The 55,367-nt window shown below is 70.4% G+C and carries 54 protein-coding genes and 1 tRNA gene (1 of these 55 running past the window's edge); 12 read left to right on the top strand and 43 right to left on the bottom strand.

Translation table 11 applies throughout. The features are described 5' to 3' along the window. Positions 1–298, bottom strand: partial view of a sulfite oxidase heme-binding subunit YedZ gene (locus GVN67_RS05430; RefSeq protein ID WP_159993592.1) — the 5' end (the start) only. 575 nt of this gene lie to the left of the window's left edge; 298 of the gene's 873 nt are visible here — the first part of the coding sequence; the start codon lies at positions 296–298; its stop codon lies beyond the left edge, outside the window. Positions 299–460: 162 nt separating this feature from the next. Between GVN67_RS05430 and GVN67_RS05425 the strand changes: the two genes are divergently transcribed. Further along, the gene (locus tag GVN67_RS05425; protein WP_159993590.1) at positions 461–835 is read left to right on the top strand and encodes a DUF305 domain-containing protein; all 375 of its coding nucleotides are present in this window, start codon (positions 461–463) and stop codon (positions 833–835) included. An 83-nt stretch (positions 836–918) separates the two neighbouring features. Continuing rightward, positions 919–1,746, top strand: a complete 828-nt coding sequence (locus GVN67_RS05420) for an RNA methyltransferase (RefSeq protein ID WP_159993588.1) — start codon at positions 919–921, stop codon at positions 1,744–1,746. A 254-nt stretch (positions 1,747–2,000) separates the two neighbouring features. Here the strand turns inward: GVN67_RS05420 and gshB are convergent, their stop codons facing one another. Next, complete coding sequence (gene gshB / locus GVN67_RS05415) at positions 2,001–2,954, bottom strand: glutathione synthase (RefSeq protein WP_159993586.1); 954 nt, start codon at positions 2,952–2,954, stop codon at positions 2,001–2,003. A gap of 139 nt (positions 2,955–3,093) precedes the next feature. On the opposite strand from gshB, the gene GVN67_RS05410 reads away from it, so the two are divergent. The 3 genes from GVN67_RS05410 to dnaQ are packed head-to-tail and all read left to right on the top strand — an operon-like array spanning position 3,094 to position 5,220. Beyond that, positions 3,094–3,927: a shikimate dehydrogenase gene (locus GVN67_RS05410; RefSeq protein ID WP_200845141.1), complete on the top strand. Its 834-nt coding sequence runs from the start codon at positions 3,094–3,096 to the stop codon at positions 3,925–3,927. Between the two features lie 4 nt (positions 3,928–3,931). Then, positions 3,932–4,516 (top strand): dephospho-CoA kinase, encoded by a 585-nt coding sequence (gene coaE, locus GVN67_RS05405; RefSeq protein ID WP_159993582.1) that lies wholly within the window; start codon positions 3,932–3,934, stop codon positions 4,514–4,516. Beyond that, a complete protein-coding gene (dnaQ, locus tag GVN67_RS05400) occupies positions 4,513–5,220 on the top strand; it encodes a DNA polymerase III subunit epsilon (RefSeq protein WP_159993580.1) in 708 nt (235 codons plus the stop codon). Before coaE ends, dnaQ begins: the two co-directional genes overlap by 4 nt. Here dnaQ and GVN67_RS05395 read toward each other — a convergent pair. Then, positions 5,171–6,118 (bottom strand): LysR substrate-binding domain-containing protein, encoded by a 948-nt coding sequence (locus tag GVN67_RS05395; RefSeq protein ID WP_159993578.1) that lies wholly within the window; start codon positions 6,116–6,118, stop codon positions 5,171–5,173. The genes dnaQ and GVN67_RS05395 overlap by 50 nt on opposite strands. A gap of 101 nt (positions 6,119–6,219) precedes the next feature. Between GVN67_RS05395 and GVN67_RS05390 the strand changes: the two genes are divergently transcribed. Next, positions 6,220–6,864 (top strand): pyridoxamine 5'-phosphate oxidase family protein, encoded by a 645-nt coding sequence (locus GVN67_RS05390; protein ID WP_159993576.1) that lies wholly within the window; start codon positions 6,220–6,222, stop codon positions 6,862–6,864. On the opposite strand, the gene GVN67_RS05385 is transcribed toward GVN67_RS05390, so the two are convergent. The 4 genes from GVN67_RS05385 to GVN67_RS05370 all read right to left on the bottom strand — a co-directional run bounded on the left by GVN67_RS05385 (position 6,815) and on the right by GVN67_RS05370 (position 10,634). Further along, positions 6,815–7,231, bottom strand: a complete 417-nt coding sequence (locus GVN67_RS05385; RefSeq protein WP_159993574.1) for a DUF1801 domain-containing protein — start codon at positions 7,229–7,231, stop codon at positions 6,815–6,817. The two genes, GVN67_RS05390 and GVN67_RS05385, sit on opposite strands and share 50 nt — an antisense overlap. Positions 7,232–7,243: 12 nt before the next feature. Continuing rightward, entirely contained in the window at positions 7,244–8,386 is a 1,143-nt protein-coding gene (locus tag GVN67_RS05380; RefSeq protein WP_159993572.1) for a hypothetical protein, read from the bottom strand. Between the two features lie 62 nt (positions 8,387–8,448). After that, positions 8,449–9,282: an aldo/keto reductase gene (locus GVN67_RS05375; protein ID WP_159993570.1), complete on the bottom strand. Its 834-nt coding sequence runs from the start codon at positions 9,280–9,282 to the stop codon at positions 8,449–8,451. A 188-nt stretch (positions 9,283–9,470) separates the two neighbouring features. Next, positions 9,471–10,634 carry an amidohydrolase gene (locus GVN67_RS05370; RefSeq protein ID WP_159993568.1) on the bottom strand — a complete coding sequence of 388 codons (1,164 nt, stop codon included), beginning with the start codon at positions 10,632–10,634 and terminating at the stop codon, positions 9,471–9,473. A 25-nt stretch (positions 10,635–10,659) separates the two neighbouring features. Between GVN67_RS05370 and GVN67_RS05365 the strand changes: the two genes are divergently transcribed. The 4 genes from GVN67_RS05365 (at position 10,660) to GVN67_RS05350 (ending at position 17,797) form a co-directional block, all read left to right on the top strand. Beyond that, entirely contained in the window at positions 10,660–12,594 is a 1,935-nt protein-coding gene (locus GVN67_RS05365; RefSeq protein WP_159993566.1) for an autotransporter assembly complex family protein, read from the top strand. Next, the gene (locus GVN67_RS05360) at positions 12,594–16,328 is read left to right on the top strand and encodes a translocation/assembly module TamB domain-containing protein (RefSeq protein ID WP_159993564.1); all 3,735 of its coding nucleotides are present in this window, start codon (positions 12,594–12,596) and stop codon (positions 16,326–16,328) included. Before GVN67_RS05365 ends, GVN67_RS05360 begins: the two co-directional genes overlap by 1 nt. A 404-nt stretch (positions 16,329–16,732) precedes the next feature. Continuing rightward, complete coding sequence (locus GVN67_RS05355; RefSeq protein WP_159993562.1) at positions 16,733–16,921, top strand: hypothetical protein; 189 nt, start codon at positions 16,733–16,735, stop codon at positions 16,919–16,921. Positions 16,922–16,933: 12 nt separating this feature from the next. Beyond that, positions 16,934–17,797, top strand: coding sequence for a DMT family transporter (locus GVN67_RS05350; RefSeq protein ID WP_159993560.1), 864 nt, complete (start codon positions 16,934–16,936; stop codon positions 17,795–17,797). 106 nt (positions 17,798–17,903) lie between these two features. Here the strand turns inward: GVN67_RS05350 and minE are convergent, their stop codons facing one another. The 3 genes from minE to minC are packed head-to-tail and all read right to left on the bottom strand — an operon-like array spanning position 17,904 to position 19,829. Then, positions 17,904–18,215: a cell division topological specificity factor MinE gene (minE, locus tag GVN67_RS05345; protein ID WP_159993558.1), complete on the bottom strand. Its 312-nt coding sequence runs from the start codon at positions 18,213–18,215 to the stop codon at positions 17,904–17,906. Next, a complete protein-coding gene (gene minD, locus GVN67_RS05340) occupies positions 18,212–19,030 on the bottom strand; it encodes a septum site-determining protein MinD (protein WP_159993556.1) in 819 nt (272 codons plus the stop codon). The genes minE and minD overlap by 4 nt, the downstream gene beginning before the upstream one ends. A gap of 49 nt (positions 19,031–19,079) precedes the next feature. Further along, entirely contained in the window at positions 19,080–19,829 is a 750-nt protein-coding gene (gene minC, locus GVN67_RS05335) for a septum site-determining protein MinC (protein ID WP_159993554.1), read from the bottom strand. Between the two features lie 454 nt (positions 19,830–20,283). On the opposite strand from minC, the gene GVN67_RS05330 reads away from it, so the two are divergent. Then, positions 20,284–21,117, top strand: coding sequence for an alpha/beta hydrolase (locus GVN67_RS05330; protein ID WP_159993552.1), 834 nt, complete (start codon positions 20,284–20,286; stop codon positions 21,115–21,117). Between the two features lie 55 nt (positions 21,118–21,172). Here the strand turns inward: GVN67_RS05330 and gloA are convergent, their stop codons facing one another. From gloA to rpsB, 15 genes are all read right to left on the bottom strand, one after another. Then, the gene (gene gloA / locus GVN67_RS05325; RefSeq protein ID WP_159993550.1) at positions 21,173–21,586 is read right to left on the bottom strand and encodes a lactoylglutathione lyase; all 414 of its coding nucleotides are present in this window, start codon (positions 21,584–21,586) and stop codon (positions 21,173–21,175) included. A gap of 11 nt (positions 21,587–21,597) precedes the next feature. Beyond that, positions 21,598–22,458, bottom strand: coding sequence for an LpxI family protein (locus GVN67_RS05320; protein WP_159993548.1), 861 nt, complete (start codon positions 22,456–22,458; stop codon positions 21,598–21,600). A 4-nt stretch (positions 22,459–22,462) separates the two neighbouring features. After that, positions 22,463–23,341 carry an acyl-ACP--UDP-N-acetylglucosamine O-acyltransferase gene (lpxA, locus tag GVN67_RS05315; protein ID WP_159993546.1) on the bottom strand — a complete coding sequence of 293 codons (879 nt, stop codon included), beginning with the start codon at positions 23,339–23,341 and terminating at the stop codon, positions 22,463–22,465. 4 nt (positions 23,342–23,345) lie between these two features. Next, positions 23,346–23,834 (bottom strand): 3-hydroxyacyl-ACP dehydratase FabZ, encoded by a 489-nt coding sequence (gene fabZ / locus GVN67_RS05310; protein ID WP_159993544.1) that lies wholly within the window; start codon positions 23,832–23,834, stop codon positions 23,346–23,348. 98 nt (positions 23,835–23,932) lie between these two features. After that, positions 23,933–24,979 (bottom strand): UDP-3-O-(3-hydroxymyristoyl)glucosamine N-acyltransferase, encoded by a 1,047-nt coding sequence (gene lpxD, locus GVN67_RS05305; protein WP_159993542.1) that lies wholly within the window; start codon positions 24,977–24,979, stop codon positions 23,933–23,935. A gap of 5 nt (positions 24,980–24,984) precedes the next feature. Further along, positions 24,985–25,719, bottom strand: coding sequence for an OmpH family outer membrane protein (locus GVN67_RS05300; RefSeq protein ID WP_235034961.1), 735 nt, complete (start codon positions 25,717–25,719; stop codon positions 24,985–24,987). Between the two features lie 62 nt (positions 25,720–25,781). Further along, positions 25,782–28,115 (bottom strand): outer membrane protein assembly factor BamA, encoded by a 2,334-nt coding sequence (gene bamA / locus GVN67_RS05295; RefSeq protein ID WP_159993538.1) that lies wholly within the window; start codon positions 28,113–28,115, stop codon positions 25,782–25,784. 342 nt (positions 28,116–28,457) lie between these two features. Beyond that, positions 28,458–29,558, bottom strand: coding sequence for an RIP metalloprotease RseP (rseP, locus tag GVN67_RS05290; RefSeq protein ID WP_159993598.1), 1,101 nt, complete (start codon positions 29,556–29,558; stop codon positions 28,458–28,460). Positions 29,559–29,688: 130 nt separating this feature from the next. Then, the gene (dxr, locus tag GVN67_RS29925; RefSeq protein ID WP_235034960.1) at positions 29,689–30,864 is read right to left on the bottom strand and encodes a 1-deoxy-D-xylulose-5-phosphate reductoisomerase; all 1,176 of its coding nucleotides are present in this window, start codon (positions 30,862–30,864) and stop codon (positions 29,689–29,691) included. Then, positions 30,855–31,748 (bottom strand): phosphatidate cytidylyltransferase, encoded by an 894-nt coding sequence (locus GVN67_RS29920; protein WP_235034959.1) that lies wholly within the window; start codon positions 31,746–31,748, stop codon positions 30,855–30,857. Before GVN67_RS29920 ends, dxr begins: the two co-directional genes overlap by 10 nt. A gap of 3 nt (positions 31,749–31,751) precedes the next feature. Then, a complete protein-coding gene (uppS, locus tag GVN67_RS05280) occupies positions 31,752–32,549 on the bottom strand; it encodes a polyprenyl diphosphate synthase (RefSeq protein WP_159993534.1) in 798 nt (265 codons plus the stop codon). An 8-nt stretch (positions 32,550–32,557) separates the two neighbouring features. Further along, positions 32,558–33,130 (bottom strand): ribosome recycling factor, encoded by a 573-nt coding sequence (gene frr / locus GVN67_RS05275; RefSeq protein ID WP_159993532.1) that lies wholly within the window; start codon positions 33,128–33,130, stop codon positions 32,558–32,560. Between the two features lie 39 nt (positions 33,131–33,169). Then, positions 33,170–33,889: a UMP kinase gene (gene pyrH, locus GVN67_RS05270; RefSeq protein ID WP_159993530.1), complete on the bottom strand. Its 720-nt coding sequence runs from the start codon at positions 33,887–33,889 to the stop codon at positions 33,170–33,172. A 280-nt stretch (positions 33,890–34,169) separates the two neighbouring features. Continuing rightward, positions 34,170–35,081 carry a translation elongation factor Ts gene (gene tsf, locus GVN67_RS05265; RefSeq protein ID WP_159993528.1) on the bottom strand — a complete coding sequence of 304 codons (912 nt, stop codon included), beginning with the start codon at positions 35,079–35,081 and terminating at the stop codon, positions 34,170–34,172. A 32-nt stretch (positions 35,082–35,113) separates the two neighbouring features. After that, complete coding sequence (rpsB, locus tag GVN67_RS05260; RefSeq protein ID WP_159993526.1) at positions 35,114–35,992, bottom strand: 30S ribosomal protein S2; 879 nt, start codon at positions 35,990–35,992, stop codon at positions 35,114–35,116. Between the two features lie 241 nt (positions 35,993–36,233). Between rpsB and GVN67_RS05255 the strand changes: the two genes are divergently transcribed. Beyond that, a complete protein-coding gene (locus tag GVN67_RS05255; protein ID WP_159993524.1) occupies positions 36,234–36,752 on the top strand; it encodes a GNAT family N-acetyltransferase in 519 nt (172 codons plus the stop codon). A gap of 280 nt (positions 36,753–37,032) precedes the next feature. On the opposite strand, the gene GVN67_RS05250 is transcribed toward GVN67_RS05255, so the two are convergent. From GVN67_RS05250 to GVN67_RS05165, 18 genes are all read right to left on the bottom strand, one after another. Then, entirely contained in the window at positions 37,033–38,691 is a 1,659-nt protein-coding gene (locus GVN67_RS05250) for a ribonuclease J (RefSeq protein ID WP_159993522.1), read from the bottom strand. A gap of 85 nt (positions 38,692–38,776) precedes the next feature. Then, positions 38,777–39,595: a type III pantothenate kinase gene (locus GVN67_RS05245; protein ID WP_159993520.1), complete on the bottom strand. Its 819-nt coding sequence runs from the start codon at positions 39,593–39,595 to the stop codon at positions 38,777–38,779. A 45-nt stretch (positions 39,596–39,640) separates the two neighbouring features. Beyond that, on the bottom strand, positions 39,641–40,366 hold the full coding sequence (locus tag GVN67_RS05240; protein ID WP_159993518.1) for a biotin--[acetyl-CoA-carboxylase] ligase: 726 nt from the start codon (positions 40,364–40,366) through the stop codon (positions 39,641–39,643). Positions 40,367–40,446: 80 nt separating this feature from the next. After that, positions 40,447–41,865 carry an NADH-quinone oxidoreductase subunit NuoN gene (gene nuoN / locus GVN67_RS05235; protein ID WP_159993516.1) on the bottom strand — a complete coding sequence of 473 codons (1,419 nt, stop codon included), beginning with the start codon at positions 41,863–41,865 and terminating at the stop codon, positions 40,447–40,449. Positions 41,866–41,870: 5 nt separating this feature from the next. Then, on the bottom strand, positions 41,871–43,382 hold the full coding sequence (locus GVN67_RS05230) for an NADH-quinone oxidoreductase subunit M (RefSeq protein WP_159993514.1): 1,512 nt from the start codon (positions 43,380–43,382) through the stop codon (positions 41,871–41,873). Beyond that, positions 43,379–45,295: an NADH-quinone oxidoreductase subunit L gene (nuoL, locus tag GVN67_RS05225; protein WP_159993512.1), complete on the bottom strand. Its 1,917-nt coding sequence runs from the start codon at positions 45,293–45,295 to the stop codon at positions 43,379–43,381. Before nuoL ends, GVN67_RS05230 begins: the two co-directional genes overlap by 4 nt. A 4-nt stretch (positions 45,296–45,299) precedes the next feature. Further along, positions 45,300–45,611 carry an NADH-quinone oxidoreductase subunit NuoK gene (gene nuoK / locus GVN67_RS05220; RefSeq protein WP_200845140.1) on the bottom strand — a complete coding sequence of 104 codons (312 nt, stop codon included), beginning with the start codon at positions 45,609–45,611 and terminating at the stop codon, positions 45,300–45,302. Continuing rightward, a complete protein-coding gene (locus tag GVN67_RS05215) occupies positions 45,611–46,342 on the bottom strand; it encodes an NADH-quinone oxidoreductase subunit J (RefSeq protein WP_159993510.1) in 732 nt (243 codons plus the stop codon). The genes nuoK and GVN67_RS05215 overlap by 1 nt, the downstream gene beginning before the upstream one ends. 126 nt (positions 46,343–46,468) lie before the next feature. Continuing rightward, positions 46,469–46,957 carry an NADH-quinone oxidoreductase subunit NuoI gene (gene nuoI, locus GVN67_RS05210; RefSeq protein ID WP_159993508.1) on the bottom strand — a complete coding sequence of 163 codons (489 nt, stop codon included), beginning with the start codon at positions 46,955–46,957 and terminating at the stop codon, positions 46,469–46,471. An 83-nt stretch (positions 46,958–47,040) separates the two neighbouring features. Next, positions 47,041–48,051, bottom strand: a complete 1,011-nt coding sequence (gene nuoH / locus GVN67_RS05205) for an NADH-quinone oxidoreductase subunit NuoH (RefSeq protein ID WP_159993506.1) — start codon at positions 48,049–48,051, stop codon at positions 47,041–47,043. A gap of 6 nt (positions 48,052–48,057) precedes the next feature. Next, the gene (gene nuoG / locus GVN67_RS05200) at positions 48,058–50,118 is read right to left on the bottom strand and encodes an NADH-quinone oxidoreductase subunit NuoG (protein ID WP_159993504.1); all 2,061 of its coding nucleotides are present in this window, start codon (positions 50,116–50,118) and stop codon (positions 48,058–48,060) included. A gap of 6 nt (positions 50,119–50,124) precedes the next feature. Next, a complete protein-coding gene (nuoF, locus tag GVN67_RS05195) occupies positions 50,125–51,435 on the bottom strand; it encodes an NADH-quinone oxidoreductase subunit NuoF (RefSeq protein WP_159993502.1) in 1,311 nt (436 codons plus the stop codon). Positions 51,436–51,439: 4 nt separating this feature from the next. Next, positions 51,440–52,081 (bottom strand): NAD(P)H-dependent oxidoreductase subunit E, encoded by a 642-nt coding sequence (locus GVN67_RS05190; protein WP_159993500.1) that lies wholly within the window; start codon positions 52,079–52,081, stop codon positions 51,440–51,442. Continuing rightward, positions 52,078–53,295, bottom strand: a complete 1,218-nt coding sequence (locus GVN67_RS05185) for an NADH-quinone oxidoreductase subunit D (RefSeq protein WP_159993498.1) — start codon at positions 53,293–53,295, stop codon at positions 52,078–52,080. The genes GVN67_RS05190 and GVN67_RS05185 overlap by 4 nt, the downstream gene beginning before the upstream one ends. Further along, on the bottom strand, positions 53,292–53,963 hold the full coding sequence (locus GVN67_RS05180; RefSeq protein WP_408906345.1) for an NADH-quinone oxidoreductase subunit C: 672 nt from the start codon (positions 53,961–53,963) through the stop codon (positions 53,292–53,294). Before GVN67_RS05180 ends, GVN67_RS05185 begins: the two co-directional genes overlap by 4 nt. After that, entirely contained in the window at positions 53,956–54,510 is a 555-nt protein-coding gene (locus tag GVN67_RS05175) for an NADH-quinone oxidoreductase subunit B family protein (RefSeq protein ID WP_159993494.1), read from the bottom strand. The genes GVN67_RS05180 and GVN67_RS05175 overlap by 8 nt, the downstream gene beginning before the upstream one ends. 7 nt (positions 54,511–54,517) lie before the next feature. Further along, positions 54,518–54,886: an NADH-quinone oxidoreductase subunit A gene (locus GVN67_RS05170; RefSeq protein WP_159993492.1), complete on the bottom strand. Its 369-nt coding sequence runs from the start codon at positions 54,884–54,886 to the stop codon at positions 54,518–54,520. 227 nt (positions 54,887–55,113) lie between these two features. After that, positions 55,114–55,190 (bottom strand) — tRNA-Asp (locus GVN67_RS05165). Between the last annotated feature and the right edge of the window lie 177 nt (positions 55,191–55,367).

The following is a 55,367-nucleotide window of genomic DNA, read 5'->3' as shown; positions in this document are numbered from 1 at the left end:
AGGCCATGGCCCCCAGCCCCACCATGCGCCGCACCAGCATCAGCCGCGGCCAGCGCAGCAGCTGCCGCGCCGGGGTGACCAGCAGCGACAGCCAGAGGATGCGCACCGCCCAGAGGCCGGTGGTGTGGATGGCCTCCATGATCGGCCGGCCGCCGAGCTGCCCCTGGGCCGCCAGCGCCGCCAGCCACAGCCCTGGCAGGAACAGCCCGACCAGCACCGCCAGCTTGAAGGGGGAAAAACTGCCCTGGCGGTCGCGCCAGGGAACAGCCAGGGGCGGCAGGGAAAGCGGCAGCGACATGCGGTGTCCGGGGCAAGGGGCTCGGCATCATGTGGCGCCGCCCCGCCCCCGCGCCAGCGCGGCGTTACACTTTGCGCGGGGCCGTGACCGGGCGCGGCCCTTGCCTTCCCCCCATGGCAAGGCGGCACTGTCCGGCGGCACCCCGCTCAGGAGCCCTGCCGCATGCCGCATTTCCGCTGTCGCCCCGTCGCCCTCGCCCTGCTGGCGGGGTTTCTGGCCACCCCCGCCCTCGCCCAGCATGCCGGCCACGGCGCCGCTGCATCTGCCCCGGGCCCGGCCGCCAGCGCCTCCACCGCCGAGCTGCAGGCCGCCAATGCAGCGATGCATCGCGGCATGGCCGCCGTCCGCTTCACCGGCGATGCCGATCGCGACTTCGCCGCCAGCATGATCCCGCACCACGAGGGCGCCATCGCCATGGCCCGCATCCAGCTGCGCCATGGCCGCGACCCCGCCATGCGCCAGATGGCCGAGGAGATCATCGCCGCGCAGGAGAAGGAGATCGCCAGCCTGCGCGCCTTCCTGGCCCGGCCGGGCTGAGCGCCGATCGGCCCTTTCGCCGGCGGCGCCGGGCGGCTATCGGGGGGCGCTGATTCAAAGCCCCCCGAAGGATGACCCTGCCCATGACCGGCCGCGATGGTGGCGCCGACCTGAAGCCGCTCCCCGGCGAAAGCCCGATCGTGGTGCTGGTGCGCCCGCAGCTGGCCGAGAATATCGGCACCACGGCGCGGGCCATGGCCAATGGCGGGCTGTTCCACCTGCGGCTGGTGGCGCCGCGCGACGGCTGGCCGCTGGAGCGCGCCTGGTTCGTCTCGTCCGGCGCCGACCGCATCCTGGACGCGGCGACGGTGCATGAAACGGTGGCCGACGCGGTCGCCGACTGCCACCGCGTCTTCGCCACCTGCCCCCGCCCGCGCCACGTGGTCGTCCCGCTGCGCACCGCCCGCGCCGCCGCCGAGGACCTGGTGGAGATCTGCCGTGGCCAGGAAAAGCGCGCCGCCATCCTCTTCGGCCCCGAGCGCGCCGGACTGGAGAACGACGACCTGGCCCATGCCGACACCCTGGTCCGCTATCCGCTGAACCCGGACCACATGTCGCTGAACCTGGCCCAGGCGGTGATGATCCTGGCCTACGAATGGTGGAACGCGGCGGAGGACAAGACGCCGCCCCGCCTGCTGATGACCAACGAGACCCGGGTGGCGACCAAGGGGGAGCTGGAAGGCTTCCTTGGCCGCCTGACCGGGGAGCTCGACGCCTGCGGCTTCCTGGACAACCTGCCCAAGCGCCCGGGCATGGTGCGCAACCTGCGCCACTGGTTCCAGCGCGGCGAAGTGACGGAACAGGAACTGCGCACCCTGCACGGGGTGGTGACCGAACTGTCCCGCGGCCGCATGAAACGCGGGCGTCCGGAAGAACTGGATCCGCCGATGCCAGAGATTCAGGAAGACTGAGAAGGCTGGGGGAATGAATTCCCCCAGACCCCCATCTTTTTTCTGATCACCGGCCTTGGCGTGACCTGCACTTCAACTGCGCCGTCGCCCGGGCATCACGGCGGGGCGCTGTTTTAATACATCAGCGCTCGATCAAAGGTCGCGCTGATGCTGGGCCGGGCCACGTCCTGTCGTCACGTGGACACGGCAATCTGACAGGAAAAAGAAGGGGTCCAGGGGAATTCATTCCCCTGGCCTACCCAACTCTTCTCTCATCAGCCTTCGCTTTTACGCGCCTCGATCGCGTCCCAGATCGCCTTCTCCAGGTGGATCCCGTCGAAGCGGGCCAGTTCCTGCAGACCCGTAGGCGAGGTGACGTTGATCTCGGTCAGGTAGTCGCCGATCACGTCGATGCCGACGAAGGTCAGGCCGCGCTTCTTCAGCTCCGGGCCGATGCGCTCGCAGATCTCGCGGTCGCGCGGGGTCAGGGCCACGGCTTCCGGGCGGCCGCCGACATGCATGTTGCTGCGGCTTTCGCCTTCCGCCGGCACGCGGTTGATGGCGCCCATCGGCACGCCGTCGACCAGGATGATGCGCTTGTCGCCCAGGCGCACGGCGGGGACGTATTGCTGGATCATCAGCGGCTCGCGCGACTTCTCCGCGTACATCTCGAGCAGCGAGTTCAGGTTGCTGTCCTCGGGCCGCAGGTGGAAGACGCCGGCGCCGCCATTGCCGAACAGCGGCTTGACGATGATGTCGCCGTGCTTCTGGCGGAACTTGCGCACCTGTTCCGGGTCGTGGGTGATGATGGTGTCCGGCATCAGCTCCGGGAACTGCATCACGAACAGCTTCTCGGGCGCGTTGCGCACGCTGGCCGGGTCGTTCACCACCAGGGTCTTCGGGTGGACATGCTCGAGGATATGGGTCGCCGTGATGTACGCCATGTCGAAGGGCGGGTCCTGGCGCATCAGCACCACGTCCATCTCCGACAGGTCGTATTCGGCCAGCTCGCCCAGGGTGTAGTGGGCGCCCTTCTCCCGCTGCACCGTCACCGGCTGCATGCGGGCCAGCACGCGGCCGGCGGCCAGGGTCAGGTCGCGGACGTGGTAGTGCCACAGCTGGTGGCCGCGCGCCTGCGCCTCCAGCATCAGGACGAAGGTGCTGTCGCCGTCGATATTGATCCCCTGGATCGGGTCCATCTGGACCGCGACCTTCAAAGCACGCGTCATGCCGGGCTCCTGTCTCATAGGCTCTGTTGCCGCAGTGGTGGCATTGCGCGGCGCGGATTGCCAGGGGGGCTTGCGCGGGCAGCCGCGCAAAGGGGCATTGACCGGCGCCGCGGCTCCGTCGATTCATGGCCGCATGACGATCATCTCCGGCAAGGCCAGGCTGGCGGGCGTGCTCGGCTGGCCGGCCTCGCATTCGCGCTCCCCGCTGCTGCATGGCCATTGGCTGCGCCGCCATGGCATCGACGGCACCTATATCCCGCTGCAGGTCGCGCCCGGCGACTTCGCGGCGGCCGTGCGGGCGCTGGTGACCCTGGGTTTTCGGGGCGCCAATGTGACCATCCCGCACAAGGAGGCCGCCTTCGCGCTCTGCGACAGCGTGGACGCCACGGCGCAGCGGGCGGGGGCGGTGAACACGCTGGTCTTCCGCGACGGGCGGATTTTCGGCTCCAACACCGATGGCTTCGGCTTCCTGGAAAGCGTGCGGGAGCAGGCGCCGTCCTGGCAGGCCGCGTCCGGCCCCGCGGTGCTGCTGGGCGCGGGCGGGGCGGCGCGGGCCATCGCCGCGGCGCTGCTCGATGCCGGCTGCCCCCGGCTCACCATCGTCAACCGCAGCGCCGAGCGGGCCGAGGCCCTGGCCGCCGAGCTCGGCGGGCCGGTCTTCGTCGCCGATTCCCCGCCGCTGGAGGATGCGGCGCTGCTGGTCAATTCGACCAGCCTCGGCATGGCCGGCCAGCCGCCGCTGGAGATCGACCTGTCCCCCCTGCCCGCCCAGGCGGTGGTGGTGGATGCGGTCTATGTGCCGCTGGAGACGCCGCTGCTGGCCGCCGCGCGTGCCCGCGGCCTGGTCGGCGTCGATGGGCTGGGCATGCTGCTGCACCAGGCGCGGCCGGGCTTCGAGGCCTGGTTCGGCGTGGCGCCTTCGGTGGATGCCGATCTGCGCGACACCGTCGCCGCCGACATCCCGCGCCGCTGACGCGATGAAGATCCTCGGCCTCACCGGTGGGATCGGGATGGGCAAGTCGACGGCGGCGGCCACCTTCCGCCGCCACGGCCTGCCGGTCTTCGACGCCGATGCGGCCGTGCATGCGCTGCAGGCCCGCGGTGGCCGCGCGGTGGCGCCGATCGGGGACGCCTTTCCCGGTTCCATCCGCGACGGCGCCGTGGACCGCGAGGCGCTGCGCCGCGCCGTCCTCGGCAACCCGCCGGCGCTGAAGGTCCTGGAAAAGATCGTCCACCCGCTGGTGCGCGCGGAGGAGCGGCGCTTCCTCGGCCGCGCCCGGCGGCAGGGGCGGCGGCTGGTGGTGCTCGACATCCCGCTGCTCTTCGAGACCGGCGGGGCCGCGCGCTGCGACGCCGTGGTGGTGGTCTCGGCGCCGGCCGCGGTGCAGAAGGCCCGGGTGCTGCGGCGCGGCGGCATGAGTGAAGAAAGACTCGCCGCCATCCTGGCCCGGCAGACGCCGGATGCCGAGAAGCGGCGCCGCGCCGATTACGTGATCCGCACCGGATTGTCCCGCGCCCATGCGCGCCGCGGCATCCGGCGCCTGCTGGAGAAGCTTCGATGAGCCGCACTTTGGTGCTCGACACCGAGACCACCGGCTTCGACCCGGCGACCGGCGACCGCGTGCTCGAGGTCGCGGCGGTCGAGCTGGTCAACCTGGTCCCCACCGGCCGCTTCTACCACCAGCTGATCGACCCCGAGCGCGAGGTGCCGGAGGAAGCCGTGAAGGTGCACGGCTTCACCTGGGACATGCTGCGCGGCAAGCCGAAATTCCCGGCCATCGCCCAGGACATGCTGGACTTCCTGGGCGACGACCCGATCGTCGCGCACAACGCGCCCTTCGACTTCGGCTTCCTGGATGCCGAGCTGAAGCTCGCGGGCCGCGGCCCGCTGGACCGGGTGCGGATGGTCGATTCGCTGCAGCTGGCCAAGAAGCGCTTCCCCGGCCTGCCGAACAGCCTGGACGCGCTGTGCCGGCGCTACGGCATCGACAACTCGATGCGCACCGCCCACAACGCGCTGCTCGACGTGCAGCTGCTGGCCCAGGTCTATCTGGAGCTGATGGGCGGCAAGCAGCCAGGCCTGGCGCTGGCCACCCGCTCCAATGTCGCCGCCCCCGTGGTGATCACGGTCGACTCCGACGTCACCGCCCGCGTTCCGCGCCCGATCCTGCCGACGGAAGACGAGCTCGCCGCCCACCGCGCCTTCCTGGGCAAGCTCAAGGAGCCGCTGTGGACGGCGCTGGAGGCGGCGCCTCCGCCGGGCTGATCGCGGAGATCCCGGCGCGCAGCCGCGGGATGGCGTAATCCAGGAAGAAGCGCAGCTTCAGCGGCAGGGTGGCGCGCGGCGCGTGCAGCAGGCTGACCGGGCGCGGCGCCGGCTCGAAGGCTTCCAGAACGCGGACCAGGCTGCCGCGGGCCAGGGCCCCGGCGCATTGGTAGCGCAGCAGCCGGGTGACGCCGAGGCCGCGCTCGGCCGCCGCCACCGCCGCCTCGGCGGTCGAGACCGACAGCCGCGGGCGCAGCGCCACCGCCACCCGCTCGCCGAAGCGCCAGAGCGGCGCCGGCAGGCCGCCTTCGGTGACGAAGTCGAAGGTGACGCAGGGCAGGCCCGCCAGCGCCGCCGGCCGGTCCGGCAGGCCATGGGCGTCCCAGAAGCCCGGGCTGGCGCAGACCACCTGGCCGATGGCGCCCAGCCGCGTCGCCACCAGGCTGCTGTCCGGCAGCGGGCCGATGCGCAGCGCCAGGTCCACATGGTCGTCGACCAGATGCAGGTTGCGGTCGGACAGCGCCAGGCGGATGGCGATCTCCGGATAGGCCTCGAGGAAATCGGCCACCACCGGCAGCACATGCAGCCGGCCGAACAGCACCGGCGCGGTCAGCACCAGGGCGCCGCGCGGGGCGCCGAACGCGCCGGCGGCCTGGCGCTCGGCGGCCTCGACCTCCTCCAGGATGCGGCGGGCGCTGGACAGATAGGCCTCGCCGGCCTCGGTCAGCGCCAGGCGGCGGGTGGTGCGCAGCAGCAGCCGGGCGCCCAGATGCGCCTCCAGCTCGGCGAGCTTGCGGCTGACGGTGGGCAGCGGCATGTGCAGGCTGCGCGCGGCGGCGGTCAGGCTGCCCCGCTCCACCACCCGCAGCAGCAGCCCCATCGCCTCCAGCCGGTCCATTTTTCTTTCAGATTCCGAGAGAATGGCTTTCGAGAATACGGGATTATTCGCGGGCGGCGGAAGCGCCATTCTGCCGGGGAACAGACAGGAGATGGTTCGCCATGGCCTATAGCTTCCTCGACACCTATGCGACGCCCTCGGTGCAGGCCGCCCAGGCCGCGATGGGCGCCGACCACCTGTGGCGCGCTGGCGGACGCGACCGCGTCTTCGACCGGATCGACGAGGATGTCGCCGCCTTCATCGCCGAGCGCGACAGCTTCTACATGGCCAGCACCGCCGAGAATGGCTGGCCCTATGTCCAGCATCGCGGCGGCCCGGCCGGCTTCCTGAAGGTGATCGACCCGGTGACGCTGGCCTTCGCCGACTATCGCGGCAACCGGCAGTATATCTCGACCGGCAACCTGGGTGCCGATGACCGGGTGGCGCTGATCCTGGTCGATTATCCGCGCCGCGCCCGGCTGAAGCTGCTGGCCCATGCCGAGGTGGTGCCGCTGGGCAGCGACCCGGCGCTGGAGGACGCCGTGCGCGACCCGGCCTATCGCGGCCAGCCGGAAAGAATCTTCCGGCTGAAGCTGCAGGCCTATGACTGGAACTGCCCGCAGCACATCACGCCGCGCTTCACCGCCGACCAGGTCAATGCCGGCGTCGCCCCGCTGCGCGCGCGCCTGGCCGAGCTGGAGGCGGAGAATGCCGCCCTCAGGGCTTCGCTCCAGGGGTCCAGCCCGGCAGGCGCGCAGCCTGGCTGATCCAGCGCGCCAGCTGCGCCTCGTCCAGCGCCGCGCCCTGCGCGATGTGGACATACCGCACCGCCGGATCCCTGGCGCCGACCGGCGGCACCGGGTCGAGCGACGCGCCCCGGAAGAAGGCCAGCTTCAGGCAGCGCGTCAGGGCATGCAGGCCGAGGAACCAGCCCTGGCCTTCGACGCCATAGAGCGGCGAGTTCCACTTCACCGCCTTGCGCACCCCGGGCAGCGTCGCCGCCACCAGCGCGTCCAGCGCCCGGGCCTGGTCCTGCTTCCAGCCCTCGAGCCCGGCGATCCAGGCCTGCACGGGGGCGTCGCCTTCGCCCTTCGGGATCTGCGGATTGCCGCCGGCGAGCCGCTTCACGTCCATGCCGTGCCTGCCTCAGCCCAGCCGGCCCAGCAGGCGGGCCAGGCCGCGCAGGCTGTCCGCCCCGGTCTTGTCGAGCGCCCGGCGCAGCAGGGTGCGGATGGTGCTGATCTGCACGCCGCGGGCGAAGGCGATGGCATCCGGGGTGGCGCCGCGCGCCAGGGCCGCGGCGGTGGAGGCCTCGGCGACGGTCAGGCTGAACAGCCCGCGCAGCAGCTGCTCCAGCCGCGCCGCATCCTCGGCGGCGTCGAGGGTGCGCAGGGTCAGCAGGGCGAAGCCGCCACCGGCGGCGCGTGCGCCCGCGTGGCGCAGGGCCCGCGGCAGCGGGGCGACCAGGGCGGCCAGGCGCTCGCCGGTCGCCGGATGCTGCAGGGTCAGGGCGCCGCCGGAATCGCCGGTCGCCGCCCGGCCGATGGCGGCCAGCAGCCATTGCGTGTCGCGCGGGATGGCGGCGGCCAGGCGCCCGTTCTGGCGGCCGAAGCGCAGCGGGCCGCCGGTGCGTTCCATCGCCTCGGCGGCGGCATTGGCCATGACCAGCTGGCCCTCGGCGTTCAGCACCAGGGCCGGCATGCGCAGCGCGTCCAGCGCGCCAAAGCCGAGCTCGGCCTTCAGCTCGGCGGCCTGCAGCCGCTCGGCCAGTTGCATCGCCCGCTGCAGGTGCGGCCGCAGCACGGCCAGGGTGTCGAGCGCCGCCGCGTCGAAGGCGCCGAATTGCTGCGGCCGGTGCACCGCGACGACGCCGAAGCGCGACAGGGCATCCGGCGGCGCGCGGGCGGCGACCAGGTGGAAGGCGTCGATATGGCGGGCGAAGTCGTTGTAGTAGGGGGTGGCCGCGAAATCGGCATCGGCGATCGCATCCTGGCCGCGCAGCACGGTCAGATGCGGGTTGTCGATGGCGAAGCGGGCCCAGGGATCCTCGCGGTGCCAGTGCCGCTCATAGAGCGCCAGCGCCTCCGGATCGATCTGGCTGGCCTGGATGGCGCCGACCGGGGCGCCGCTGCGGCCATCGACGGCGAAGACGCCGACGCTGCCGGCGCCGAGCGTCAGGCGCAGCTGCTCGGCGAAACGCGACAGGGCGTCAGGCTGCAGGGCGGCGTCGTAGAGGGTGCCGAGCAGCGTTTCCCAATCCGGCAACGGCAGGCAGGACGGGTTCCACATCCTTCTGCGTTACCGCAACGAAGTGCGACACGGCAAGCGCCGCATCGCACTTGTATCCTAGATCATGCGTTCCAATCGGGGGCGAAGTCGGGGTTCACCCGGCGCCAGTCCTTCGGCAGGGCGTCGATGGCGGCGATATCGGCCGCATCCAGCCTGTCGATCAGCGCCAGGGCGTCGAGGTTGCCTTGCTGCGTCTCGCGCCGGCCGGCCTTGGGGATGGCAACCACCATCTCCTGCTTCAGCAGCCAGGCCAGCGCGACCTGCAGGCCAGAGAAGCCGTGCTTCCTGCCGATCTCCGCCAGCACCGGCTGGTCGGCCAGGGCGCCCTGGCCGAGCGGCGAATAGGCGGTCAGCGCGATGCCGCGCGGCTGGCAGAAATCCAGCAGCTTTTTCTGGGACAACAGCGCGTGGTACTCGACCTGCAGGGCCGCCGGCTGGCCGCCAAGGGCTTCCACCTCCTGCATCAGACCCAGAGGAAAATTGGAGACGCCCCAGCGGCGGACCAGCCCGCTGTCCTGCGCCTTCTGCATGGTCTTGACCACGGCGGGCAGGTCCATGTCGGGGCGCGGCCAATGGACCAGGAACAGGTCCAGGTAGTCGGTGCCGAGCTTCTTCAGCGAGCCGGCGAGCGAGCGCTCGATGGCCTCGGGCGCCAGGTTTTCCCACCAGACCTTGCTGGTCAGGAAGATGTCGCCGCGGGCCAGGCCGGAGGCGGCCATGCCGGCGCCGACCTCGGTCTCGTTGGCGTAGCGGTCGGCGGTGTCGAGGGCGCGGTAGCCGAGGGCGAGCGCGCTTTCGACCGAGGCCTGGCCTTCCGCGCCGGAGAGCTTCCAGGTCCCCAGGCCGAGCTTCGGGATATCGATGCGCGCCGAGGTGGCGTTCGGAATGCTGGCCATGGTCTGCGGTGTCCCTGCTTTCTGACAGAAATAGAGGGGGTGCGGGGGGATACCTCCCCCCGCCCTTGCTTGCTTCTCTTTAACGGAACCTTTCGCCGTCGCCGCGGTTACGCGGCGCGCAACTCATGGCCGTGGCGGGCGTTGCCCCGGTCATGCCGGCCCTTCGCCTTGCTCCGGACCGTGCCGATTCACTCCGCCTTGGCATCCTTGGCGAGGGCGCGGCGCGCCGTCTCGGCCAGGAAGCCGCTGGCCACCGGCAGGACCGCGTCGTTGAAATCATAATGCGGGTTGTGCAGCTCCCGCCCGCCCTCGGCCGGCCCGTTGCCGATCCAGACGAAGGCGCCCGGCACCTTGTGCAGGAAATGGGAGAAGTCTTCCCCCGTCATCGCCGGCCCGACATCGCGGCGCAGCGTGGTGACGGCGGCGGCCGCCTCGGCGGCCAGCTCGCGCGGCTCGGCATGGTTGGCGGTGACCGGCACGCCACCGCCGATGATGGCCTCGGCCTCCACCCCGAAGGTGGCGGAGACGCCGGCGGCGACGCGGCGCAGCCCGTCGCGGATCTGCTCGCCGACCTCGTCGGTCAGGTAGCGCAGGCTGCCCTTGATGACGACGCGGGCGGCGATCTGGTTCTGCGCCTCGCCGCCATTGACCACGGTCAGGCTGACCACGCCGGTGGCCATCGGGTCCAGGCTGCGCGCCACGATCGACTGGCAGGCGACGATGGCATGGCCGGCGGCGACGATCGGGTCGCGGGTCAGATGCGGCAGGGCGGCGTGGCCGGCATGGCCGTCGATGACGATCTCGAAGCGGTTGCCGGCCGCCATCACGGCATTGTCATGCACCGCGATGGTGCCTGCGGGCAGGCCCGGCCAGTTGTGCCAGCCGAAGATGCGGTCCATCGGAAAGCGCTGGAACAGCCCCTCCTTCACCATCGCCGCGGCGCCGCCGCCGCCTTCCTCGGCCGGCTGGAACACCAGGCGGACGGTGCCCTTCCAGCTGTCGTCCTGCAGCAGCAGCGCGGCGGCGCCGAGCAGCGCCGTGGTGTGGCCGTCATGGCCGCAGGCATGCATCACGCCCGGATTGGTGCTGCGCCAGGCCAGGTCCTGGGCGGCTTCCTCGATCGGCAGCGCGTCCATGTCGGCGCGCAGGCCGACGCTGCGGTTGCTGCCCGGCCGGTGCAGGCTGGCCACCACGCCATGGCCGCCGATGCCGGTCACGATGTCGGTGACACCGAGCTCCTTCAGCTTCTCGACCACGAAGGCCGCGGTCGGGCCCTCATGCAAGGTGAGGCTCGGATTGGCGTGGAGATGCCTGCGCCAACGCGTCAGTGTTTCGGCAAGGGTCGGATCCATGTGCTAGGGCATACCGCTTAAGCCGATGCGTCTCAAATCCTCCCTCCCCCTCGCCCTGTTCTCCGCCGGCCTCGGCCTGGCGATCCCTCTGGCGGCCGTGCTGCATGCACGGGCGCAGGACGCGCCGGCGAATGCGCCGGCCGCCGCCGAAGGTGATGCCGAAACAAGGGAGAATGACGCGCCCGAGGTCGCCGCCGAGCGCACGGTGACCTATGCGGTCACCCTGCCCGAGACCGGCGACGAGGCGCTGGACGGCGCAATTTCCCGCGCCTCGGCGCTGGAGCAGCTGCGCGAGCGCGCGCCTGTCGATAGCTATGGCCTGGTCAGCCGCGCCATCGCCGAGTCGGGGACGATGCGCGACGCGCTGCGCTCCGAGGGCTACTACGCCGGCACGGCGCGGGTGCTGCTGGACGGGTCGACGCCGGACACGCCGGGCCTGGCCGACCGGCTGGCGGCGCGCAGCGGCGACACGCCGATCCCCATCGTCATCACCGTCGAGAAGGGCGCGCAGTACAAGATGGCGGCGGTGCGGCTGCAGGCCGAGCCGACCGGCGCCTCGATCGAGGATGCCGGGACCGCCGGGATCGACGAGGGCAGCCCCGCCCGCGCCCAGCCGATCCTGGATGCGGAAGGCCGCATGGTCACCGCGCTGCGCGATGCCGGGCATCCTTTCGCCAGCCTGCGCCGCCGCGTCACCGTCGACCACGACACGCAGCGGATGGAAGTGTCCTTCCTGGTGACCCCCGGGCCGCGGGCGAATTTCGCCCGGCCGTCGGTCACCGGCGAGCAGCGCACGCACAGCTCCCTGCTGGCCGACATGGTGGCGCCGATGGAGGGCCAGCAGTTCAGCCAGGAGAAGATCGACCAGACCCGGCGCGACCTGCTGAGCCTCGGCGTCTTCAACACCGTGCGCGCGCGGGCCGCCGACCGGCTGGACGAGGCCGGCCACCTGCCGGTGACCTACACGGTGATCGAGCGGCCGCTGCATGCCATCGGCTTCGGCGCCGCCTACGAGACCCGCTACGGCCCAACCTTCAGCGCCTATTGGGAGCATCGCAACCTGCTGGGCGGCGCCGAGCGGCTGCGCATCGAGGGCGAGGTCAACCGGCTGGGCGCCACCGGCGATACCAGCGACACCGGCGGCAAGGTCGGCGCCAGCCTGAAGACGCCCTGGTTCGCCGGGCGCAACCAGACGCTGACCTTCGATATCGCCGCCCTGCGCGAGCGTCCCGACGCTTACGATCGCGACGCCTTCACCCTGGGCGCCCTGCTGGAGCGAAACGTGTCGCCCCGCCTGTCCTGGGGCGCCGGGCCGCAGGTCGAGTTCAGCCGGGTGACGCAGGATGGCGAGACCACCAGCTACCAGCTGCTCGGCATGCTGGGCACGCTGCGCTGGAACGACACCGACAGCCTGCTGAACCCCAGCCGCGGCACCCGCGCCACCGTGCTGGTCAACCCGATCTACAGCCTGGGCGAGAGCAACGTCTTCACCCGGCTGCGGGTCCAGGGCAGCACCTATTTCGACATCAGCGGCGACAAGGGCAGCATCCTGGCGCTGCGCGGCGTGGTCGGCAGCATCGTCGGCGCCAGCTTCGGCGGCGTGCCGCCGGACAAGCGCTTCTATTCCGGCGGCGGCGGCTCGGTGCGCGGCTACAGCTACCAGTCGGTCGGGCCGCGCACGGCCTCCGACGAGCCGGCCGGCGGGCTGTCGCAGATCGAGGGCAGCATCGAGCTGCGCCAGCGCGTCTCCGGCAATCTCGGCATGGCGGCCTTCGTCGATGCCGGCGCGGTCACCCGCGATCCCACCCCCACCTTCAGCAACCTGAAGGTCGGCGCCGGCCTCGGCGTGCGCTACCTGACCGCCATCGGGCCGCTGCGCGCCGATGTCGGCATTCCGCTGAACAAGGAACCGGGCGACAGCGCCTTCGGCCTCTATATCGGCATCGGGCAGGCTTTCTGATGCGCCGGCTGCTGCGCTGGGCCGGGGTCACCCTGGCCCTGATCATCATCGTGCCGATTCTGCTGCTGGGCGGCGTGCTGCTCGGCGCCAACACCGCGCCCGGCCAGCGCATGATCGCTGACCTGGCGCAGCGCTTCGTGCCGGGGCTCACCATCGAGGGGCTGCACGGCCCGCTGCCCGGCGCCCCCGGCTTTGCCCGCCTCACCATGGCCGACGCGAAAGGCCCCTGGCTGGAGGTGGAGAATGCCCGCATCGACCTCGACCTGCGCGCGCTGCTCAGCCGCGAGCTGCGGGTGGAAGAGATTTCTGCCAGCCGCATCGCCTTGCTGCGGTTGCCGGAGGCCGATCCCAACGCGCCGCCGCCCGAGCCGGCCCCGGCCGATGCGCCGCTGATCCCGTCTTTGCCCGAGCTGCCGGTCGCCATCCGCCTGGAAAAGCTGGCCATCGCCCGCATCGAGATCCCGCGCGAGCTGGTGGCCGCGACCGTCGAGGAGCATGGCCCCGCCCCCGGCTTCGCGCTGTCGCTGAACGGCGACGCCTCCTTCATCGCCGCCGCCCTGCAGGCGAAGCTCGCGGTGCAGCGGCTGGAGGCGGCGGGCTCGCTGAACCTGGCGCTCGGCCTCGACCCCAAGGGCCGGCTGCTGGCCGATCTGCGGGTGCAGGAGCCGGCCGGCGGCGTGCTGGCCACCGGCCTCGGCATTCCCGATGCGCCGGCCGATCTCAGCCTGAAGCTGGATGGCCCGGCGAGCGGGGCCGCGCTGACGGCGCGCGCCGATTTCGGCGGCCAGGCCGGCTTCCGCGCCGAGGGCCAGGTGTCCCTCCAGCCCGGCGGCGCCGGCGGCCTGACCCTGGCCGGCCACCTGGATTCCCCGGCCATCCTGGCGCCGCCCCCGGTACGGGCGCTGGATTTTTCCCTCGATGCGGTGATCCCCGCCAGCGGCCAGCCGGAGCTGCGATCGCTGCGCCTGACCACCGAGGCGGGTGAAATCCGCGCCAGCGGCAGCATGGCGCTGCTGAAGGCCGAGGCGCGGGTCGCCGCCTCCAGCGTGCTCGGCCCGCTGGTGCCCGAGATCGTCGGCTGGGACAGCATTCTGCTCCATGCCGAGATCCGTGACGGGCAGAACATCACCGCCCAGCTGCGCCCCCAGGGCCTGCGCGGGCCCGACCCGCTGTCGACCGTGCTGGGCCCGGCGCCGCAGGTGGATTTCGCCGGCACCCCCTTCCGCATCGACAGCCTGGAGCTGCGCGGCAATGGCGCCAAGCTGAACGTCCAGGGCACCGGCTGGGACCTGCTGGACATCGCGGCGCAGCTGGAGGTGCCGAACCTGAAGGCCATCCGGCCGGAGCTGGAAGGCCCCGCCCGGCTGGAGGCCCGCGTCACCGGCCCCGTCGCCGACCCCGCCATCCGCCTGCATCTGACCAGCCCAGGCCTGGTCGCGGCGGGGCGCAGGATCGAGAACCCGGACCTCACCGCGGAAATCCCGGCGGTCAGCGCCTATGGCGGCACGCTGCGCCTAACCGGCCGCGCCGAGGGCCAGCCGGTGCAGGTGGCGATCCGCGCCGCCCGCGACGGCGAATCCGTGCGGCTGGAACAAGCAGAAATCACATTCGGTCCGGTGCGCGCCACCGCCGAGGGCCGCTACGACATGGCGGCCGCCCGCTTCGACGGCCAGATGACGGCCGGCGCCGAGAACATCGCCCCGCTTTCCGGCCTGATCGGCCAGCCCGTCGCCGGCGGCTTTCGCCTGACCGCGAAGCTGGCGCCCACCGCCGAGGGCCGCCAGTCGATCGATGCGCGGCTGACGGCGCAGCAGGTGCAGCTGGCCGGCCAGGCCTATGGCGCCGAAATGACGCTGAAGGGCACCGACGCCGCCCTCGACTGGGATGTGAAGGGCCGCCTGCCCCAGGCCAATGTCGCCGGCCGCGGCCGCTTCAGCCGCAACGAGGCCGGCATGCGCCTCGACATCGCCGCCTTCGATGCCAGCCAGGGCGAGATGGGCATCCGCCTCGCCGCCCCCGGCAGCATTCTTCTTCCTACCTCCGGCGCCATCGAGATCCCTGGGCTTCGCCTGGCCGCCCGCCCCGCCGGCAACTTCACCGTCAGCGGCCGCTGGGGGCCCGAGCGCGCCGATATCCGGGTGGCCTTGGCCGCCCTGCCCGCTTCGCTGGTCAATATGTTCGCGCCCGAGCCGCGGCTGCAGGGCAGCGTCGTCGGCGAGGCCCGCATCACCGGCCCGGTCTCCGCCCCCGAGGTCACCGCGACGATCAACGGCACCGGCCTGCGCGCCGAGGCCCCCTGGTCGCAGGGCTGGCCCGCCGCCACCCTGAAGCTCGACCTGCAGCGCAGCGGCGCCGGCGCCATCCAGGCCACCGCCGCGCTGCGCATGGGCACGCTGATCACCCTCGACGCCTCGGCCGGCCTGCCGCGCGGCCCGGGCGCCGACGCGCCGCTGACCGCCTCGGTCAAGGGCAACCTAAACATCCAGCCGCTGGTCGCCCCCTCGCTGGGCGGCGGCGCCATGCGCGTCACCGGCCGCATCGCCATCGATGCCGGCGCCACCGGCACCATGGGCGCGCCGGTGCTGACCGGCGCCGCGACGCTGTCGGGGGCCGAGGTGCGCAACCCGCTCTTCGGCCTGCGCCTGACCAATATCGGCGGCCGCATCCGGCTGCAGGGCGACCAGGTGCTGGTCGAGAACATCACCGCCCGCGCCGGCACCGGCCGCATCACCGTCAACGGCAATGCCCAGCCGATGGCCCCGGGCATCCCGCTCGACATCGCCATCACCGCCCGCGACGCGACGCCGGTGCAGAGCGAGCTGGTCACCGCGCTGATGGATGCCGACCTGCGCTTCACCGGCCCGCTGCAGGTCAGCCCCGCCCTCGGCGGCACCGTGCGCCTCAAGCGCGTCGCGCTGAACATCCCCTCGGCCCTGCCCGGCGGCGGCGTCGCGACCTTGGGCGAGGTGCGCGAGCGCGGCGCCAACGCGCCCCCGCCGCCGCCGCCCGCGACGCCCGCGCCGCCCATCGCGCTGAACGTCACCGTCGAGGCGCCGCAATCCATCCTGGTGCGCGGCCGCGGGCTGGATGCCGAGCTCGGCGGCACGCTGAAGGTCGGCGGCACCGCGGCCGACCCGCAGCCGGCCGGCGGCTTCAACCTGCGCCGCGGCACCTTCCAGCTGCTCGACCGCCGCCTGACCTTCAGCAAGGGCGACCTGAACTTCGACGGCAGCCTGATGCCCAGCCTGGATTTCGCCGCCACCACCACGACCCAGGGCGTCACCATCACGCTGACCATCACCGGCGAGCCGGCCAAGCCGACCATCGCCTTCAGCTCCGAGCCCGAGCTGCCGCAGGACGAGGTGCTGGCCCGGCTGCTGTTCAACCGCTCGGTCGACAAGCTGTCGCCGCTGGAAATCGCCCAGCTGGCCGGCGGCGTCGCCAACCTGGCCGGCGTCGCGCCGGGGGGGTCGCGCGGCTTCCTCGGGCGCATCGCTGATCGGCTGGGGCTCGATCGCCTCGGCGTCGGCAACAGCAATGGGGGGTTGGAAAATCCCTCGGTGCAGGCCGGCGGCTATGTCGGGCAGGGCGTCTATGTCGGCGTCGAGCAAGGCGCCGATGGCGGGCCACGCGCCAGCGTCCAGGTGGAAATCACCCCGCGGCTGAAGCTGGAAAGCTCCACCGGCGGGGAATCGGGGGAAAGGGTCGGACTTTCCTATGAGCTTGAGTACTGATCATCAGAAAGCGCCGGGGGAATGAATTCCCCCGGACCCCCTTCTCTTTCTCTCCGCGCTGCCGCCCAGGGTTGAACGGCGCGGCACCAAGATTTTTTTGCGGGCGCGAACTTCGCGAGGCGCCACGAAAACACAAGAGAACAACAAAACCATCCACAGAGGGCAGGCCTTCGCCACCCGTTCCGTGACAGGGCGGGCTGCGCTATCCTGGCCGCCATGGATGCAACGCAGGCGAGCCCCGTGACGTGGCGCCCGGCGGGCCTAGGCCCGGCCGGCGGCAACGCCATGCCCCGCCGCCGCGACCCCGCCGCACCCTAAAACCCCTTCGCCCTGCCGCCGCCTGCCTTCGCACGGACCTCGCGCCCGGGCGGCGGAACAGTCTTTGACCCCGAGGAACCCCTGACATGCGCGCTTTCGACGGCCAGATCTCCGGCAACCGCCCCATCTCCCGCTCGCCCGAGGAAAAGAAGCGCCAGCTCCGCGAGCTCAAGGAAGCCCTGGCCGCCCTGAAGCCGCATGCCGCCGCCAGCCTGCGCGAGTCGCTGACCGCCAAGATCAAGGCCCTCGAGACCGAGCTCGCCGGCCGCCGCTGACCGTCTGCCGCCATGCGACCCCGTCGCCCGCCCTCCGCCGCCCTGGTGGGCATGGGGCTGATGCTGCTGGCGGCGCTGAGCGGCGCCGGCGTGAACGCCTGCTACCGCGCAGCGCTTCGCGACGGGCTGCCGGTGCCGCTGGTGCCCTTCGCCCGCGGCGCCATCACCCTGGCCGTGCTGGCGCCCTGGATCCTGCGCAGCGGCCCGGTGGCGGCGCTGGCCACCCGCCGGCCGCTGCTGCACCTGGCGCGCGGCGGCGCCGGCATCGCCACCTTCCTGCTGCAGCTGCTGGCCATCCTGTGGCTGCCGCTGGCCGATGCGGTGGCGATGATGTCCGCGCGTCCCCTCTGGGTGCTGCCGCTGGCCGCCCTGCTGCTGCATGAGCGGGTGCGCCGCGACCGCGCGCTGGCCGCCGGCATCGGCTTCATCGGCGTGCTGATCATCGCCCAGCCCGGCAGCGACCTGTCGCTGGGGACGCCGGCCGCCATGGCCGCGGGGCTGTGCAGCGGGCTGGTGCTGATCTGCTTCAAGAAGCTGTCCACCACCGAGCCGCCGGCCCGCGTCATCGCCTGGTACGCCGCGCTGTCGGTGCTGTTCTGGGGCCCGGTCTCCGCCTTCGTCTGGCAGATGCCCAGCCTTTTCGCGCTGCTGATGCTGGTGGGGGGGACGATGTTCGCGCTGGTCTCCGACCTCTGCGCCTCGGCCGCGGCGCGGCGGGCGGAAGTCGGGCTGCTGGCGCCCGTCGAATATGCGCAGATCCCGGCCAGCGCCATGATCGGCTGGGCCGTCTATGCCGAGCAGCCGGGCTGGGGGCTGCTGCTGGGCACGCTCGCCATGCTGGCGGCGACCCTCTACCTGGTGCGCCGCGCCCGCTGAGACAGGGCCGGCGGCGAGGCTTGCGCCGGCCGGGGGGCCGTGCAGGCGGGAACGGGCTGCGGCGGGGGGACCGCCGTGTCGGGTCGGAAAAAGGCCGGCCGTCTGGTCAGACGGCCGGTCGTCCTGCGGCGCCGGCGTCGCGGCCGGGCGGCGGCGCGGCGGGGGCCGGCAGCTCCACCTCGATCGCCAGCGTGCTCATGTCGCCCCCGCGGTCGAGGGAGACATTCACCGCCTTCGGATCGATCGAGACATAGCGCGCGACCACCTGGATCAGCTCGCGCTGCAGCCGCGGCAGGAAGTCGTCGCCGCTGCGGTTGATGCGCTCATGCGCCAGCACGATCTGCAGCCGTTCCTTCGCCGCCCCCGCCGTGGAGGCCGGGGGCTTGCGGTTGCCGCGGAAGACGTCCAGCCAGCTCATGCTGCCCTCCCACCGAAGAGCCGGGACAGGAAGCCCTTCTTCTCCGGATCGATGAAGCGATGCGGCCGATCCTCGCCCAGGAAGCGGGCCACCGCATCCTTATACGCCGTCCCCGCGCTGGACGCCTCATCCATGATCACCGGATTGCCGGTGTTCGAGGCCTTCAGCACGCTCTCGCTCTCCGGGATGACGCCCAGCAGCGGGATGGCCAGGATCTCGCGGATATCCTCGAGCTTCAGCATCTCGCCGCGCTCGACGCGGTTGGCGTCGTAGCGGGTGACAAGGAGATGCTCCTTCACCGGGTCCTTCTTCTCCTCGGCGCGGCGCGACTTGGACTGCAGCACGCCGAGGATGCGGTCGGAATCGCGCACCGAGGAGACCTCGGGGTTGGTCACCACGATCGCCTGGTCGGCGAAGTACAGCGCCAGCAGCGCGCCCTTCTCGATGCCGGCCGGGCTGTCGCACAGGATGTAGTCGAAGTCCTGGCTCAGCTCCTCGATGATCTGGGCGACGCCTTCCTTGGTCAGCGCGTCCTTGTCCCGCGTCTGGCTGGCCGGCAGGATCGACAGCGTGTCGACCCGCTTGTCGCGGATCAGCGCCTGGTTGAGCTTCGCCTCGCCATTGATCACGTTGACGATGTCGAAGACGACACGGCGCTCGACGCCCATGATCAGGTCGAGGTTGCGCAGGCCCACGTCGAAGTCGATGACCGCCGTCTTCTTGCCGCTCTGGGCGAGACCGGTGGCGAAGGCGGCGGAGCTTGTGGTCTTGCCGACCCCTCCCTTGCCGGACGTCACCACGATCACTTGCGCCATGAATCTCTCCTTCTGTTCCGGAACAAACTGAGCCAGTCGTCGTTGGGGCTCAGCCCAACCGGTCGAATCGCATGTTCTCGCCGATCAGCCGCACCTGCACGGGCTTGCCGATCGGGGCATCCGACAGCCCTTCCCGCACCGCGTAATAGCCCGCGATCGAGACCAGCTCCGGATCGAAGTTCAGCGCGAAGACGCGCGCCTCCATGTTGTCGGCGCCGCCGGCGATGGCGCGGCCCCGCAAGGCGCCATAGACGTGCAGGTTGCCATCCGCAATCACCTCGGCCCCGGGATTGACCGTGCCGTTGATGATCAGGTCGGCGCCCTGCGCCCAGATCCGCTGCCCGGCGCGCACCGCATGGTCGATCACCATGGTCGGCCGGGTCGAGCCCGGGGCCAGCGGCGGCTCGGCGGCCGCGGCGGCGGGCTGGGGGGCGGGCGGCGCCATCTCCACCGCCTCGTCCTTGCCCCCGGCGGCGCGCACCGGCGGCAGCCCGGCGCCCTGGGCCGCGGCGCGCAGCTCGGGCGAGCCGCCCACCGTGCCGATCGGCATGATCTCGATGGCGCGCAGCTCGTTGACCAGGGTGACGAAGTCGACCTCGTGCGGCGCGACGTTCAGGTCGTCCAGCCCGATCACCAGCGGCGCGAAGCGGAGGAAGCCGGGGGCGCGGCGGAACTGGTCGGCGATCGCGGGCACGATCACCGCCGCGCGCGGGTCCAGCAGCCGGAGCACCAGCAGGTTGAAATTCGCGCCCCGCAGCCGGAATGGCTCAAGGCGGGGATTGAGGGCGGGCGCTGACATCGGGTCTGGTGACGGTCCTGGCTGGGTCTTCGTTTGCTGGAACGGGGTTTCGGTCGGCGTGAAACGAGAGGCCGACCTCGGGTCGGGTTATTGGGCATCCGGCCGGCAGGGCGCCTGTCGGTTGGGCATTCTGCCACCGAAGGCCTCCCGGATTGCCAGGAATTCTTCATCTATACAGGCGCTGGACGGCAAGGCGAAGGCCGGCCCGTGCAATGCCCTGCCAGATTGCCCGGTAAAGCCGCGATTTTTGCCGCCGGGCGTGGGCGATCGGCCACAGCCGGCCCGCGGCACGAAGGTTGCAATGCCCCAGCTGTCATCCAGGGGAGTCCTTCGCCATGCCGCATCCGCGCCCTTGCCTGCGCCAGCGCCGTCGGCTGCGCCAGCACAGGGGTGCCTGGCGGCATTATCCCGGGGGGGATGCGATTCTTCGCGTCGCCCCGGGATGCGGCCGCCGATGATCGCGGTGCCGCCGCTGCCGCCACGCGGCCAGCGCAGCGCCGTCCGCCCCGCCAGCGCGCTGCCGCCGCCGGCCGAGCTGGCGGCGCAGCGCCAGGCCGATTCCGCCGCACTCCGCGCCGCGCGGCCGGGCAAGCTGGACCTGCCCTACACGGCCACCGCCGAATGCCGCTGGGACCTGTACCCGGCGCTGCGGCCGGATGCGCCGGTGCTGGTGCTGCTGCCGGGCGACGACTGGCAGGGCAGCCGGCTGCAGGCCGGCGCCGTGGCGCAGGGGCTGCTGGCCCACGGCTGGGCGGCCGCCCTGCCCGGCCACAGCGCCGCCCCCGAGGCCAGCCTGACCCGCATCGTCCGCCAGATGCACCGCGCGCTGGACTGGCTGGCGGCGCAGGCGCCGCTGCATGGCGTGGCGGGCCCCGTGCTGCTCTGCGGCTGGGGGTCCGGCGCCCATCTGGCGGCGATGCTGCTGGACCATCCGCGGGTCACCGCCGGCCTCGGCCTCTGCGGCCGCTACGACCTGGCGGGGCTCGAGGAGCGGCTGGCGCTGAACCCGCTGGAGACCGAGGTGCTGTCGCCGCAGCGCCTGCCGGTGGTGCGCAAGCCTTTCGCCCTGGCCTATGGCGAGGCGGATGCGGCCGAGCTGCAGCGGCAGAGCCGCGGCTTCCACGCGCATCGGGCGATGGATGGCGGCGGCGGCCCGCTGCTGCCGCTGCCCGGGCTGGAGGTGGAGGGCGTGCTGGAATCGCTGCGCGCGCCGGACGGGCTGCTGTGCCACACGGCGCGGGTGCTGATCGAGGAATCGCTGGCCCGCCCGCCGCAGGCCGAGGACTGAACGAAAAAGGCGCGGCCCCGGGGGGCCGCGCCTTCGCCGCGTCGCTGGTCGCGACTTAGCCCTTGGTGCCGGCCTCGGCCGATTTCCGCTCGATCAGCTCGATCTTGTAGCCGTCCGGGTCCTCGACGAAGGCGATGACCGTGGTGCCGAACTTCACCGGCCCCGGCTCGCGGGTGATCTTCGCCCCGGCGGCGCGCAGCGCGTCGCAGGTGGCGTAGATATCGGGCACGCCGATCGCCAGATGGCCGAAGGCGGTGCCGAGCTCATACTTCTCGACGCCGTAGTTGTAGGTCAGCTCGATCACGCCGGCGCCGGTGCTCTCGGGGGCGTAGCCGACGAAGACCAGCGTGTACTTGCCGTCGGGCACGTCGTTGCGGCGCAGCTCCTTCATGCCGAGCAGGCCGGTGTAGAAGCTGACGCTGCGCTCGAGGTCGCCGACGCGCAGCATGGTGTGCAGGAAGCTGCTCATGGGGGGGCTCCTTAGAGGGGTTCGTTCCAGGCCGGAGCCTGCACGTCGATGGCCAGCAGGAACAGCCCCGCCGCATCGGCGGCGGCGATGGTCTCGGCGCGGTCGACGATGATGGTGCCATTGGCCTCGATGGCCAGGCCGCGCAGCCCGGCGGCGGCGGCCCCCGCGACGGTCGCCGGGCCGATGGTCGGCAGGTCGACGCGGCGGTCCTGGCCGGGCTTCAGGATCTTCACCAGCACGCCGCCCGGCCCCTCGCGGTGCAGCGGGCCGCAGCGCGACAGCATGGCGTCGGTGCCCTCGATCGCCTCGACGGCGAGGACCAGCCCCTGCTGCACCACCGCCCCCTGGCCGACATCGACGGCGCCCAGCGCGCGGACCACGGCGATGCCGCGGGCGATGTCGCGCACGGCCTGGCTGTCGGGGGCATGGCGGCCGAGCTGGCCGGCGCTGGGCTGCAGCAGCTCGGCCAGCAGCGCCTGGGCCGGCAGCGGCTCGAAGCCCTCTTCCCGGAGCACGCGGATCACCGCGGTCAGGAGAGAGTCGTCGCCGCCGAAAGCCTTCATGCCGATGCGCGGCAAGAGCTTCGCGGCCCCCGCATCGGGGCGTAATGCCAGGAAGCTCGGGCGCCGGACCTGGCCGGCCAGCACCAGCTCGCGGCAGCCGGCGGCGCGCAGCCATTCCAGCATCCGCCCGCCGGCGCCCAGCCGGCAGGTGATCTGCGGATAGGCGGCATAGTCGGCCGGATTGCCGAAGCCTTCCAGCACCACGACATGCGGGCGGCGCCCGGCGGCGGCGGCGGCGGCGGCCGCGCGCTGCGGCATCAGCCCGCCGCCGACGATCATGCCGAGCGGCGCGCCGGCGAGCTCCGTCATGGCGTCAGGACTCGGTCGCGTCGTCATCCTCGACCGCGACGCGGCGGGCGCGGCACAGGCCGCGATGGCTGTCGGCACGCATGAAGGTCAGGATTTCCTGCACCACCGGGTCCTGGCCGTGATCGGCCTCGACCACCTGGATGCGGTCCTGCAGCTGGCCGGCATGGCGGAACAGGCTGCGGAAGGCGGCGCGCAGGATGTTGATCTGCGGCCGCGGGAAGCCGCGGCGCTTCAGCCCGATCAGGTTCAGCCCGGTCAGCCGGGCGCGGTTGCCCATGACGGCGCCGAAGGGGATGATATCGGCTTCCACGCCGGACATGCCGCCCACCACCACCTGGCGCCCGATGCGGACGAACTGGTGGATGGCGGCGCCGCCGCCGACGAAGACGGTGTCGCCGACATGGACATGGCCGCCGAGCATGACGTTGTTGGCCAGGATCACATGGTGATCGAGGGTGCAGTCATGCCCGACATGGGCGGTGCACATGATCAGGCAGTCAGGCCCGACCGTGGTCACGCCATGGCCGCCGACGCTGCCGCGGTGGATGGTGGCATGCTCGCGGATCTGGGTGCGGGGGCCGACGACCACGCGGGTCGGCTCGCCTTTGTACTTCAGGTCCTGCGGCGCCATGCCGATGGTGGCGAAGGGGCTGACCTGCACGGCGTCGCCGATGCTGGCATGGCCGTCGATCACCACATGGCTGACCAGCACCACGTCGCGCCCCAGCACGACGTCGGGGCCGATCATGCAATAGGGGCCGATGCGGCAGCCCGCGCCGATGCTGGCGCCCGGCGCCACGATGGCGGTCGGGTGGATCTGGGCGCCGGGATCGATCTGGCGGGTGGCTTCGGGCTGTTCTGTCTCGGTCACGCGTTCGAGCATCCGCTCAGCGGTCCATGATCATCGCGGCGTAGCTGGCCTCGGCCACCGCGACCCCGTCGACCCGGGCCACCGCGTTGAACTTCCAGACATTGCCGCGCTGACGGTCCTTGTTGATGTGAATCTTGAGCTGGTCGCCCGGCACCACCGGACGGCGGAACTTGGCGTTCTCGATGCTCATGAAATAGACGATCTTGCCATGCGCGCTGGGGCCCAGGGTCTCGACCACCAGCACGGCCGCGGTCTGCGCCATCGCCTCGATGATCAGCACGCCCGGCATCACCGGATGCGCCGGGAAATGGCCCTGGAAGAAGTTCTCGTTGACGGTGACGTTCTTGATGCCGATGGCGCTCTCGCCCAGCACGATGTCGACCATGCGGTCGACCAGCAGCATCGGATAGCGGTGCGGGATCGCGCGCATGATGCGGGCGATGTCGATGCTTTCCAGAATCTGCTTGGGCGCCGCCTCGGTGGAAGGCTGCTCTTGCTGGTCCATGCCGTCAGTCCGTCTGTCCTGGGCGCCCGGTCGGCGCCGCGCTCTGTTCCGCAGTTCTCTCCAGGCGCCGGGCCCTGGCCGGGTCCGCGCCTGCAGCCTCAGTCCTCGCCGGGTGGCTTGGCGGCCGCCGGCTTGCGGGCGCCGAGCTTGCGCAGATACAGCGCGGCGCGCAGCGCGTCCTTCACCGGCATGGCAGGGGAACCCGTGACGTCCTGGCCCGGGGCCACATCGCCCTGCACGCCGGCCTGGGCGCCGATGCGCGCCTTGCTGCCGATGCTCAGATGCCCGGTCAGCCCGGCCTGCCCGGCGATGGTCACGTAATCGCCAAGCCGGGTGGAGCCGGAGATCCCCACCTGGGCCACGATCACGCAGCCCCGCCCGGTGACCACGTTGTGGCCGATCTGCACGAGGTTGTCGAGCCGCGTGCCCGGGCCGAGCACGGTGTCGCCCAGCGCGCCGCGATCGACGCAGGAATTGGCCCCCACCTCCACCTCGTCGCCCAGGATGACCCGGCCGAGTTGCGGAATGGTGACGAAGCGCCCCTCCGGCGTCGGCGCGAAGCCGAAGCCTTCCTGGCCGATGCGGGCGCCGTGATGGAGGGTGACGCGGTGCCCGGCCAGGCAGCAGATGACGCTGGCATGGGCATGGATGCGGGCATCGTCGCCGAAGACCACGCCGGGCCCGACCAGCGCATGCGGCCCGACCAGGCAGCGGGCGCCGAGCTCGGCGCCGTCGCCGATCACGGCATGGGGCCCGATCTCGCAGCCCTCGCCCAGCACGACATCGGCGCCGATGCTGGCGGTCGGGTGGATGCCGGGGCGCAGCGCGGGGCCGGGATGGAACAGCGCCGCGACGCGGGCGAAGGCCAGCTGCGGCGAGGCCACCACCAGCGCCGCGCAACCCGGCGGCACGGAGGCTGCCAACTCCGCTGTCAGCAGCACGGCGCCGGCGGCGCTGGCGCGCAGCGCGTCCAGATGCTTGCGGCCGTCGAGGAAGGCGATGTCTTCCGGGCCGGCCTCGGCCAGCGGGGCCACGCCGCGGAAGGACCGCGCCGCCACCCCCTCCTCGATGCGCGCGCCGGCGGCGGCGGCGATCGCCGCCAGCGGCTGCGGGCCCGAGGACAGGTGGAAGCGCGGATCCGCCATGGCGGTCAGTTCCGCCGCGGCGCCTGACCCTGGCCCTGGGCGCCACCGGCCGGACGCGCCGCCGCGGGGGCGGCCGCAGGCGTCGCTTCCTCGGGCGCCACGGCCACGGCCTTCAGCACCTTGTTGAGCTGGGTCGAGACCTCTTCGGTCAGGTCGAAGGCCGGCTCGTTGAAGATGACCACCGGGCGCGGCAGCACCAGGTTGACCTTGCGGCTGGCCGAGACCTGGCGGATCACCAGGGCCAGCGCCCGCTCGATCTCCTGCAGGCTCTGCTGCGCCGCCTGCTCGATGTTGCGGCTGCGGTCGCGGAAGATGCGCTGCGCGTCGGTCACCCGCTCCTGCAGGTCACGCTCCTTGGTGCGCAGCTCCTCGGGCGAGAGGGTGGCGCGCTGGTTGGCCAGCTGCTGCTGCTCCTCGCGCCAGCGGCCCTGCTCGCGCTGCAGGTCATCGTTCAGCTTCTGCCGGCGCTTCTCGATCTCTTCCCGCACCGCGTTGAAGGCGGTCGAGTTGCGCTGCACCTCGGGCACGTCGACGATGCCGATGACGGCCGCCGGCGGCGGCTCGCCGGGCGGCAGCGGCGACGGATTGGCCTGCACCGGCCGCTGCGCCGGCTGCTGCTGGCGCGGCGCCTGGGCGGGCCGCTGCTGCGGCGGGGCCGACTGCTGCTGCTGGTTGGGAACGAACCACTGCTGTTGCTGCTGCGCCAGCGCCTGGCCGCCCGCCAACAGGGTGGACGACATCAGGATCGCTGCAAGCGCAGCAGGTGCGCGACGCGCCATGCTCGAAACTCCGTAGGATAGGCTCAGAAGCGCGTGCCGAAGCCGAAGCGGAAGACCTGCGTCTCGTCGTAGGACTTCTTCACCACGGCCTGCGCCAGATCGACGTTGATCAGGCCGAAGGGGCTGCGCCAGGAGATGCCGACGCCGGCGCCGACGCGGGGCGCGGAGTCATCGGCGATATTGGGCCCCGAGGTGCCGCCGCTGAGCGAGCCGACATCGACGAAGGCGCGGCCGAGCAGGCCGAGCTCGGAGGGCACCGGCAGCGGGAAGCGCATCTCGGTGCTCTGCGTCCACATGGTGCGGCCGCCCAGCGCGTCGTCCGTCGAGGTGTCGCGCGGGCCGACGCCGGCCACCGCGAAGCCGCGCAGGTTCTCGCCGCCGAGGAAGAAGCGATCGATGATGCGCTCCTGCTTGCCGCCGTAGTTGAACATGTGGGCGACGCCGGCCGAGAGCGCCAGCACGTAGTCCGGATCGCCCAACAGCCGCTCGAAGGGCACGAAATAGCTGCCGTCGAGGCGGGTGCGGATATAGGAGACATCGCCGCCGAGGCCCGCGACGTCGGTGCCCAGGCGCAGCACATAGCCTTCATGCGGGTCGAGGCGCGAATCGCGGGTGTCGTAGGTCAGCGTCTGGCCGATCTGCGACAGCACCGTGACGCCCTGCTGCTCGCGGATGTAGCGCGAGGCGTCCTGGTTCACGTTGAAGACGTTGCGGCGGGACAGGGTATAGGCCCAGCTCTGCCGCAGCCGCTCGTTGAACTCGTAGCCGGCGCGCAGGCTGAAGCCGACGCGGCGCTCCTCGTAGCCCGAATAGTCGGTCAGGTCGCGGACCACGTAGAAGGCGTCGGCGCCGACCGACAGGTTGCGGTCGAGGAAGGACGGGTCGGTGACCGACAGGTCGACCTGGCTGCGGCGCTGCGCGATCGTGGTGTTGGCGCGCGCGTCGATGCCGGTGCCGAGGATGTTGCGCTCGCGCAGGCCGAGATCGGCGAGCGCGCCGGCATCGGTCGAATAGCCGCCGCCGATCGAGATCTCGCCGGTGGCGCGCTCGGAGACATTGGTGTTCAGCGTCGTGCGGTCCGGCGTCGGGCCCGGCACCTGGTTGATCTGCACGTCGTTGAAATAGCCGAGGTCGCGAATGCGCTGGCGCGAGCGGCGCACGGCCGCGGCGTTGAAGGCGTCGCCCTCGGCCAGCCGCATCTCGCGGCGGATGACGCGGTCCTGGGTGCGGGTGTTGCCGGTGATGTCGATGCGATCGACATAGACCCGGGTGCCCTCGGTCGCCGCGAAGACCAGGTCGATGGTGTTGGTGTCGCGGTTGCGCGTGATCTTCGGCTCGACATCGACGAAGGGCGCGCCGGCGAGGTTGCCCTCGTCGATCAGCGTCTGCTCCATCCGCTCGATGGCGTCGCCGTCATAGACGTCGCCCGGCTGGATGGTCATGACGCGCTGCAGCCGCTCGGCGGTGACGTTGCGCAGGCCGGAGGTGATCTCGACCTTGCCCAGCCGGTAGCGCGCGCCTTCCTTCACCGTGTAGGTGACGAAGAAGCCGCTGCGGTCGGGCGACAGCTCGGCGGTGGAGCCGGTGACCTCGACATCGGCATAGCCCTGGCGCTGATAGTAGCGGCGCAGCAGCTCGCGGTCGAAGTTCAGCCGCTCCGGCTCATAGGTGTCGGAGGAGCTGAAGGGGCGGTACCAGGCGGCCTCGCGCGTGGAGACGATCTCCTTCAGCCGGCTGTCCGAGAAGGCCTCGTTGCCGACGAAGTTGATGCGGCTGACCAGCGCGGCATCGCCCTCGGTGATCTCGAAGACCAGGTCGACGCGGTTCTGGTCGAGCTCGATGACCTTCGGCTCGACGCGGGCGGCGAAGCGGCCGCGGCGGGCATAGAGCTCCAGCAGCTTCTGCCGGTCGGCCTGCGCCGTCGCCGGCGTGAAGACGGCGCGCGGGCGCAGCGTCAGCTCCGGCCGCAGCGTGTCGTCGGACAGCTTGCTGTTGCCCTCGAAGGCGACCCGGTTGACGATCGGGTTCTCCTGCACCTTGACCACCAGCCGGTCGCCCTGGCGCGTGACCTGCACGTCGCGGAACAGGCCGGTGGCGAACAGGGTGCGCAGGCTGCGGTCCTGCCGGTCGGTGTCGAAGGCATCGCCCGGCTGCAGCAGCATGTAGGAGCGGATGGTGTCCGCCTCGATGCGCTGGTTGCCCTGCACATCGATCGCCCGGACCATCCCGGTCGCGGGCGCCGTGGCGGCGGGGGCCCCGCGCCGCGGCGGGTTGCGCGTCTGCGCCGCCGCGTCGGGCGGCAGCAGGACGGGCACGAGGCAGGTGGCGGCGAGCAGGATGGCGCGGGTAGCGTGCAAAGGTCGGATCCGGGGCCGGTTGATGGAGGCCAAATCGATGGTCCGCCGGAAACGGAGCGTCCCGGGCGGCCGGAGACTAGCCGGTAAAAAGCGCGCCCGCCACCCCCTTGAAAAGAGCAGGGTTAACGTCGGCTGGCGGACGGTCTTTGCACGAAGGGTTAAGGCAGGCGGCCCTTTGCCCGCAGGCCCCGCGGGGCGGTCGGGGTGGTGGCGGCGGCCGAAGCCGCCACCGAGTCGGCGGCCAGGCCATGATCGGCGCGAAGCCGCGCCGATCATGGCCTGGCCTCTTGCCTGAGCGGGTGATTCACGCCTGTCGACGAAGCCGTCTCAGGCGATCACACGCTAGCCGATCAGCCCCGAGACCCAGCGCCCCAGCGCCGAGGCGCCGAGGTCGTTGAAGGTGGCGAAGACGAAGATCGCCATCAGCAGGGCGAAGCCGGCGCGGAAGCTGTATTCGACGGTGCGCGGCTTGGCCGGCTTGCCGCGGATCGCCTCGACCGCGTGGAAGACCAGGTGGCCGCCATCCAGCATCGGGATCGGGAACAGGTTCATCAGCCCGAGGTTGATCGACAGCACGGCCACGAAGGACACCATGCTGGCGATGCCGAGCTGCGCCACCTGGCCGGAGATCTGGGCGATGCGCAGCGGCCCGCCGAGCTCGTCCAGCCCGCGCTTGCCGGTGATCATCTGGCCCAGCGCCACCACGGTCTGCGCGGTGACGTCCCAGGTCTGCACCACGCCGGCGACCAGGCCGGAGACCGGGTCCATGCGGCGGAATTCCGGCGCGCCGCCGGAAATGCCGAGCAGGCCGACGGTCGCGCCATTCACCTCGCGCGCCTCGGGCGTCGCGGTGATGCTGCTCTCCTGCCCGTCGCGGCGCAGGCGGATCTGCACCGGCTGGCCGCCGCGCGGCTGGATATGCGCCTGCACCTGGTCGAAGCGCTCGACCGGCTGGCCGTCCAGGCTGAGGATGCGGTCGCCGGCGCGCAGGCCGGCGCGGTCGGCGGCGGAGCCGATATTGACCTGCCCCACATCGGTGGTCGGCACCGGCTGCCCGACCGTCGCGTAGAGCAGCCCGAACAGCACGATGGCCAGCAGGAAGTTGGCGGCGGGGCCGGCGGCGATGACGATGGCGCGGTCGCGCACCGGCTTGGCGTGGAAGGTCTCGCCCGGGCGCCAGGTGGCCTGCTGCTCGGGGGAGGCATCCTCCGGCCCTTCATGGCCATGCAGCTTCACATAGCCGCCGAGCGGCAGCCAGGAGAGCCGCCATTCGCAGCCGCGCTTGTCGGTCCAGCTGCGAATGGCGCGGCCGAAGCCGATGGAGAAGACCTCGACATGCACGCCGCGCCAGCGCGCGGCCAGGTAGTGGCCCATCTCATGGATGAAGACCAGCACGCCGAGCACCACCACGAAGGCCAGGGCCGAGCGGAGCGAATCATTCACGAAGTGCAGCAGGGAGTCCAAGGTCGCGTCTCCTGCCCGCGGCCATCGGACCGGCGGGGCTTGGGCAAGCGGCGGGTCGGGCCGCCCGATCAGTCAACTCGTCAGCCGGCGCGCTTGGCAGCGCGGGTCGTCAAGCAGCGCGCTTCGCGGCGCGGGCCGCGGCATCCTGCCGCGCCGCCGCATCCAGGGCCAGGACATCCTCCAGGCTGCCGGTGGCCGGCGCGCCGAGGGCGGCCATGCTTTCCTCGACCACCACCGCGATGTCGAGGAAGCCCAGGCGCCGCGCGAGAAACAGGCCGACCGCCGCCTCATTGGCCGCGTTCAGGATGGTGGGGGCGCCACCCCCCGCCCGCAAGGCCTCGCGCGCCAGGCGCAGCGCCGGGAAGCGGGTGGTGTCGGGGGCGAAGAAATCCAGCCGCGCCAGCGCCGCCAGGTCCAGCCGCGGCAGGTCGACCGCCATGCGGCGCGGCCAGGCCAGGGCATGGGCGATCGGCGTGCGCATGTCCGGCGTGCCGAGCTGGGCCAGCAGCGAGCCGTCGCGATACTGCACCAGCCCGTGGACGGCCGATTGCGGATGCACCAGCACCTCGATGCGCGGCTCGGGGATGGGGAAGAGGCGCGCGGCCTCGATCAGCTCCAGCCCCTTGTTCATCATGGTGGCGCTGTCGACGGAGATCTTGGCGCCCATCGACCAGACCGGGTGGCGCACCGCCTGCTCCGGCGTGGCCCGCGCCATGGCCTCCAGGCTCGCCTCGCGGAACGGGCCGCCGGAAGCGGTCAGGATGATCTTCTCGACCGAGCCCGGCGCCTGCGCGTCGAAGGCCTGGAAGATGGCGTTGTGCTCGGAATCCACCGGCAGCAGGGTCGCGCCCCCTGCCCTGGCGGCGGCCAGGACGAGCTCGCCGGCGCAGACCAGCGCTTCCTTGTTGGCCAGGGCCAGGGTGCCGCCGCGGGCCAGCGCCGCCAGCACCGGCTGCAGCCCGGCCGCGCCGACGATGGCGGCCATGGTCCAGTCGGCCGGCATGGCAGAGGCCTCCAGCACCGCGGCGCGCCCGCCGGCGCAGGCGATGCCGCTGCCGGCCAGCAGCGCGCGCAGCTCGGGCAGGGCGCTCTCGGCGCCGACCACCGCGATCGCGGGGCGCAGGCGCCGCGCCTGCTCGGCCAGGCCCGCGGCATCCTGGCCGGCGACCAGGGCGACGACGCTGAATTCACCAGGTGCGGCGGCATCGAGCAGCGCCACGGTGCTGCGGCCGACCGATCCTGTGCTGCCCAGGATGGTGACCCGGCGCGGGGAACTCACCGCCACAGCGGCACGCCATAGCCGACGGCGAAGGCCAGCAGGGCGGCGACCGGGGCCGCGGCCAGCAGCCCGTCCAGCCGGTCGAGCACGCCGCCATGGCCAGGGATCAGCATGGAGGAATCCTTGACGCCGAAATGCCGCTTCACCGCGCTTTCCAGCAGGTCGCCAAGCTGGGTGGCGATGCCCAGCAGGGCTGCCACCGCCAGCACCTTCAGCACCGCCGGATTGCCCGGCACCAGCCAGTCGGCCGCCAGCCAGCCCACCAGCATCGAGCTCAGCAGCCCGCCCACCGCGCCGGAGCGGGTCTTGCCCGGCGAGATCGAGGGCGCCAGCTTCGGCCCGCCGACCAGCCGGCCGACGATATAGGCGCCGATATCGGAGGCCCAGACAACGAAGATCAGGAAGAAGACATTGCCGCGGCCCGCCTCGTTGTCGTGCCGCAGCTCGATCAGCGCGATGCCGGCCAGGCCGATATAGAGCACGCCCAGCGCCAGCCAGCTGGCCGGCGGCGGCGTGCCGCCGCGGCGGCGCAGCCGGGGCGCTGCGACCCAGGTGGCGACGAAGCCGGCGAAGAGGATCACCAGCCCCGGGATGGGCTGGCCCAGCACGGCGGCGGCGCAGGCCAGGCCCACCACCACCGGCACCGTGACCCCCGGCCAGGCGCGGCTGCGCAGCCCGCACATCCGCACCCATTCCCAGGTCAGCAGCGCGATGGCCAGCGTCATCAGCGCGGTCCAGGCCGCGGCGCCCAGCCAGATGCAGAGAAGCGCCCCCGGCCCGAGCACGGCGGCCGAGATCGCGCGCTTGCGCAGGTCACGCCAGCGGCGCGCGGGCTCGGCCGCGGCGGAACCCGCCGGCGGCTCGGGCATGACGGGGGGCGGCAGGGCCATGGCTCAGCCCGCGCCGACGCCGAAGCGCCGCGCCCGGCGACGATATTCGACCAGCGCCTGGTCCAGATGCGCCGCTTCGAAGTCGGGCCACAGCACATCGAGGAAGACAAACTCGGCATAGGCGGCCTGCCACAGCAGGAAGTTCGACAGCCGCTGCTCGCCGGAGGTGCGGATGATCAGGTCCGGGTCCGGCATGCCCGCCGTCGACAGCCGCGCGGTGATCGCCGCCTCGTCGATGGCGGCCGCGTCCAGCCGGCCGGCCGCGACCTCGGCCGCCAGCGCCCGGGTGGCGGCGGCGATCTCGGCCCGCGCGCCATAGGAGAGTGCCACGGTCAGGTTCAGCCGGGTGTTGTGGGCGGTGGCCGCCTCGGCCTCGGCGATGGCGGCCATGGTCTCGCGGCCGAAGCGCTCGCGCTCGCCGATGACCCGCAGCCGCACGCCGTTCTTGGCCAGGGTGCTGACCTCGTGCCGCAGATAGAGGCGCAGCAGCCCGGTCAGGTCGCGCACCTCGTCGGCCGAGCGCTGCCAGTTCTCCGAGGAGAAGGCGAAGAGAGTGAGCCAGCCGATGCCGGCATCGGCGCAGGCCTGGACGGTGCGGCGCACCGCCTCGACCCCCGCCTTGTGGCCGAGCGCGCGCGGCAGGGAACGGCCGCGCGCCCAGCGGCGGTTGCCGTCCATGATCAGGCCAATATGCACCGGGTCCCCGGCGATACCCGCCGGGTTGGGCGATGCGATCCCGGCGGCCGAGGAAGCCGCGAGGGCGGCGCCGGCTGCAGGCTGGTTGAAGGGCGCCGCGCTCATGCTTCCGGTCAGACCGCCTTGATGTCCTTTTCCTTCTCGGCCAGCAGCTCATCGACCTTCTTGATCGTCTGGTCGGTCAGCTTCTGCACCTCGTCGGACCATTTCGCCGCGTCATCCTTGCCGATCTCGGACTTCTTTTCCCAGGCCTTGATCTGCTCCATGCCGTCGCGGCGCACGCCGCGGGCGGCGACCTTGGCGGCCTCGGCATAGCGGGCGGCCTGCTTGGCCAGCTCGTTGCGGCGGTCCTGGGTCAGCGGCGGCAGCGGCACGCGGATGGTCTGGCCCTCGGTCTGCGGGTTCAGGCCGAGGCCGGAGTCGCGGATGGCGATCTCGACAGCCTTGGCGGCCTGGCGGTCCCAGACCTGCACCTGCAGCATGCTGGGCCCGCCCACCGAGATATTGGCGACCTGGTTCAGCGGCTGGTTCGAGCCATAGACCTCGACGCGGATCGGCTCCAGCAGCGCGGGCGACGCGCGGCCGGTGCGCAGCCCGACGAATTCCTTCTTCAGCACATCCAGCCCCGACTCCATGCGGCGGGTGATGTCCTGCTTGAGCGTGGTCAGATCGGCAGGTGCGGCCATGGCGCGGCTTTCCTTCTCGCTAGGCTCAGTTCTCGAGGATCAGAGGTCGACGACGGTGGTGAAGCGGCCCTCGCCCTGCATCACGGCGGTGAAGGCGCCCGGCTCGTGGATGTTGAAGACGATGATCGGCAGCTTGTTCTCGCGCGCCAGGCTGATCGCGGCGGCGTCCATCACCGCCAGGTCGCGCGCCAGCATGTCGAGATAGGTCAGCGTCACGTAGCGCTCGGCATTCGGGTTCTTGCGCGGGTCGGCGGAATAGACGCCGTCCACCTGCGTGCCCTTGAACAGGGCGTCGCAGCGCATCTCGGCGGCGCGGAGCGCTGCCGCGGTGTCCGTCGTGAAGAAGGGGTTGCCGGAGCCGGCGGCGAAGACCACGACCCGGCCCTTCTCCATGTGCCGCTCGGCACGGCGGCGGATGAAGGGCTCGCAGACGCTGCTCATCGGGATCGCCGACTGCACCCGCGTCGGCACGTCGAGGCGCTCCAGCGCGCTCTGCATCGCCAGCGCGTTCATCACGGTCGCCAGCATGCCCATGCTGTCGGCCTGGGCGCGGTCCATGCCGGAGGAAGCGCCGGCGACGCCGCGGAAGATATTGCCGCCGCCCACCACCACGCAGACCTCGACACCGAGGGCCACGACGCTCTTGATGTCCTCGGCGATGGCGCGGACCGTGGCATTGTCCAGCCCGTAGTCGCGATTGCCCATCAGCGCCTCGCCGGACAGCTTCAGCAGCACGCGCTTGTAGATCGGGGCGGTCATGATGCGGGCTCCGGCGGCAGTTGGCGACGATAGGGGCGCGGCACGATAGGCACGGGCCGAAGGGGCGGCAAGCGCGGTCGCGGCGTCGGGCCGGCCGGGCCGCATCAGAAAACCGCGGGCGGCACCGTTTGCGCCGCAGCATCGGCGGCGGCGGCGGCGCCTTCCCGGCCTGGGCTTCCGCGACGCGGAAAGCCCCCGGGCGTCAGCCCGTCAGGCGGCGGGCAGAAAGAGGGGGGCGCCGGCCTGCGCCAGCACCCCCTTCCCCATTCTGCGACGCAGATCAGACCGTGCCGGCGGCGGCGGCGACTTCGGCGGCGAAGTCGCTGGTCTGCTTCTCGATGCCCTCGCCCAGCTGGAAGCGGGCGAAGCCCGTCAGCTTGGCGCCGGCCTTCTGGACCACGGCCTTCACGCGGCTCTCGCCGTCATGCACCCAGACCTGCTCCAGCAGCACCACTTCCTCGTAGTACTTGCGGACGCGGCCTTCGACCATCTTCTCGATGATGGCGTCGGGCTTGCCGGAGGCGCGGGCCTGCTCGGTCAGCACCGCCTTCTCCCGCTCCAGCGCGGAGGGGTCGACGGCGGAGACGTCGAGGCTGTCCGGACGGGCGGCGGCGACATGCATGCCGATCTGGCGACCCAGGGTCTCCAGCGCCTCCAGCTCGGACGCGGCCTCGAGGGCGGCGATGACGCCGATCTTGCCCAGGCCCGGCTTGATCGCCGAGTGGACATAGGTCGCGACCACGCCCGAGGGCACGGCCAGCCGCTTGGCGCGGCGGATCGTCATGTTCTCGCCGATCGTGGCGATCAGCCGGGTCAGCTCGTCCTGCACCGAATGGGTGGTGCCCGGATAGGTCGCCGCCTTCAGCGTCTCGACATCGTCGCCGACCGAGAGAACCAGGCCCGCCACTTCCGCGACGAAGGTCTGGAACAGCTCGTTGCGGGCGACGAAGTCGGTCTCGGCATTGATCTCGACCAGGGCGCCGACCTGCGGGCCGGTGGCGGTGCCCACCAGGCCTTCGGCAGCGACGCGGCCGGACTTCTTGGCGGCGGCGGCAAGACCCTTCTTGCGCAGCCAGTCGATGGCGGCCTCGGCGTCGCCGCCGTTCTCCACCAGGGCCTTCTTGACGTCCATCATGCCTGCGCCGGTCTTGTCGCGCAGGTCGCGGACCATCGCAGCGGTCACCTCAACCATGGATCAGCTCCTGTCCTGTCTCGACCCGACGTTCAGGCCTGGGGGGCCACGGGGGCGTCGGCGCCGCCGACGGCAGCCTCGGCCTCGGCGACCGCATTGCCCTCAACGCCCTCGACCACCGGCGGTTCCGCCGACAGGTCCGACGGCAGCTCCGCGGACACCTCGCCCGGCAGCTCCTCGGACAGCTCCTCGGAAGCGCCGAGATCGACGCCCGAGGCCTGCAGCTCGGCGCTGATGCCGTCGAACACGGCGCCGGCGATCAGGTCGCAATACAGGTTGATGGCGCGGATCGCGTCGTCATTGCCCGGGATCGGGTAGGCCACGCCCTCGGGATCGGCGTTCGAATCGACCACGGCCACGACCGGAATGCCCAGCTTGTTGGCCTCCTCGATCGCCAGCTTCTCCTTCACCACGTCGATGACGACGATGATGTCGGGCAGGCCGCCCATCTCGCGGATGCCACCCAGCGCGCGGTCGAGCTTCTCGCGCTCGCGCGTCAGCATCAGGACCTCTTTCTTGGTGAGGCCCGAGGTGCTGCCACCGAGCTGCTCGTCCATCTGCTTCAGGCGCTTGATGGAGCCCGTGATGGTCTTCCAGTTGGTCAGCATGCCGCCGAGCCAACGGTGGTTCACATAGTACTGGCCGCAGCGGGTCGCGGCTTCCGCCACATACTCGGCCGCCGCCTTCTTGGTGCCGACGAACAGCACGCGGCCGCCGCCGGCGACGACGTCACGGACGGCGCGCAGCGCGCGGTCCATCATCGGCACGGTCTGCTGCAGGTCGAGGATGTGGACCTGGTTGCGGATCCCGAAGATGTAGGGAGCCATCCGCGGGTTCCAGCGGCGGGTGTGGTGGCCGAAATGGACACCGGCCTCGAGCAGCTGACGCAGGGAAACTTCGGGCATCGCCATGCTGGCGGTCCTTCCTTCAAAACACGTCCGGTTGAGCCTCCGCGGCGCTACCCCCTGGTGAAAGGGGACCGGACCCTCATCCCGGATGGGACGGAAGGGCGCACCGCGTGCGGATTTGCCCGCCCAGGGGACGTCCCGGGCCGGCGCGGCGGGATATAGAGGGCAAGGCCGCGGCTGGCAAGGAATGGCTGCCCGCGCCCCCTATGCCGACAGCGCGGGGGACGGCAGACTGCGCCCCGCCATGCCCCGCCTGACGCTCCGCCCCGCCCAAGCCAGCGACGCCGAGGCCCTGATCGCGGCCAACCGCGAAAGCCGCGCCCACCACGCGCCCTGGGTCGAGCCCTTCACCGACCGCACCGGCTTCGACGCCTGGTTCCAGCGGCAATTGACCGGGCCCAACCTGGGCCTTGTCGCCCTCGAGGCGCGCTCGGGCGGCATCGCCGGGGTGATCAACCTGAACCAGATCGTCGGCGGCGCCTTCCAGTCGGCCTTCCTGGGCTATTACGGCATGGCCCGCTTCGCCCGGCAGGGGCTGATGACCGAGGCGCTTGGCCTGGCCATGGCCCATGCCTTCGGCCCGCTCGGCCTGCACCGGCTGGAAGCGAATATCCAGCCGGGCAACGCCGCCTCCCGCGCCCTGGTGCAACGCCTGGGCTTCGAGCTGGAAGGCCTGTCGCCGCGATACCTGCAAATCGGCGGGCTGTGGCGGGACCATGAGCGGTGGGCTGTGCTGGCGGATGAAGAGACAGGGACCAGGTAAGGTCGGGGGAATGAATTCCCCCGCGCAAACGTATACGTTTGCGCCATCTTTTTTCTATCTGTTGGCCGTGGCGGGACCTGTGCCTCGCCACCAGCGACACCAGGGCATCAGGGCGGGACGCCATCATACAAAAACAGCGCGACCTTGAAGGTCGCGCTGTGGTTGGGCCGTGGCGCATACTGTCCCCACGTGGACACGGCAGTCCGAAAGAAAAAAGAAGGGGTCCAGGGGAATTCATTCCCCTGGCCTTTCCCTGGCCTTTCCCTGATATTTCCTGTGCTCAGACCCGCAGCAGATGGATCTCGACGCTCGGCCGCTTCCGCAGGCGGCGGCCCAGCGCCTTGCGCAGCGCCGTGCGGGCCGCGTCGCGCAGCAGGTCGTCTTCCTGCTTCAGCGCCGGCGGCAGGTCGCCCACCACCCGGGCCAGCTCGTCGGCGATCTGGCCGGGCTCGGCATCCGCCATCTCGAACAGGCCGGGGGCCGAGACCTGCGGGTTGCCCAGCACGCGCCCCTGGCGGTCCACCGCCAGCGAAGCGACGACGACGCCGTTGAACAGCATCCGCCGCCGGGCGCCCAGCACCCCGCCTTCCAGCGGCAGCAGCCGGTCGCCATCCACCACCAGCTGGCCGGTCGGCACGCCCTCGACCACGTCGGGGGCGGCGTTGCTGCCGCTGGAGGCCAGGCGCAGCACGTCGCCATCCTCGACCAGCACCGGCGTCGAGCCCATCTCACGGGCCAGCGCCGCATGCTCCTGCAGGTGGCGCCACTCGCCATGCACCGGCACGGCGTAGCGCGGCTTGACCAGGCTGTAGAGCTTCTTCAGCTCGTCACGCGCAGGGTGGCCGGAGACGTGCACCATGTGATCGTCGGCCGTCATCACCTTGCAGCCGCCGCGCGCCAGCTCGTCCTGCATGCGCAGGATGGCGCGCTCGTTGCCCGGGATCATCCGCGACGAGAAGATCACCGTGTCGCCCTCGCCCAGCGAGATGCGCGGATGGGTGTCGGCGGCGATCTTGGCCATGGCCGAGCGCGGCTCGCCCTGGCTGCCGGTGCAGATGATCAGCAGGTTGTCGTCGGCCACGTCGTCCGCGTCATCCTCGTGGATGAAGGGCGGCACCGCGGGCAGGTAGCCGCATTCGCGCGCCGAGGCCTCGGCGTTGCGCAGGCTGCGCCCGAACAGCGCCACCTGGCGGCCGGCGGCATGGGCGGCGAGCGCGATGCTCTCGATCCGGGCGATGTTGGTGGCGAAGCAGGTGACGGCGATGCGCCCCTTCAGCTGGCGGATCAGCGCCGTCATGCTGCGGCGGACATCGCCCTCGCTGCCGGAATGGCCTTCGACCAGCGCATTGGTGCTGTCGCAGACCATGGCCAGCACGCCCTCGCGCCCGAGGGCGGCGAAGGCGGCCTCATCGGCCGGCTCGCCGACCAGCGGGTCGGGGTCCAGCTTCCAGTCACCGGTATGCAGCACCGTGCCGTGCCGGGTGCGGATGGCGATCGACTGCGGCTCCGGCACCGAATGGGTGACGCGGATGAACTGCAGCGCGAAGGGGCCGAGCTCGATGCTGCCGCTCAGCGGCACGGTGTGGATCTTCACCTGGCCCAGCAGCCCGGCCTCCCCCAGCTTCCGGCGCAGGACGGAGGCGGTGAAGGGGCTGCAATAGATCGGGCAGCGCAGCTGCGGCCACAGCGGCGCGATGGCGCCGATATGGTCCTCATGCGCATGGGTGATCACCAGGCCGAGCAGCTTGTCCTTCCGATCGGCCAGCCAGGCCGGGTCGGGCACCATGACCTCGGCTTCCGGCTGCTCGGACCCGCCGAAGCCCAGCCCGCAATCGACCGCCAGCAGCTGGCCGTCGCAGCGGTAGACGTTCAGGTTGAGTCCGATCTCCCCCGTCCCGCCAAGCGGGATGAAGGCCAGGTCTTCTTGATGGAATTGCATCGATACTCGCCAATGGATAGCCGTTTGACAGGGGATAGGCGCGTCGTCATTGCCCCTTGGGGCAGATAGAATGGCCTTCGCATGCTCAATCACCCTCCGGGCGGAGCGCGTCAGGCAAACTTGTACGCTGGAAAATGGGGTCGGGATTGCGTTCCGCCAACAGGCGGAGCCCTTCCAGCGTGATGTCGGGGTCGGTGATCTGCAGCACGGGCGTGCCCTCGGCGAACAGCGGGGCCAGCCCACCGGTGCCGATAACCTTCAACGCGCCCCCATGCTCGGCGCGGATTCGGGCAACGATACCTTCCACCAGACCCACATAACCCCAGAAGATACCGGATTGCATCGCCGGAACGGTGGCGGTGCCGATCACGGATTGCGGACGGCCGATGCCGATCCGCGGCAGCCGGGCCGCCGCCTTGTGCAGTGCCTCGATCGACAGGGTGATCCCCGGCGCGATGACCCCGCCGCGATAGCCGCCATCGGCATCCACCACGTCGAAGGTGGTGGCCGTGCCGAAGTCGATGACGATCAGCGGCCCGCTATAGTGGTAATGCGCCGCCAGCGCATTCAGCAGCCGGTCGGCGCCCACCTCGTCCGGCTGGTCGACGCGGATCGGGAAGCCCCAGTCCAGCGGCGCCCGCGCCACCAGCGGCTCGCAGCCGAACCATTCGCGGCACAGCCGGCGCAGGTTGTACAGCGCCGCCGGCACCACCGTCCCCAGCACGCAGCGGTCGATCTGCCCGGCCCGCAGCCCGACATGGCCGAGCAGCGCCAGCAGCCAGACGGCATATTCGTCGCTGGTCCGCTCCGCATCGGTGCGGATCCGCCAACGGCCACGCCATTCCGCCCCATCATGGATGGCGAAGACGACATTGGTGTTGCCGGCATCGATGGCGAGCAGCATGCGGCCTGTTCCTGGCAGGGAGGGCACCGGGCGGAAACCGCCGGTCTAGCCGCTGATCTCGCCAGAAGATACGGCAACCAGCCCTTCGGTGCTGCATAGCAGCAATCGCCCGTCCTCGGCGAGGCCGGCATAATGCCCGGCCCGAAGCCGCCCGGCCTGCGTCACGGTCAGCGCAGCCCCCTGCGCCGGGCCCCGCGCCATCCAGGCGGCGCGCACCGGCGCGAAGCCTTCGGCCGCCTGCACCCCCCGCCAGTGGTCCAGCGCCCCCAGCAGCGCCCAGGCAAAGCGGGTGGGCGACGGCGGGGCCACCCCCTGCCCGGCCAGGCTGGCGGTCGGGCGGTCAGGCAGCGGCGGCGCCTCGGCCAGGTTCACGCCGATGCCGAAGGCCAGCCAGGCGATGCCCCCTGCCCCGTCCGGCGCCGCCTGGGTCAGGATGCCGGCCGCCTTGGCGCCGCCCAGCAGCAGGTCGTTCGGCCATTTCAGGCGCAACACCCCGGCGTCAGGCAGATAGCCGGACACGGCATCGGCCAGGGCGACGGCGGCCAGCAGCGACCACTGCGGCAGCTCCCGGGCGAGGCCAGAAGGGCGCATCAGCAACGAAAGAAAAAGATTGCCCCGCGGGGAGCGCCAGGGGCGGCCCTGGGTGCCGCGGCCGGCACTCTGCGCCAAAGCCAGCACGGCCAAGCCGTCAGCTTCGCCAGCCGACGCCCCCGCCAGCACCACGTCCTGCGTGCTCGGCAATTCCTCATGCACACTCAGGCGCCACGTCATCCCAGAACCCCAGATACAAAAAGGCCGGGGGGAAAGAATTCCCCCCGGACCCCCCATCTTCTTTCTGTCGAGAAAGAAAGTCAGCCGAGCAGAGCCGCCACCGCCGCCTGCGCCGCAGCCAGGAACGGCGCGGGGAACAGGAAGAAGAAAGTGGTGAACAAACCCGTGCCGGCCAGCACCACCGACAGGCTCGCCGGACGCGGATCCAGCGCCTCGCCGGCATCGAAGAACATCACCTTGATGACACGCAGGTAATAATAGGCCGAGACCGCCGAGCTCAGCACGCCAACCACCGCCAGCGTCCAGAACCCGCCCTGCACCGCCGCCAGGAAGACGTAGAGCTTGCCGAAGAACCCGGCCAGCGGCGGAATGCCCGCCATCGACAGCATGAACAAGGTCATCGCCAGCGCCATCGCCGGGTCGGTCTTGCCCAGGCCCGCCAGGTCGTCGATCCCCTCCAGCGCCCGGCCCTTGCGGCGCATGGCGATCAGCACCGCGAAGGCGCCGACATTGGTGAACAGGTAGATCGCCATGTACAGCAGCAACCCGCGCACGCCGAGCTCGCTGCCCACCGCCAGGCCCATCAGCGCATAGCCGACATGGCCGATCGACGAATAGGCCATCAGCCGCTTGATGTTCTTCTGGCCGATCGCCGCCAGCGCGCCCAGCACCATCGAGCCGAGCGAGCACAGCACGATCACCTGCTGCCACTGCGCCACCAGGTCGCCGAACGGACCGGCGGCCACGCGCACCAGCAGCGCGATAGCGGCCACCTTCGGCGCCGAGGCGAAGAAGGCGGTCACCGGCGTCGGCGCGCCCTCATAGACGTCGGGCGTCCACATGTGGAACGGCACCGCCGAGACCTTGAAGGCCAGCGCCGCCAGCACGAAGACCAGCCCGACCACCAGCCCGAAGGGCGCGCCCTCCGAGGAGGAGATCGCATCCGCGATGCGGTCGAAATTGGTCGTGCCGGAGAAGCCATAGATCAGGCTCGACCCGTAGAGCAGCAGGCCCGAGGCCAGCGCGCCGAGGACGAAGTACTTGAGGCCGGCTTCCGAGGAGCGCTCGCTGTCCCGGTTGAAGGCGGCAATGACGTAGAGCGACAGCGACAGCAGCTCGATGCCCATATAGAGCGCGATCAGGTCGTTGGCCGAGATCATCACCATCATGCCGATGGTGCTGAACAGCAGCAGCAGGGGGAACTCGAACTTGGCGAGCCCCTCCTTCTCGTTCCAGTCGATCGCCAGCAGCACGCCCAGCGCCGCGCCCGCCACCACCAGCAGCTTCATGAAGCGGGTGAAGGCATCGGCGACATACTGGCCGTTGAAGGCATTGCCCTCCGGCTGCGCCAGCACCAGCACGCCGGCCAGCAGCAGCCCGCCGAGCACGCCCATGCTGACGCCGAAGGTCGTGTCGCGCTTCGGCAGCACGCCGGCGACCATGGCGACCAGCCCGACCAGCGCCAGCGCCAGCTCGGGGAGGATGAGGGTCCAGTTCATGCCGGTCACATCCCGGCCAGGCGGGGCAGCGCCATCGCGGCTTCATGCCGCGTGACGAGGGCCGCGACGCTGACCTCGAAGAAGGAGAAGAAGGACGAGGGATAGAGGCCCATCCACAGCGTCAGCACGATCAGCGGCGCGAAGGTCACCACCTCCCGCGGGCTGAGGTCCAGCAGCACCCGCAGGTCGTCCCGCGTGATCTTCGAGAAGATCACCCGGCGATACAGCCACAGCATATAGGCGGCACCCAGGATCATGCCCGTCGCGGCACCGACCGCCACCCAGGGGCTGGCATGCCAGGCGCCGACGATCACCAGGAACTCGCCGGGGAAGCCGGCGGTGCCGGGGAGTGCCACCGACCCCATGGTGAACAGCATGAACACCGCCGCATAGACCGGCATGATCTTGGCGACGCCGCCATAGCGCAGGATCTCGCGGCTATGGACGCGGTCGTAGAGGACGCCCACGCAGAGGAACAGCGCGCCCGAGACCACGCCGTGGCTCAGCATCTGGAAGATGGCGCCCGAGATGCCCTGGTGGTTCATCGTGAAGATGCCGATCGTCACGATGCCCATATGGGCGACCGAGGAATAGGCGATCAGCTTCTTCATGTCCTCCTGCGCCAGCGCCACCAGCGAGGTGTAGACGACGGCGATGACGGAGAGCGCGAAGATCAGCGGCGCGAACCACTCCACCGCCTGCGGCAGCAGCGGCAGCGAGAAGCGCAGGAAGCCATAGGCCCCCATCTTCAGCAGCACGCCGGCCAGGATCACCGAGCCCGCCGTCGGCGCCTCGACATGCGCGTCCGGCAGCCAGGTATGCACCGGCCACATCGGCACCTTCACCGCGAAGGAGGCGAAGAAGGCCAGGAACAGCCAGACCTGGACATGCGGCGCGATGCGCAGCTCGAACAGCGCCGGGATATAGGTGGTGCCGGCGGCATACCACAGCGCCAGCAGCGCCAGCAGCATCAGCAGCGAGCCGAGCAGCGTGTAGAGGAACAGCTTGTAGGCAGCATAGACCCGCCGCGCCCCGCCCCAGACGCCGATGATCAGGAACATCGGGATCAGGACGCCCTCGAAGAAGATGTAGAACATCACCATGTCCAGCGAGCTGAACATGCCGATCATCATCGTCTCGAGGATCAGGAAGGCCATCATATACTCGCGCACCCGGCTCTGGATCGCCTCCCAGGAGGAGAGGATGCAGAGCGGCGTCAGCGCGGTGGCCAGCAGCACGAAGAGGACGGAGATGCCGTCCACCCCCATGTGATAGCCCAGCCCGAATTCCGGCATCCAGTCCAGCCGCTCGACGAACTGGAAGTCCGCCGTCGTCTTGTCGAACTGGAACCACAGGATCAGCGACAGGCCGAAGGTGATCAGGCTGGTCCACAGCGCCGTCCAGCGCGCATTGGCCGCCACCACCTGCTCGTCGCCACGGACGAAGAGCAGGATGCCCGCGCCCAGCAGCGGCAGGAAGGTGAGCAGCGAGAGCAGGGGGAAACCCGCGGCGTTCATCGACCGACCCCAAACAGGAAGATGCTGACGAAGAGGACGAGCCCGATGATCATCGCGAAGGCGTAGTTCGCCACCCGCCCCGACTGCAGCCGCACCACCCGGCCCGAGGCCAGGACCGTCAGCCTGGCAGCGCCGTTCGGCATGCCGTCGATGATCTTCACGTCGCCGGTCTTCCACAGCACCTGCGCGAGGCAGCGCACAGGCTGGACGAAGATCCGGTCATAGAGCTCGTCGAAATACCACTTGTTCAGCAGGAAGCGGTACAGGCCGGGCACGGCGCCCGCCACCTTCCCCGGGATGGAGGGGACGAACATGTAGCAGAGATAGGCCAGGGCGATGCCCACCACGCCGGCCACCGTCGGCGCCAGCGGCACCCAGCCCGGCACCTCATGCGCGTCATGCATGATGTGGTTGTGCGGCGCGTTGACGATCGAGCCGTTCCAGAAGGCCTGCCAGTGGTGGCCGACGAAGTCCTCGTGGAAATAGGCGCCGGTGAACAGCGCGCCCAGCGCCAGCACCAGCAGCGGGATCAGCATGACCGGCGGGCTCTCATGCACGTGCTCCATCGTGTGATGGTCAGCCCGCGGCGTGCCGTGGAAGGTCATGATGATCAGCCGCCAGGAGTAGAAGGCGGTCAGGAAGGCCGCGACCATGCCGCAGAAGAAGGCGTACTTGGCCGTCCAGCCATGGCCGGCGAAGGCGGCTTCGAGCACGAAGTCCTTCGAGTAGTAGCCGGCGAAGAAGGGCACGCCCGCCAGCGCCAGGCTGCCGATCCAGAACATCGCGTAGGTGACCGGGATCTTCTTCCAGATCCCGCCCATCTTGCGGATGTCCTGCTCGTCCGACATGGCGTGGATCACCGAGCCGGCCGAGAGGAACAGCAGCGCCTTGAAGAAGGCATGGGTAAAGAGGTGGAACACCGCCGCCTGATAGGCGCCGACGCCGACCGCGAAGAACATGTAGCCGAGCTGCGAGCAGGTCGAATAGGCGATGACCCGCTTGATGTCGTTCTGCACCATGCCGACCGAGGCGGCGAAGAGCGCCGTCGTCGCGCCGATCACGGTGATGAAGCCCAGCACGTTCGGCGCGTATTCGATGACCGGCGACATGCGCGCCATCAGGAACACGCCCGCCGTGACCAGCGTCGCCGCATGGATCAGCGCGGAGACCGGGGTCGGGCCTTCCATCGCGTCCGGCAGCCAGGTGTGCAGGCCGATCTGCGCCGACTTGCCCATGGCGCCCAGGAACAGCAGCAGCGCGATCACCTCGGTCGCCGGATAGCCGGCAAACGTCACCTGCCGCGCCGCCTCGATGCCCTGGAAGATCGTGTCGAACTCGATCGAGCCGAAGGTCCAGAAGGTCAGCGCCATGCCCAGCATGAAGAACAGGTCGCCGACGCGGTTGACGATGAAGGCCTTCATCGCCGCCCGGTTGGCGCTTTCCTTCTCGTACCAGTAGCCGATCAGCAGATAGCTCGCGAGGCCGATGCCCTCCCAGCCGAAGAACAGCTGGGCCAGGTTGTCGGCGGTCACCAGCATCAGCATCATGAAGGTGAAGAGCGACAGGTAGCTGAAGAAGCGCGGCGTCGTCGGGTCATGCGACATGTAGCCGACGCTGTAGAGATGGATCATGGTCGAGGCGAGCGTGACCATGCCGACCATGACGACCGACAGGGTGTCGTAGCGCAGCGCCCAGGAGAATTGCAGCCCGCCGACATCCAGCCAGGTCACGATCTCGACCGTGGCGGGGGCATGGCCCCAGGCCACCTGCGCGAAGGAGGACAGCCCGCAGAAGGCGGCGAGCGCCATGCAGAGCACGGTCACCCACTGGGCCGCGCGGTCGCCGATCAGCCGGCCGAACAGCCCGGCGATCAGCGAACCCAGCAGCGGGAAGAAGACAGCACCGACGAACATTGGGCTAACCCTTCAGGGTGGAGACGTCCTCCACCTCGATGCTGCCGCGGTTGCGGAAGTAGATGACAAGGATGGCGAGACCGATGGCGGCTTCCGCGGCCGCCACGGTCAGCACGAAGAGGGCGAAGATCTGCCCGGTGAGATCCTGCAGGGCCGAGGAGAAGGCCACCATGTTCAGGTTCACCGAGAGCAGGATCAGCTCCAGCGACATCAGGATGACGATGACGTTCTTGCGGTTCATGAAAATACCGAAGATGCCGAGCACGAGCAGGATCGCGCTGACCGTCAGGTAGTGGCCGAGGCCGATGGTCAGCATCAGTGATGCCCCCCGCCATGCTTGTCGTCGGATCCGTGCCCGTGATCGTCGTCGCCATGGCCGTGGCCATGGATCGCCTTGGGCTTGGGCGGGGCCGGCACGGGCCGGCGGACGATGCCGAGCTCGGCCAGGCCCTTGCGCGGCGGCACCGAGGTCAGCACCACGGCCTCGCCGCGGGCGACCTGGACGCCGATGTCCTGGCGCCGGCTGTTGGCCGGCTTGTCGCGCAAGGTCAGCACGATGGCGCCGATCATGGCGACCAGCAGGATCAACCCGGCGACCTGGAACAGGAAGATATAGTCCGTGTAGATCAGCTGGCCGAGGGCGGCGGTGTTGCTCAGCCCGTTCTCCGGCGCCGCGTTCATGCGCAGCGCGCCGGCCTCCGGCGCGAACTGCCAGGAGCCGAAGACGAAGAGCAGCTCGAGGAACAGGATCGCCCCGATCACCGCGCCGATCGGCGCGTAGCGCTGAAAGCCTTCCCGCAGCCGGCTGAAGTCGATGTCCAGCATCATGACGATGAACAGGAACAGGACCGCGACCGCGCCGACATAGACGATGACCAGGATCATCGCCAGGAATTCCGCCCCCGCGAGCAGGAACAGCGCCGAGGCGTTGAAGAACGCCAGGATCAGGAACAGCACGCTGTGCACGGGGTTGCGGCTGGTCACGACCATGACCGCGGAGGCGATCAGGATGGCCGCGAAGACATAGAAGGCGAGTGCGGCGATCATCGCAGCCCGCCCGCGTGCAGATGCAGCATCATGGCACCGTTCCGAGAAAGCCGTCCTGGCAGGAGGACGGGGCCGTGAAGGAAAGCGGCGGGGATGGCACGACCGGACCCATCCCCGCTGCAGAACTCAGCGGTAAGGCGCGTCGAGCTCGAGGCGCCGGGCGATTTCCGGCTCCCACCGGTCACCGTTCGAGAGCAGCCGATCCTTGTCGTAGATCAGCTCCGCCCGGGTCTCGGTCGCGAACTCGAAATTCGGCCCTTCGACGATGGCGTCCACCGGGCAGGCTTCCTCGCACATGCCGCAATAGATGCACTTCGTCATGTCGATGTCGTAGCGCGTGGTGCGGCGCGACCCGTCTTCACGCGGCTCGGCCTCGATGGTGATGGCCAGCGCCGGGCAGACCGCCTCGCACAGCTTGCAGGCGATGCAGCGTTCCTCGCCATTGGCGTAGCGGCGCAGCGCATGCTCGCCCTTGAAGCGCGGCGACAGCGCCGTCTTCTCGAAGGGGTAGTTGATGGTGCTTTTCGGCGCGAAGAAATACTTCAGCGTCAGCGCCATGCCCGAGGCCAGCTCGGCCAGCAGCAGGCTGCGCGCCATCCGGTCCAGCGTTGCCATCTCTCACCTCGCAGCGCGGGGGTAGCCCGCGCTCTCCAGAAGGACAAGGTCCGTCGTCACGACCGACAGGGGATTGGGGCGGGTCATGCCGGCAGCCAGCCCATGATCTTCAGCACGAAGGCCGTCAGGATCAGCCAGCCCAGGCTGAAGGGCAGGAAGATCTTCCAGCCCAGCCGCATCAGCTGGTCGTAGCGGTAGCGGGGGAAGGTCGCGCGCACCCAGACGAAGGTGAACAGGCAGACGCAGATCTTCAGGATGAACCAGATCGGCCCCGGCACCCAGTTGAAGGGCGCCATGTCGATCGGCGGCAGCCAGCCCCCCAGGAAGAGGATGGTGGTCATCGCCGACATCAGGAACATGTTGGCGTATTCGCCGAGGAAGAACAGCGCGTAGGTCATGGAGGAATATTCCACCATGAAGCCCGCGACGAGCTCCGACTCACCTTCCGCCAGGTCGAAGGGCGGCCGGTTGGTCTCCGCCAGGGTCGAGATGAAGAAGATGATGAACATCGGGAAGAGCGGGATGGCGAACCACACCGTGCTCTGCGCCCGCACGATCTCCGTCAGGTTCAGGCTGCCCACGCAGAGCAGCACCGTGACGATGACCAGGCCCATCGAGACTTCGTAGGAGACCATCTGCGCCGCCGAGCGCAGCGCGCCCAGGAAGGCGTATTTGGAGTTCGACGCCCAGCCGGCGATGACGATGCCGTAGACGCCGAGCGAGCTGATCGCCAGCAGGTAGAGCACGCCGACATTGATGTCGGCGATCGCCCAGCCATCGGCCACCGGGATCACCGCCCAGGCGATCAGCGCCAGCACCAGGGTCAGCATCGGGCCGATGATGAACAGGGCCCGGCTGGCGCCGGCGGGGATGATCGTCTCCTTCAGCAGCATCTTCAGCGCGTCGGCGAAGGGCTGCAGCAGGCCGAAGGGGCCGACCATGTTGGGCCCCTTCCGCATCTGCATCGCCGCCATGATCTTGCGCTCGGCATAGGTCATGTAGGCGACGCCGATCAGCAGCGGCACCAGCATCGCCAGGGCCTGGGCCACGGTGATGGCCAGGATGCCGATCGGGGAAGCGAGGAAAGCGTCCATGGCCCCTTACTCCGCCGCCAGCTTGGGCGTGGCGTCGTTATAGATGCGGCTGCACTCGGCCATCGTCTCCGACGCCCGGCTGATCGCATCGGCCTGCCAGTAATCGGTCACCGGCAGGGTGAATTCCGTGTGAGAGATCGGGGTCACGCCGGCGACAGGGCCGGCGGTGTCCAGGCAGCCGCCGGCCACCCGGCCATCGACCATGCCGAAGACCGGATTGGCCGCGACCATCCGCGCCCGCAGCGCCTCCAGCGTGTCGAAGTCCAGCGCCACGCCCAGCGCGGCGCCGGCGGCACGGACGATGCGCCAATCCTCGCGCGCCTCGCCCGGGGCATGCAGCGCCATGCGGCCGCGCTGCACCCGGCCCTCGGTGTTGACGTAGGTGCCGTCCTTCTCGGGATAGGCGGCGCCCGGCAGGATCACGTCGGCGCGGCTGGCCGCGCGGTCGCCGTGATGGCCCTGGTAGACGACGAAGGTGCCATCCGCGATCAGCGCCGGGTCGAAGCCATCGGCGCCCAGCAGCCACAGCGCGTCGACGCCGCCGCCCAGCATGGCAGCGAGGTCGAGCCCGCCCGGACCCGGCAGGAAGCCGGCATCCAGCGCGCCGACCTGGCCGCCGAACAGATGCAGCAGGTTGAAGCCGTGCCATTCCGGGGTCAGGGCGCCGACCGATTCCGCCAGCGCCCAGGCCGCGGCCAGCACCGCCGCGCCATCGGCCCGCGCGATCGCCGCGCGGCCCAGGATGATCATCGGCTTCGAGGCGCCCTTCAGCACCTCGGCGAAGCCTTCGCCGGCCTGCAGCGCGGCCAGCGCGGCAGGCCCCTCGCCCAGATGCTCGGCCTTGTAGGTCAGGTTCAGGCCCTTCGGCCCGACGAAGCCGACCTTCATGGCGCCCGAGGCCCAGCGCTTGCGGATGCGCGCGTTCAGCACGGGCGCTTCCTGGCGCGGATTGCTGCCGATGATCAGCAGCGCATCGGCCTCGTCGATGCCGGCGATGCCGGTGTTGAACAGATACTGGTCGCGGCGGCGGCCATCGATGGCGGCGCCGTCCTGCCGGCAGTCCAGATTGGCCGAGCCGAGGCCCGTCATCAGCTGGCGCAGGGCGAAGGCGCTCTCGGCATCGACCAGGTCGCCGGCGACGGCGCCGATCCGCGCCGGGGCCAGGCCCTGGAAGCGGTCGGCGATGGCGGCGAAGGCCTCTTCCCAGCTCGCCGGGCGCAGCTTGCCGTCGACCCGGATCCAGGGGCGGTCCAGCCGCTTGCGCTTCAGGCCGTCGAAGGAGAAGCGGCCACGGTCGGCCATCCACTCCTCGTTCACGTCCTCATTGGTGCGCGGCAGGATGCGCAGCACTTCCGGGCCGCGGGTGTCGATGCGGATCGCCGCGCCCACCGCGTCCAGCACGTCGATGCTGTCGGTCTTGCCCAGCTCCCAGGGGCGGGAGACGAAGGCGTAGGGCCGGCTGGTCAGCGCGCCGACCGGGCAGATGTCGATCAGATTGCCCGACAGCTCGGTGGTCAGGGCGCGCTCGACATAGGTGCCGATCTGCATGTCCTCGCCGCGGCCCGTCGCGCCGAGCTCCGGCACGCCGGCCACCTCGGTCGCGAAGCGGATGCAGCGGGTGCACTGGATGCAGCGGGTCATGATCGTCTTGACCAGCGGACCCATGTACTTGTCCTTCACCGCGCGCTTCTGCTCGCGGTAACGGCCGCCCTGCCCGCCATAGGCGGTCGCCTGGTCCTGCAGGTCGCATTCGCCGCCCTGGTCGCAGATCGGGCAGTCCAGCGGATGGTTGATCAGCAGGAATTCCATGACGTTGCGACGCGCGTTGCGCACCATCGCACTGTCCGTGAAGACCTTCATGCCATCGGCGACCGGATAGGCGCAGGAGGCGACCGGCTTCGGCGCCTTCTCCACCTCGACCAGGCACATCCGGCAATTGCCGGCGACCGACAGCCGCTCATGGTAGCAGAAGCGCGGGATTTCCTTGCCGGCGGCCTCGCAGGCCTGCAGCACGGTGGCGCCGTTCGGGACCTCGATCTCGATCCCGTCGACTGTGACCTTCGCCATGGTCGCTTACTCCGCCGCCAGCGGCAGGGGGCCGCCGAGTTTCTTGGCGTGATAGTCCCGGATGCGCTCTTCCATCAGCGGGCGGAAGTGCCGGATCAGGCCCTGCACCGGCCAGACGCCGCCATCGGCCAGCGCGCAGATGGTGTGGCCCTCGATCTGCCGCGTGACGCTTTCGAGCACGTCGATCTCGGCGAGCTCGGCGCGGCCCTCGACCATGCGGTCCATCAGGCGCTTCTGCCAGCCCATGCCCTCCCGGCAGGGGGTGCACTGGCCGCAGCTCTCATGCTTGTAGAAATGCGCCAGCCGCGCGATCGCCTTGATGATGTCGGTGGACTTGTCCATGACGATCACGCCGGCGGTGCCCAGGCCCGACTTGTGCTCGCGCAGCGCGTCGAAATCCATCAGCACGTCGTCGCAGATATGCTTGGGCAGCAGCGGCGTCGACGACCCGCCGGGGATGACGGCCAGCAGGTTGTCCCAGCCGCCGCGCACGCCGCCGGCATAGCGGTCGATCAGCTCCCGCATCGGGATGCTCATCTCGGCTTCGACATTGCAGGGCTTGTTCACATGCCCCTGGATGCAGAAGATTTTCGTCCCGACATTCTTGGGGCGGCCGAAGCTCGAGAACCAGGACGCGCCGCGCTTCAGGATGGCGGGAACCACCGCGATGGTCTCGACGTTGTTCACGGTCGTCGGGCAGCCATAGAGGCCGACGGCGGCCGGGAAAGGCGGCTTCAGCCGCGGCATCCCCTTCTTGCCCTCGAGGCTCTCGATCAGCGCCGTCTCTTCGCCGCAGATATAGGCGCCAGCGCCGCGATGGACGTAGAGGTCGAAGTCCCAGCCAGAGCCCGCGGCGTTCTTGCCGAGGAGGCCCGCATCATAGGCCTCGTCGATCGCGGCCTGCAGCACCTGGATCTCGTTGTAGTATTCGCCGCGGACATAGATGTAGCCCGCATGCGCGCCCATGCCGACGCCGGCATAGAGGCAGCCCTCGATCAGCAGATGCGGATCGTTGCGGATGATGTCGCGGTCCTTGCAGGTGCCCGGCTCCGACTCGTCGCCGTTGACGACCAGGTAGGAGGGGCGGCCGTCCGGCGAGGCCTTGGGCATGAAGGACCACTTCATGCCGGTCGGGAAGCCGGCGCCGCCACGGCCGCGCAGGCCGGACTGCTTCATCTCCTCGATGATCCAGTCGCGCCCCTTGGCGATGATCGCCGCGGTGCCGTCCCAGCTGCCGCGCCGCCGCGCGTCCTTCAGGTTCCACGGATGCAGGCCGTAGAGGTTGGTGAAGATGCGGTCCTTGTCGCTCAGCGCCATGGTCTCACTCCTTCACGTCGGCCATGGGAATGTCGAGCACCGTCTCGGCCCCGCCGATCGGCGCGCTGCCCTGGCGGCCGGTCACGCTGCCCGGGGTCGGCCGCTCGCCGCGCTTCAGCGCCTCGATCAGCTTGACCGTGCTGTCGTAATCCATGTCCTCGTAGTAGTCGTCATCCACCTGCAGGATCGGCGCGTTGACGCAGCCGCCCAAGCATTCCACCTCGGTCATGGTGAAGATGCCGTCCTCGCTGGTGTCGCCATAGCCCTTCAGGTGGCCGGCATCCTTGCAGGCGCGCAGCACCTCGTCCGAGCCGCGCAGCCAGCAGGGCGTCGTGCCGCAGACCTGCAGGTGGAAGCGGCCGATCGGCTTGGTGTTGAACATGAAGTAGAAGGTGGCCACCTCGTAGACACGGATCGGCGCCATGCCGAGCCGCTCCGCGATGGTGTCCATGGCGATGCGCGGCGTCCAGGCGCTGCCGGTCAGCCGGCCCATCTGCTTCTGCGCGACATAGAGCAGCGGGATGACGCCGCTGGCCTTCTTGCTCTCGGGATAGCGCGCCAGGATCTTGGCGATCTGCGCCTCGCTATCCGCGTCGAAGGCGAAGCTCGCCGGCTCCTCGTGAGTATGCGAATGCGGGGCGCTCACCGGTCGATCTCTCCGAAGACGATGTCCAGGCTGCCGATGACGGACACGGCGTCGGCCAGCATGTGGCCCTTGGACAGTTTCTCCATCGCCTGCAGATGCGCGAAGCCAGGCGCGCGGATCTTGCAGCGATAGGGTTTGTTGGTGCCGTCGGCGACCAGGAAGACGCCGAACTCGCCCTTCGGCGCCTCGACGGCCGTGTAGGTCGACCCCTCGGGCACGTGGTAGCCCTCGGAATACAGCTTGAAGTGGTGGATCAGCGCTTCCATCGAGCGCTTCATCTCGCCCCGCTGCGGCGGCGCGATCTTGGCGTCGGCCACCTTGATCGGGCCGCCCGGCATCTGCGCCAGGCACTGCTTCACGATCTTCAGGCTCTCGCGCATCTCGGCGATGCGGACCAGGTAGCGCTCGAAGCAGTCGCCATGGCTGCCGACCGGGATCTCGAAGTCGAGCTGGTCATAGATGTCGTAGGGCTGGCTGCGGCGCAGGTCCCAGGCGCAGCCCGAGGCGCGGATGCAGGGGCCGGTGAAGCCCCAGGCCATCGCCTCCTCGGCGGACATGATGCCGATATCGACGGTGCGCTGCTTGAAGATGCGGTTGCCGGTCAGCAGCCGCTCGATGTCGTCGACGAAGGTCGGGAACTGCTCGGCCCAGGCGCTGATGCGCTCGGAGAGCCCCGCCGGCATGTCCTTGGCGACGCCGCCCGGACGGACATAGTTCGCGTGGTAATGCGAGCCCGAGACCGCCTCGTAGAATTCCAGCAGCACCTCGCGCTGCTCGAAGCCCCAGAGGCTCGGCGTCGTGGCACCCACATCCAGCGCATAGGTGGTGATGTTCAGGATGTGGTTCAGGATGCGGCTGATCTCGGCGAAGAGCACGCGGATATACTGCGCGCGGATCGGCGCCTCGATGCCCAGCAGACGCTCGGTGGCCAGGGCGAAGGCATGCTCCTGCGCCATCGGCGCCACGTAGTCGAGGCGATCGAAGTACGGCAGCGCCTGCAGGTAGGTCTTGTGCTCGATCAGCTTCTCGGTGCCGCGATGCAGCAGGCCGATATGCGGGTCGGCACGCTCCACCACCTCGCCCTGCATCTCCAGGATCAGGCGCAGCACGCCATGCGCCGCCGGATGCTGCGGGCCGAAATTGATGGTGTGGCTGTCGATCTCGACGGTGCGGGTGCCGCCCGAGGCCGGGGTGTCGTCGGTGCTGAGGCTCATTCGCGGGTGATCCGGTTGAGATGCACCTTCTCGTCGCCGGGCAGCGTCGTCATGCCTTCCCAGGGCGAGAGGAAATCGAAATTGCGGAATTCCTGGGTCAGCTTCACCGGCTCATAGACCACGGCCTGGCGCTCGGGGTCGTAGCGGACCTCGACGAAGCCGGTGAGCGGGAAGTCCTTGCGCAGCGGATGCCCCTCGAAGCCGTAATCCGTCAGGATCCGGCGCAGGTCGGGCTGGCCGTCGAAGACCACGCCATACATGTCCCAGGTCTCGCGCTCGAACCAGGTGGCCGAGGGCCAGATGTCGCAGACGGTGGCCACCGGCGTCGCCGCGTCGGTCGCCACGATCACCCGGATGCGCTGGTTCTGCGCCATCGACAGCAGGTTGTAGACGACGTCGAAGCGCTCGGGCCGGGTCGGCCAGTCGACGCCGCAGACATCGATGCACAGCTCGAAGGCGAAGCGCGGGTCGTCGCGCAGCATCATCAGGGTCGCGTGCAGCGCCTCGCGGCGGATGCGGATCTCGACCTCGACGCCGCGGGCGATCTGGCTGTCCAGCAGCACGCCCCCGGGCAGGGAGGCGGCGACGGCGGCCAGCAGCGCCTGTTCAGCGGTCGGCGGCGGCGGCGGGGCCTCGGCGGGCGCGGCCGCGATATCGTTCTCAGCCACGGAGGATGCTCCCCGTCCGGCGGATCTTCTTCTGCAGCTGCATGATGCCGTAGACCAGCGCCTCGGCCGTCGGCGGGCAGCCGGGGACATAGACGTCGACCGGCACGACGCGGTCGCAGCCGCGCACCACGCTGTAGCTGTAGTGATAGTAGCCGCCGCCATTGGCGCAGCTGCCCATCGAGATGACCCAGCGCGGCTCGGCCATCTGGTCGTAGACCTTGCGCAGCGCCGGGGCCATCTTGTTGGTCAGCGTGCCGGCCACGATCATCACATCCGACTGCCGCGGCGAGCCGCGCGGGATGACGCCGAAGCGATCGAGATCGTATCGCGGCATATAGGCATGGATCATCGGCACCGCGCAGCAGGCCAGGCCGAAGGTCATCGGCCAGAGGCTGCCGGTCCGGGCCCAGTTCACCACCTTGTCCAGGTTGGCGACCACGAAGCCCTTTTCCTCGATCTCGCCGGAGACGCCCTGGAGGACCGCGTCCTGCTCAGCCCCCGGCGGCAAGGCCTGCTGGTTCCAGGCCAGCTGATTGCTCGCGCTCATGCGCCGGTCACTCCCAGTCCAGGGCGCCTTTGCGCCATTCATAGATGAAGCCGACCGTGAGCACGCCGAGGAACCCCATCATCGACAGGAAGCCCAGCCAGCCGATCTGCCCGAGCGAGACGGCCCAGGGAAACAGGAAGGCGACCTCGAGGTCGAAGATGATGAACAGGATGGCGACCAGGTAGAATCGCACATCGAAGCGCCGCCGCGTGTCGTCGAAGGGCTCGAAGCCGCACTCATAGGCGGAGACTTTCTCCGCATAAGGCTTCTGCCGGGCCGCCAGCACGCTGCCGCCCACCATCGCGATGGCGATGCCGCCGGCGATGGCCAGGAAGACCAGGATCGGGAAATAGTTCGCCAGCAGGGGCTGGGTCATGATGCGTCCGTCCCTCGGGCCCGGGGCCCAACAAGGCCGTGCACAGGGGAGCACACGGCCAGCCACGCCGCGGGGCATGCCGCAGCGCAACGCTGGGCGGACATTACCCCCCAAGCGCCCGGTTCGCCATAGCCCCCAGGCCATTGCAGAACATTGAAAGATGGAAAGCCGCCAAGACAAAAACGCCGCCCTGGAAGATCCAGGGCGGCGTTTTTGACTGATACGACTGGCGCGAGTGACGGGGCTCGAACCCGCGACCTCCGGCGTGACAGGCCGGCGCTCTAACCAACTGAGCTACACCCGCTTCCGTCGTGGAGGGGGAATTACGGCCCAGCGCCCCTGATGTCAACGACCGAAAATCACCTTTTCGGGGATTGATATGACAGAGAAATGGCTCTGCTGAGGCTGCCCCGGGACAACCCGGCGACGGCGCCGAGTCCCGCCCCGGCCACCTTTCGTCGTCGTCGCTTCTCGCTGGCTT

Source organism: Roseomonas sp. 18066 (assembly GCF_902706185.1).
Taxonomy (GTDB): domain Bacteria; phylum Pseudomonadota; class Alphaproteobacteria; order Acetobacterales; family Acetobacteraceae; genus Pseudoroseomonas.
The sequence above is the reverse complement of the archived record's forward strand: the minus strand, read 5'-3'. Positions and strand labels throughout refer to the sequence as shown.

Bases quoted from the DNA above. Each gene is read 5' to 3' on its own strand.
- GVN67_RS05425 (WP_159993590.1), top strand. From the start codon at position 461: ATGCCGCATTTCCGCTGTCGCCCCGTCGCCCTCGCCCTGCTGGCGGGG.
- GVN67_RS05420 (WP_159993588.1), top strand. From the start codon at position 919: ATGACCGGCCGCGATGGTGGCGCCGACCTGAAGCCGCTCCCCGGCGAA.
- gshB (WP_159993586.1), bottom strand. From the start codon at position 2,954: ATGACGCGTGCTTTGAAGGTCGCGGTCCAGATGGACCCGATCCAGGGG.
- coaE (WP_159993582.1), top strand. From the start codon at position 3,932: ATGAAGATCCTCGGCCTCACCGGTGGGATCGGGATGGGCAAGTCGACG.
- dnaQ (WP_159993580.1), top strand. From the start codon at position 4,513: ATGAGCCGCACTTTGGTGCTCGACACCGAGACCACCGGCTTCGACCCG.
- GVN67_RS05395 (WP_159993578.1), bottom strand. From the start codon at position 6,118: ATGGACCGGCTGGAGGCGATGGGGCTGCTGCTGCGGGTGGTGGAGCGG.
- GVN67_RS05390 (WP_159993576.1), top strand. From the start codon at position 6,220: ATGGCCTATAGCTTCCTCGACACCTATGCGACGCCCTCGGTGCAGGCC.
- GVN67_RS05385 (WP_159993574.1), bottom strand. From the start codon at position 7,231: ATGGACGTGAAGCGGCTCGCCGGCGGCAATCCGCAGATCCCGAAGGGC.
- GVN67_RS05380 (WP_159993572.1), bottom strand. From the start codon at position 8,386: ATGTGGAACCCGTCCTGCCTGCCGTTGCCGGATTGGGAAACGCTGCTC.
- GVN67_RS05375 (WP_159993570.1), bottom strand. From the start codon at position 9,282: ATGGCCAGCATTCCGAACGCCACCTCGGCGCGCATCGATATCCCGAAG.
- GVN67_RS05370 (WP_159993568.1), bottom strand. From the start codon at position 10,634: ATGGATCCGACCCTTGCCGAAACACTGACGCGTTGGCGCAGGCATCTC.
- GVN67_RS05365 (WP_159993566.1), top strand. From the start codon at position 10,660: ATGCGTCTCAAATCCTCCCTCCCCCTCGCCCTGTTCTCCGCCGGCCTC.
- GVN67_RS05360 (WP_159993564.1), top strand. From the start codon at position 12,594: ATGCGCCGGCTGCTGCGCTGGGCCGGGGTCACCCTGGCCCTGATCATC.
- GVN67_RS05355 (WP_159993562.1), top strand. From the start codon at position 16,733: ATGCGCGCTTTCGACGGCCAGATCTCCGGCAACCGCCCCATCTCCCGC.
- GVN67_RS05350 (WP_159993560.1), top strand. From the start codon at position 16,934: ATGCGACCCCGTCGCCCGCCCTCCGCCGCCCTGGTGGGCATGGGGCTG.
- minE (WP_159993558.1), bottom strand. From the start codon at position 18,215: ATGAGCTGGCTGGACGTCTTCCGCGGCAACCGCAAGCCCCCGGCCTCC.
- minD (WP_159993556.1), bottom strand. From the start codon at position 19,030: ATGGCGCAAGTGATCGTGGTGACGTCCGGCAAGGGAGGGGTCGGCAAG.
- minC (WP_159993554.1), bottom strand. From the start codon at position 19,829: ATGTCAGCGCCCGCCCTCAATCCCCGCCTTGAGCCATTCCGGCTGCGG.
- GVN67_RS05330 (WP_159993552.1), top strand. From the start codon at position 20,284: ATGATCGCGGTGCCGCCGCTGCCGCCACGCGGCCAGCGCAGCGCCGTC.
- gloA (WP_159993550.1), bottom strand. From the start codon at position 21,586: ATGAGCAGCTTCCTGCACACCATGCTGCGCGTCGGCGACCTCGAGCGC.
- GVN67_RS05320 (WP_159993548.1), bottom strand. From the start codon at position 22,458: ATGACGGAGCTCGCCGGCGCGCCGCTCGGCATGATCGTCGGCGGCGGG.
- lpxA (WP_159993546.1), bottom strand. From the start codon at position 23,341: ATGCTCGAACGCGTGACCGAGACAGAACAGCCCGAAGCCACCCGCCAG.
- fabZ (WP_159993544.1), bottom strand. From the start codon at position 23,834: ATGGACCAGCAAGAGCAGCCTTCCACCGAGGCGGCGCCCAAGCAGATT.
- lpxD (WP_159993542.1), bottom strand. From the start codon at position 24,979: ATGGCGGATCCGCGCTTCCACCTGTCCTCGGGCCCGCAGCCGCTGGCG.
- GVN67_RS05300 (WP_235034961.1), bottom strand. From the start codon at position 25,719: ATGTCGTCCACCCTGTTGGCGGGCGGCCAGGCGCTGGCGCAGCAGCAA.
- GVN67_RS29920 (WP_235034959.1), bottom strand. From the start codon at position 31,748: ATGGCCCTGCCGCCCCCCGTCATGCCCGAGCCGCCGGCGGGTTCCGCC.
- uppS (WP_159993534.1), bottom strand. From the start codon at position 32,549: ATGAGCGCGGCGCCCTTCAACCAGCCTGCAGCCGGCGCCGCCCTCGCG.
- frr (WP_159993532.1), bottom strand. From the start codon at position 33,130: ATGGCCGCACCTGCCGATCTGACCACGCTCAAGCAGGACATCACCCGC.
- pyrH (WP_159993530.1), bottom strand. From the start codon at position 33,889: ATGACCGCCCCGATCTACAAGCGCGTGCTGCTGAAGCTGTCCGGCGAG.
- tsf (WP_159993528.1), bottom strand. From the start codon at position 35,081: ATGGTTGAGGTGACCGCTGCGATGGTCCGCGACCTGCGCGACAAGACC.
- rpsB (WP_159993526.1), bottom strand. From the start codon at position 35,992: ATGGCGATGCCCGAAGTTTCCCTGCGTCAGCTGCTCGAGGCCGGTGTC.
- GVN67_RS05255 (WP_159993524.1), top strand. From the start codon at position 36,234: ATGCCCCGCCTGACGCTCCGCCCCGCCCAAGCCAGCGACGCCGAGGCC.
- GVN67_RS05250 (WP_159993522.1), bottom strand. From the start codon at position 38,691: ATGCAATTCCATCAAGAAGACCTGGCCTTCATCCCGCTTGGCGGGACG.
- GVN67_RS05245 (WP_159993520.1), bottom strand. From the start codon at position 39,595: ATGCTGCTCGCCATCGATGCCGGCAACACCAATGTCGTCTTCGCCATC.
- GVN67_RS05240 (WP_159993518.1), bottom strand. From the start codon at position 40,366: ATGACGTGGCGCCTGAGTGTGCATGAGGAATTGCCGAGCACGCAGGAC.
- nuoN (WP_159993516.1), bottom strand. From the start codon at position 41,865: ATGAACTGGACCCTCATCCTCCCCGAGCTGGCGCTGGCGCTGGTCGGG.
- GVN67_RS05230 (WP_159993514.1), bottom strand. From the start codon at position 43,382: ATGAACGCCGCGGGTTTCCCCCTGCTCTCGCTGCTCACCTTCCTGCCG.
- nuoL (WP_159993512.1), bottom strand. From the start codon at position 45,295: ATGTTCGTCGGTGCTGTCTTCTTCCCGCTGCTGGGTTCGCTGATCGCC.
- nuoK (WP_200845140.1), bottom strand. From the start codon at position 45,611: ATGCTGACCATCGGCCTCGGCCACTACCTGACGGTCAGCGCGATCCTG.
- GVN67_RS05215 (WP_159993510.1), bottom strand. From the start codon at position 46,342: ATGATCGCCGCACTCGCCTTCTATGTCTTCGCGGCCATCCTGATCGCC.
- nuoI (WP_159993508.1), bottom strand. From the start codon at position 46,957: ATGGCAACGCTGGACCGGATGGCGCGCAGCCTGCTGCTGGCCGAGCTG.
- nuoH (WP_159993506.1), bottom strand. From the start codon at position 48,051: ATGGACGCTTTCCTCGCTTCCCCGATCGGCATCCTGGCCATCACCGTG.
- nuoG (WP_159993504.1), bottom strand. From the start codon at position 50,118: ATGGCGAAGGTCACAGTCGACGGGATCGAGATCGAGGTCCCGAACGGC.
- nuoF (WP_159993502.1), bottom strand. From the start codon at position 51,435: ATGGCGCTGAGCGACAAGGACCGCATCTTCACCAACCTCTACGGCCTG.
- GVN67_RS05185 (WP_159993498.1), bottom strand. From the start codon at position 53,295: ATGAGCCTCAGCACCGACGACACCCCGGCCTCGGGCGGCACCCGCACC.
- GVN67_RS05175 (WP_159993494.1), bottom strand. From the start codon at position 54,510: ATGAGCGCGAGCAATCAGCTGGCCTGGAACCAGCAGGCCTTGCCGCCG.
- GVN67_RS05170 (WP_159993492.1), bottom strand. From the start codon at position 54,886: ATGACCCAGCCCCTGCTGGCGAACTATTTCCCGATCCTGGTCTTCCTG.